Source organism: Sphingopyxis sp. PAMC25046 (assembly GCF_004795895.1).
Lineage (GTDB): Bacteria > Pseudomonadota > Alphaproteobacteria > Sphingomonadales > Sphingomonadaceae > Sphingopyxis.
In genome coordinates this window covers 570,423-627,794 of the sequence record NZ_CP039250.1, presented here as the reverse complement: position 1 = coordinate 627,794, position 57,372 = coordinate 570,423, and the positions used below count along the sequence as shown (strand labels likewise).

At 66.9% G+C, this 57,372-nt stretch carries 49 protein-coding genes and 1 pseudogene (2 of these 50 running past the window's edge); 17 read left to right on the top strand and 33 right to left on the bottom strand.

Annotation, left to right across the window (positions count from 1 at the left end; all coding sequences use genetic code 11):
• The 7 genes from addA to ahcY form a co-directional block, all read right to left on the bottom strand.
• Positions 1-59 carry the 5' portion of a double-strand break repair helicase AddA gene (gene addA, locus E5675_RS02880; protein WP_136173258.1) on the bottom strand. Its footprint begins 3,451 nt before the window's first position, so 59 of the gene's 3,510 nt are visible here — the first part of the coding sequence; the start codon lies at positions 57-59; the stop codon falls past the left edge of the window.
• Positions 56-3,064, bottom strand: a complete 3,009-nt coding sequence (gene addB / locus E5675_RS02875) for a double-strand break repair protein AddB (RefSeq protein ID WP_136173257.1) — start codon at positions 3,062-3,064, stop codon at positions 56-58. Before addB ends, addA begins: the two co-directional genes overlap by 4 nt.
• Positions 3,057-3,776 (bottom strand): nucleotidyltransferase family protein, encoded by a 720-nt coding sequence (locus tag E5675_RS02870; RefSeq protein ID WP_210727598.1) that lies wholly within the window; start codon positions 3,774-3,776, stop codon positions 3,057-3,059. The genes addB and E5675_RS02870 overlap by 8 nt, the downstream gene beginning before the upstream one ends.
• Positions 3,773-4,744, bottom strand: a complete 972-nt coding sequence (locus E5675_RS02865; protein ID WP_136176303.1) for a phosphotransferase — start codon at positions 4,742-4,744, stop codon at positions 3,773-3,775. Before E5675_RS02865 ends, E5675_RS02870 begins: the two co-directional genes overlap by 4 nt.
• A complete protein-coding gene (gene tsaE, locus E5675_RS02860) occupies positions 4,741-5,193 on the bottom strand; it encodes a tRNA (adenosine(37)-N6)-threonylcarbamoyltransferase complex ATPase subunit type 1 TsaE (protein WP_136173256.1) in 453 nt (150 codons plus the stop codon). The genes E5675_RS02865 and tsaE overlap by 4 nt, the downstream gene beginning before the upstream one ends.
• A complete protein-coding gene (locus tag E5675_RS02855; protein ID WP_136173255.1) occupies positions 5,190-7,553 on the bottom strand; it encodes a PAS domain-containing sensor histidine kinase in 2,364 nt (787 codons plus the stop codon). The genes tsaE and E5675_RS02855 overlap by 4 nt, the downstream gene beginning before the upstream one ends.
• A 302-nt stretch (positions 7,554-7,855) precedes the next feature.
• A complete protein-coding gene (gene ahcY / locus E5675_RS02850; RefSeq protein WP_136173254.1) occupies positions 7,856-9,271 on the bottom strand; it encodes an adenosylhomocysteinase in 1,416 nt (471 codons plus the stop codon).
• Between the two features lie 395 nt (positions 9,272-9,666).
• Between ahcY and E5675_RS02845 the strand changes: the two genes are divergently transcribed.
• Entirely contained in the window at positions 9,667-10,065 is a 399-nt protein-coding gene (locus tag E5675_RS02845; protein WP_136173253.1) for a hypothetical protein, read from the top strand.
• Here the strand turns inward: E5675_RS02845 and E5675_RS02840 are convergent.
• Complete coding sequence (locus E5675_RS02840; protein ID WP_136173252.1) at positions 10,062-10,625, bottom strand: YqgE/AlgH family protein; 564 nt, start codon at positions 10,623-10,625, stop codon at positions 10,062-10,064. The genes E5675_RS02845 and E5675_RS02840 overlap by 4 nt on opposite strands.
• Positions 10,626-10,812: 187 nt before the next feature.
• Here E5675_RS02840 and E5675_RS02835 point away from each other — a divergent pair, with 187 nt between their 5' ends.
• From E5675_RS02835 to E5675_RS02825, 3 genes are all read left to right on the top strand, one after another.
• A complete protein-coding gene (locus tag E5675_RS02835; RefSeq protein WP_136173251.1) occupies positions 10,813-11,295 on the top strand; it encodes a peroxiredoxin in 483 nt (160 codons plus the stop codon).
• A 183-nt stretch (positions 11,296-11,478) separates the two neighbouring features.
• Positions 11,479-12,963, top strand: coding sequence for an AMP nucleosidase (locus tag E5675_RS02830; protein WP_136173250.1), 1,485 nt, complete (start codon positions 11,479-11,481; stop codon positions 12,961-12,963).
• A complete protein-coding gene (locus E5675_RS02825) occupies positions 12,960-13,733 on the top strand; it encodes an SDR family NAD(P)-dependent oxidoreductase (protein WP_136173249.1) in 774 nt (257 codons plus the stop codon). Before E5675_RS02830 ends, E5675_RS02825 begins: the two co-directional genes overlap by 4 nt.
• An 84-nt stretch (positions 13,734-13,817) precedes the next feature.
• Here the strand turns inward: E5675_RS02825 and E5675_RS02820 are convergent, their stop codons facing one another.
• From E5675_RS02820 to E5675_RS02785, 8 genes are all read right to left on the bottom strand, one after another.
• On the bottom strand, positions 13,818-14,423 hold the full coding sequence (locus E5675_RS02820) for a hypothetical protein (protein ID WP_136173248.1): 606 nt from the start codon (positions 14,421-14,423) through the stop codon (positions 13,818-13,820).
• 2 nt (positions 14,424-14,425) lie between these two features.
• On the bottom strand, positions 14,426-15,049 hold the full coding sequence (locus tag E5675_RS02815; RefSeq protein ID WP_136173247.1) for a DUF2238 domain-containing protein: 624 nt from the start codon (positions 15,047-15,049) through the stop codon (positions 14,426-14,428).
• Positions 15,050-15,191: 142 nt separating this feature from the next.
• A complete protein-coding gene (locus E5675_RS02810; RefSeq protein WP_136173246.1) occupies positions 15,192-15,971 on the bottom strand; it encodes an arginine deiminase family protein in 780 nt (259 codons plus the stop codon).
• 109 nt (positions 15,972-16,080) lie between these two features.
• Positions 16,081-17,106 (bottom strand): aspartate-semialdehyde dehydrogenase, encoded by a 1,026-nt coding sequence (locus tag E5675_RS02805; protein ID WP_136173245.1) that lies wholly within the window; start codon positions 17,104-17,106, stop codon positions 16,081-16,083.
• 39 nt (positions 17,107-17,145) lie between these two features.
• On the bottom strand, positions 17,146-17,754 hold the full coding sequence (locus E5675_RS02800; RefSeq protein ID WP_136173244.1) for a DUF1287 domain-containing protein: 609 nt from the start codon (positions 17,752-17,754) through the stop codon (positions 17,146-17,148).
• A 98-nt stretch (positions 17,755-17,852) separates the two neighbouring features.
• Positions 17,853-18,230: a 50S ribosomal protein L19 gene (gene rplS / locus E5675_RS02795; RefSeq protein WP_136173243.1), complete on the bottom strand. Its 378-nt coding sequence runs from the start codon at positions 18,228-18,230 to the stop codon at positions 17,853-17,855.
• A gap of 5 nt (positions 18,231-18,235) precedes the next feature.
• Positions 18,236-18,973: a tRNA (guanosine(37)-N1)-methyltransferase TrmD gene (gene trmD, locus E5675_RS02790; RefSeq protein WP_136176302.1), complete on the bottom strand. Its 738-nt coding sequence runs from the start codon at positions 18,971-18,973 to the stop codon at positions 18,236-18,238.
• Positions 18,970-19,893: a LysR substrate-binding domain-containing protein gene (locus tag E5675_RS02785; protein ID WP_136173242.1), complete on the bottom strand. Its 924-nt coding sequence runs from the start codon at positions 19,891-19,893 to the stop codon at positions 18,970-18,972. The genes trmD and E5675_RS02785 overlap by 4 nt, the downstream gene beginning before the upstream one ends.
• 102 nt (positions 19,894-19,995) lie before the next feature.
• Here E5675_RS02785 and E5675_RS02780 point away from each other — a divergent pair, with 102 nt between their 5' ends.
• Positions 19,996-20,199 carry a hypothetical protein gene (locus E5675_RS02780; RefSeq protein ID WP_136173241.1) on the top strand — a complete coding sequence of 68 codons (204 nt, stop codon included), beginning with the start codon at positions 19,996-19,998 and terminating at the stop codon, positions 20,197-20,199.
• Between the two features lie 79 nt (positions 20,200-20,278).
• Here E5675_RS02780 and E5675_RS02775 read toward each other — a convergent pair whose 3' ends face one another.
• The 4 genes and pseudogenes from E5675_RS02775 to ffh form a co-directional block, all read right to left on the bottom strand.
• The gene (locus E5675_RS02775; protein ID WP_136173240.1) at positions 20,279-21,796 is read right to left on the bottom strand and encodes a serine hydrolase domain-containing protein; all 1,518 of its coding nucleotides are present in this window, start codon (positions 21,794-21,796) and stop codon (positions 20,279-20,281) included.
• 158 nt (positions 21,797-21,954) lie between these two features.
• Positions 21,955-22,446 (bottom strand): ribosome maturation factor RimM, encoded by a 492-nt coding sequence (rimM, locus tag E5675_RS02770; protein WP_136173239.1) that lies wholly within the window; start codon positions 22,444-22,446, stop codon positions 21,955-21,957.
• 174 nt (positions 22,447-22,620) lie between these two features.
• Positions 22,621-23,097, bottom strand: a pseudogene (rpsP, locus tag E5675_RS02765) (30S ribosomal protein S16); the annotation flags it as partial.
• 41 nt (positions 23,098-23,138) lie between these two features.
• On the bottom strand, positions 23,139-24,581 hold the full coding sequence (gene ffh / locus E5675_RS02760; protein ID WP_136173237.1) for a signal recognition particle protein: 1,443 nt from the start codon (positions 24,579-24,581) through the stop codon (positions 23,139-23,141).
• 248 nt (positions 24,582-24,829) lie between these two features.
• Here ffh and E5675_RS02755 point away from each other — a divergent pair, with 248 nt between their 5' ends.
• From E5675_RS02755 to E5675_RS02735, 5 genes are read left to right on the top strand one after another with little or no spacing between them, the layout of a single operon-like run.
• Positions 24,830-26,461, top strand: coding sequence for an EAL domain-containing protein (locus E5675_RS02755; RefSeq protein WP_136173236.1), 1,632 nt, complete (start codon positions 24,830-24,832; stop codon positions 26,459-26,461).
• A 51-nt stretch (positions 26,462-26,512) separates the two neighbouring features.
• A complete protein-coding gene (gene dapF, locus E5675_RS02750; protein ID WP_136173235.1) occupies positions 26,513-27,319 on the top strand; it encodes a diaminopimelate epimerase in 807 nt (268 codons plus the stop codon).
• The gene (locus E5675_RS02745) at positions 27,316-28,632 is read left to right on the top strand and encodes a MiaB/RimO family radical SAM methylthiotransferase (RefSeq protein ID WP_136173234.1); all 1,317 of its coding nucleotides are present in this window, start codon (positions 27,316-27,318) and stop codon (positions 28,630-28,632) included. The genes dapF and E5675_RS02745 overlap by 4 nt, the downstream gene beginning before the upstream one ends.
• Positions 28,629-29,555, top strand: a complete 927-nt coding sequence (gene ftsY / locus E5675_RS02740; RefSeq protein WP_136173233.1) for a signal recognition particle-docking protein FtsY — start codon at positions 28,629-28,631, stop codon at positions 29,553-29,555. Before E5675_RS02745 ends, ftsY begins: the two co-directional genes overlap by 4 nt.
• Positions 29,552-30,217: an inner membrane-spanning protein YciB gene (locus E5675_RS02735; RefSeq protein ID WP_136173232.1), complete on the top strand. Its 666-nt coding sequence runs from the start codon at positions 29,552-29,554 to the stop codon at positions 30,215-30,217. Before ftsY ends, E5675_RS02735 begins: the two co-directional genes overlap by 4 nt.
• Before the next feature lie 26 nt (positions 30,218-30,243).
• Here E5675_RS02735 and E5675_RS02730 read toward each other — a convergent pair whose 3' ends face one another.
• The 4 genes from E5675_RS02730 to E5675_RS02715 all read right to left on the bottom strand — a co-directional run bounded on the left by E5675_RS02730 (position 30,244) and on the right by E5675_RS02715 (position 34,375).
• Positions 30,244-30,612, bottom strand: a complete 369-nt coding sequence (locus E5675_RS02730) for a VOC family protein (RefSeq protein WP_136176301.1) — start codon at positions 30,610-30,612, stop codon at positions 30,244-30,246.
• A 117-nt stretch (positions 30,613-30,729) separates the two neighbouring features.
• Positions 30,730-32,226: a trypsin-like peptidase domain-containing protein gene (locus tag E5675_RS02725; RefSeq protein WP_136173231.1), complete on the bottom strand. Its 1,497-nt coding sequence runs from the start codon at positions 32,224-32,226 to the stop codon at positions 30,730-30,732.
• A gap of 140 nt (positions 32,227-32,366) precedes the next feature.
• On the bottom strand, positions 32,367-33,218 hold the full coding sequence (locus tag E5675_RS02720; protein ID WP_136176300.1) for a protease modulator HflC: 852 nt from the start codon (positions 33,216-33,218) through the stop codon (positions 32,367-32,369).
• Positions 33,218-34,375: a protease modulator HflK gene (locus tag E5675_RS02715; RefSeq protein ID WP_136173230.1), complete on the bottom strand. Its 1,158-nt coding sequence runs from the start codon at positions 34,373-34,375 to the stop codon at positions 33,218-33,220. The genes E5675_RS02720 and E5675_RS02715 overlap by 1 nt, the downstream gene beginning before the upstream one ends.
• Before the next feature lie 91 nt (positions 34,376-34,466).
• Here E5675_RS02715 and E5675_RS02710 point away from each other — a divergent pair, with 91 nt between their 5' ends.
• The 6 genes from E5675_RS02710 (at position 34,467) to phbB (ending at position 41,698) form a co-directional block, all read left to right on the top strand.
• On the top strand, positions 34,467-35,444 hold the full coding sequence (locus E5675_RS02710) for an Mrp/NBP35 family ATP-binding protein (RefSeq protein ID WP_136173229.1): 978 nt from the start codon (positions 34,467-34,469) through the stop codon (positions 35,442-35,444).
• Entirely contained in the window at positions 35,444-35,866 is a 423-nt protein-coding gene (locus tag E5675_RS02705) for a CoA-binding protein (protein WP_136176299.1), read from the top strand. Before E5675_RS02710 ends, E5675_RS02705 begins: the two co-directional genes overlap by 1 nt.
• Positions 35,867-35,930: 64 nt before the next feature.
• Positions 35,931-38,219 (top strand): molybdopterin cofactor-binding domain-containing protein, encoded by a 2,289-nt coding sequence (locus E5675_RS02700; RefSeq protein ID WP_136173228.1) that lies wholly within the window; start codon positions 35,931-35,933, stop codon positions 38,217-38,219.
• Complete coding sequence (gene hemH / locus E5675_RS02695) at positions 38,216-39,211, top strand: ferrochelatase (protein WP_136173227.1); 996 nt, start codon at positions 38,216-38,218, stop codon at positions 39,209-39,211. Before E5675_RS02700 ends, hemH begins: the two co-directional genes overlap by 4 nt.
• 103 nt (positions 39,212-39,314) lie before the next feature.
• The gene (locus E5675_RS02690; RefSeq protein ID WP_136173226.1) at positions 39,315-40,889 is read left to right on the top strand and encodes a DUF1963 domain-containing protein; all 1,575 of its coding nucleotides are present in this window, start codon (positions 39,315-39,317) and stop codon (positions 40,887-40,889) included.
• A gap of 86 nt (positions 40,890-40,975) precedes the next feature.
• Positions 40,976-41,698, top strand: coding sequence for an acetoacetyl-CoA reductase (gene phbB, locus E5675_RS02685; RefSeq protein WP_136173225.1), 723 nt, complete (start codon positions 40,976-40,978; stop codon positions 41,696-41,698).
• Between the two features lie 141 nt (positions 41,699-41,839).
• On the opposite strand, the gene E5675_RS02680 is transcribed toward phbB, so the two are convergent.
• The gene (locus E5675_RS02680; protein ID WP_136173224.1) at positions 41,840-42,586 is read right to left on the bottom strand and encodes a DUF4019 domain-containing protein; all 747 of its coding nucleotides are present in this window, start codon (positions 42,584-42,586) and stop codon (positions 41,840-41,842) included.
• Positions 42,587-42,696: 110 nt separating this feature from the next.
• Between E5675_RS02680 and E5675_RS02675 the strand changes: the two genes are divergently transcribed.
• Positions 42,697-42,942, top strand: coding sequence for a ribbon-helix-helix domain-containing protein (locus E5675_RS02675; RefSeq protein ID WP_136173223.1), 246 nt, complete (start codon positions 42,697-42,699; stop codon positions 42,940-42,942).
• Here E5675_RS02675 and E5675_RS02670 read toward each other — a convergent pair.
• From E5675_RS02670 to E5675_RS02635, 8 genes are all read right to left on the bottom strand, one after another.
• Entirely contained in the window at positions 42,927-43,784 is an 858-nt protein-coding gene (locus E5675_RS02670; protein WP_136173222.1) for a hypothetical protein, read from the bottom strand. The two genes, E5675_RS02675 and E5675_RS02670, sit on opposite strands and share 16 nt — an antisense overlap.
• Positions 43,785-43,832: 48 nt before the next feature.
• Positions 43,833-48,539, bottom strand: coding sequence for an NAD-glutamate dehydrogenase domain-containing protein (locus E5675_RS02665; RefSeq protein ID WP_210727597.1), 4,707 nt, complete (start codon positions 48,537-48,539; stop codon positions 43,833-43,835).
• A gap of 163 nt (positions 48,540-48,702) precedes the next feature.
• Entirely contained in the window at positions 48,703-50,040 is a 1,338-nt protein-coding gene (locus E5675_RS02660) for a hypothetical protein (protein WP_247594755.1), read from the bottom strand.
• A gap of 95 nt (positions 50,041-50,135) precedes the next feature.
• Positions 50,136-51,542, bottom strand: coding sequence for an efflux transporter outer membrane subunit (locus E5675_RS02655; RefSeq protein WP_136176296.1), 1,407 nt, complete (start codon positions 51,540-51,542; stop codon positions 50,136-50,138).
• A gap of 14 nt (positions 51,543-51,556) precedes the next feature.
• Complete coding sequence (locus E5675_RS02650; protein ID WP_136173221.1) at positions 51,557-54,745, bottom strand: multidrug efflux RND transporter permease subunit; 3,189 nt, start codon at positions 54,743-54,745, stop codon at positions 51,557-51,559.
• Positions 54,746-54,899: 154 nt separating this feature from the next.
• The gene (locus tag E5675_RS02645; protein ID WP_136173220.1) at positions 54,900-56,171 is read right to left on the bottom strand and encodes an efflux RND transporter periplasmic adaptor subunit; all 1,272 of its coding nucleotides are present in this window, start codon (positions 56,169-56,171) and stop codon (positions 54,900-54,902) included.
• Positions 56,172-56,576: 405 nt separating this feature from the next.
• The gene (locus tag E5675_RS02640) at positions 56,577-57,197 is read right to left on the bottom strand and encodes a TetR/AcrR family transcriptional regulator (RefSeq protein ID WP_136173219.1); all 621 of its coding nucleotides are present in this window, start codon (positions 57,195-57,197) and stop codon (positions 56,577-56,579) included.
• Between the two features lie 50 nt (positions 57,198-57,247).
• Positions 57,248-57,372, bottom strand: the 3' end of a protein-coding gene (locus tag E5675_RS02635; RefSeq protein ID WP_136173218.1) for an OsmC family protein. Its footprint extends 256 nt past the window's final position; the window shows 125 of its 381 coding nt (coding positions 257-381); its start codon lies beyond the right edge, outside the window; its stop codon occupies positions 57,248-57,250.

The following is a 57,372-nucleotide window of genomic DNA, read 5'->3' as shown; positions in this document are numbered from 1 at the left end:
TGCTCGTCCGGCTGCGCGGCCGCCTGCTGCGCGGGATCGAGGTCGTGGAGCCGGGTCATGGCGCGTCCCCATCCGCATCGCGCCCACGCCCGAACCATTCGTCGCGGCGCATCAGCTGGTCGTAATCGGTGAAGCGCTTCACCGCGTCGCCCGGCGCGAATGGCGCGTCGCCCAGCAGGTAGAGTGCAGTAAGCTCCGCGAAGGCGTCATAGGCGCGCGCGACCGCATCCTCGGCGGTCTTGAGTTTGCGCCGCGATCCGTGCGTCGGCGCGATGCTGCCGTCCGTCCCCTTGGCGCGGTCGGCCTTGAGGCTCCAATATTCGAGGCTCGCGACCGGCCCCGCCGCGACCCCCTCGACCTTGCCCATTTCGGCGAGCAGCCCGAGCAGCCCCAATTGATTGTCGAGCCCTTCCGCGGCCGCGCTGCCGCTCGGCGCCGCACCGGTCTTGTAATCGACGATCGCAAGACTGGAGTCGGCAAGCCGGTCGATCCGGTCGGCCTTGCCCGACAGCCGAATGCCGTTGAGTTCATGCACGCCGGGCACCTCGGCCGCGACCGGTTCGCGCCCCTCGGCGCGCGCTTCCCACACGCGTTCGGCCGCCCAGCGCAACGCAGGCTCGATCCGCGGAAACCAGAAAGCGCGCGCGAGCGCATCGAGCGCCGGGTCGCAATAGAGGTGGTCGAGTTCGATCCTCAGCGCCTCTGGCGTCGCCCCCGCCCGCTGCCAGTCCTCCATGAACGCGTGAATGCGCGTGCCCAGCCAGCGCGGATCGGGCCCGGCGCGCAGCGGGTCGAGAACCGAAAGCCGCAGGATGCGCCCCGCGTAAAATGCGTAGGGGTCCTTCGCGAGCAGGTCGACGCCGGTGACGCTGATCTGGCCCGGCCGCGCGTCGGCGGGCGGGCGCGGTTGCGGCATCTGCGCGGGCTCGATCGCGCCCGGCGGCACGTCGAGCGCCGCCGCGAGCGCGGTCACGCTTGCGTCCCCCAGCCGCGCCTCGGGCAGTTCGCCCGCGAGCGCCGCGAGCCGCAGCCAGAAGCGCGACGCGACCGCGGGGTCGCCGCCGCTACGCTGCGCGCGCGTCACCACCACCTCGCGCGCCGCGAAGGCGCCCGCGAAGTCATGCGCCGCCGCGCCCTGCTGGCGCTCGGGCGCCGCGAGCCCGAGCATCCGGCGGATGCCCGGCGCAAGCCACGGATCGGGGTTTTGCTGCGGCGGCCAGCGCCCCTCGTCGAGGCCGCCCAAAATCATCAGGTCGGCGCGCTGCAGCCGCGCTTCGAGCAACCCCCAGATGAACAGCCGCGGATGCCCGCCATAGGGCGGCCGCACGCTTTCGCCCCCGAGCAAATCGGCCAGCATCGCCGGGAAATCGGCGGGCGCGACGAGCGCCGGGCCGTCGCCCTTCGCCAGCGCCCAGCGGTCGAACAGCTCGGACAGCGCGCGCCCGGCATGGCCCGTCCACACCCCCTCGCCCGTCAGCCAGCCGAGCGCGTCCTGCAACGCCCCGAGCAGCATCGCGGGCGGCGCCGGCGCGCCCGCCGCGAACGGTGCGAGCGTCGCCTGCAGCGCGGAGGCGACGTCGGCCCACCATAGGTCGATCAGCTTCGCCGCGTCGTGGCTGCGCGCTTGCGGATCGGCGGCGCGCTCGGCGATCCGCATCGTCACCCCGTCCCAGCCCGGCACCAGTCCCGGCCCGCGCAGCACCAGATCGAGCCGCCGCACCTGGTCGAGCCAACCCAACCGCGCCTCGCCCGCGCGCACCAACGGATGCCCGAGCAGCGCGATAAGCCGCACCGGATCGAAAGCCGCGGCGAATTCAGCGAGCGCGAGCAGCACCGCCCCCGGCGGCGTCTGCCCCAGCGGCTGCCCTGCGCTGTCGTCGACCGCGATGCCCCAGCGCGCGAGCGCCGCCGCCACCCTAGTGGCAAGCGCGCGGTCGGGGGTCACCAGCGCCGCGGTGCGTGCGGGGGTTTCGAGCGCGGCGCGCATCATCAGCGCGATCCCCTGCGCCTCCTGCCCGTCGTCGGCGAACACCGCGGCGCTCACCCCCGCGATGCCCGCACGCAAGTCGCCCGTCTGCTGCCAGCGCGCGGTATAGGCAGCGGGTGCGAAGAGCAGCGAGGTGAAGGACGCGCGCGCATCGGGGCCGTCGAACGGCGATGTTCCATCCCACGGCTGCACCTCTTCGCGCGAAACGCTCATCCGCCCGAGCAGCAGCTTCAGATGATATTGCGGATGCGTTTCGAATGGGCGCTCTCCGGGCTTTTCGGGATCGGCTTTCACCGGGCCGAGCGCTTCCCACTCCTCGTCCGCCATGCCGAGGTCGAGCCCCGGCAGCACCACCATGCCCTGCGGCAGGTCGGCGACGGTGCGCAGCAACCGCGCGATCGCGGGCGCCGCGGTCGTCACGCCCGCCGCGACAACGAAGCGCGCCGGCGGCGCGGCGCGCCATCCCCGCGCCACGCGATCGAGCAACCGGTTGCGGCGGTCGGCGCGGTCGATATGCCCCGTCGCCGCGAGCAGCTTCGGCCATTCCCCGACGAGCAGCGACAGCCGCCGCCACGACGCCTGCCAATGCCCGGCGAGGTCGCCGAGCGCGCTTTCGATATCGGCGAGCCGCGCCGGCGCGACCTCCTCATAATGGAGCTGGTCGATCACGCGTCCCAGCCCCTCGGCGAGCTGGAAGGCCGCGGCGCCGGCGATCGGCGCCTCGCCCGGCGGATCGTGCTTTTCGATCAGCGCTGCGAGCATCAGCCGCCGCTTGAGCGCGTCGATCGCGGGTGGAATCGCGTCGCTCTCGTCGATCGGGTCGAGCGCGAGCGCGACATTCTCGTCGAGGTCGGCATCGCCGATCACCGCGAGCCGCGGCATCAGCAGCCCCGCGCCGCCTGCGCGCACGAACGCCGCCTGCACCGCGCTCCGCGCGCGGTTGCTCGGCAGCAGGATCAACCCCTGCGCGAGTCCGAGCGCGCCGTCGGCAAAGCGGTCGATCAGCCCCGCCGCGAGCGCATCGGCGAAGGCCCGCTGGACCGGAATGGAAAAAAGCGTGGGCCTTGCATCAACCATCCGTCAGCGCGGCTTCGGTCGGCGCGATGCTCGCCGGGGTGCCGACGTCGAACCACTGGCCCATGTGCGACAGGCCGTAGAGCCGCCCCGCCGCGATCGCGCGATCCCAGAGTATGTTGGTCGAGAACGGTCCCTCGGGGGCGCCATCGAGCAACCGCGGCGAGATGAGCTGGATTCCGGTATAAACGAAGGGCGCGATCCGCCCCGGCTTGCGCCGCGACAGCCGGCCCGCCGGGTCCATGTGGAAATCGCCGCGCCCGCCGTGCCCCGTCGCGCTCGCCTGCCGGATCAGCAGCAGCAACGCGTCCATCCGCTCGCCGTCCCAATGGCGCGCGAGGTGCCGGATGCTGTCCTGCGGCCCGTCGGTCCAGATGTTGTCGCTGTTGACGATCAGGATCGGGTCGCCCGTAAGCTGCGGCAGCGCCTTGACCATCCCGCCCCCGGTTTCGAGCAGCAGGTCGCGCTCGTTCGAAATCGCGATCGTGAACTTGCGCTTCTGCGCCGCCAGATGGGCTTCGAGCGCGTCGGCGAGATAATGGACGTTGACGACGACATGCTTGACTCCCGCCGCCTCGATCCGGTCGAGGCTGTGATCGATCAGCGCCTTGCCCGCGACGCGCACCAGCGGCTTGGGCCGGGTAGCCGTCAACGGACGCATCCGCTTGCCGAGCCCCGCCGCCATCACCATCGCGCTTTCGATCCTTGTACTCACAACCACGCCTCCGCCCGCTTTGAAGCGGGGACATTGGCGTCGAACCATTGCCGAACCGGGACAAGCGCCGGATGCGCAAGGTCGCGTTCGAGCAGTCCCCACATGCGCGGTTGGAAGCTCTTGTAATGCGGCTTGTTATCGCGTTTCCACAGCCGAACGAAGACGCCGAGAATACGCGTGTTGCGCTGCGCCGCTAGCGCCCAGTAGGCGTCTTCGATGTGCTGCCCCGTCGCCGCCTCGTAGCGCGCGAGCATCGCCGCCTCAACCGCGGGACTAACGTCGCGCCGCGCATCCTCGAGCACCGAGGCGAGGTCATAAGCCGGATGGCCGACAAGTGCGTCCTGGAAATCGAGCAGGCCATAATGCGCGATGCCCCGCTTGCCGGGCACCAGCATGATATTTTCGGCATGATAGTCGCGCAGCACGGTGACGCGCGGGAGGCCGTCATGCTCGACCGGGGTCAGTACTTCGGCCCAAGCGGCGCGGAACGCATCGCGGTCAACCTCCAGATCGAAGGCGGGGCAATACCAGTCGGTAAACAGCATGACCTCGTCGAGCCACTGGTCGAGTCCATGAACCGGCAGCCCTGTCATTGGCGGGCGCGCGTGGAGGTGAACGAGCAGGTCGGTCACCCCCGCATAATAGTCGGCCTCCTCGTGCAGCGCCTCATCGACCGTTTCCCGCAGCCGCACGTCGCCGAAATCGTCGATCAGAAGCAGGCCGCGCTCCAGATCGCGCGCGAGGATCGTCGGTGCGGTCAGCCCCTGTTCGCACAGATATTCGGCGACCGCGATGAACGGGCGCGGGTCTTCGTGCGGCGGCGGCGCGTCCATGAGTACCGCCTGTCGCCCCTTGTCGACGACACGGAAATAGCGGCGAAAAGACGCATCGCCGGCGAGCGGCAAAATCTCGGCATCGCCCCAACCATGCGCAGCCAGGAAAGCCGGGGCATGGGGAGGCGGAATCATCGGAGCGGCCATCTTGCTCCCCAAGCCGCAGGCACATCGGCTGTCAAGACGCGCGCGCTGCCCTCGCCCGAAATGCGCAGGCTCAGCGCGTCCGGCCAGCCTTCGCCGCCCAGCCGCTCTGGCCATTCGATCAGCAAGGCGCCGTCGTAAAGATAGTCGTCGAGCCCGAGTTCCATCAGTTCCTCCTCGTCGTCGATCCGGTAGAGATCGACGTGCGCGACGGGCAGGTCGACCTCGGGCGGCGCATAGGGCTGGACGATCGCAAAGGTCGGGCTAGGTGCTTCGCCCGCCAGCCCGCGCGTCTTCAGCATCGCGCGCGCCAGCGTCGTCTTGCCGGCGCCGAGGTCGCCCGACAGCAGCACGACATCGCCCGGTCGCAAGATAGCGCCGATCGCGGCCCCGATCCGTTCGGCATCGGCGAGGTCGTAGCGCACCGAAAAACCCGTCATGCGCCGCGCGGCAGGCTGATCCGCACGAGCGTGCCCTGCCCCTCTTCGCTTACCACTTCCATCGTCCCGCCGTGCGCCGCGACGAGCTGGCGCGCGAGCGCGAGGCCGATACCGCCGGCTGCGGTGCCCGCCTGCTGCCCTTTGGCGACCGCGACCGCCGCGTCGGGCATTCCCGGGCCATTGTCGGACACGATGATGTCGACGCCGCGCGCATCGCCGTCGGCATGGAGCAGCACGCGCGCGCCCGTCTTGCGTGACGGCACGGTAAAGCGCACCGCATTGTCGAGCAGCCCCGCGACGAGCCGCGACAGCCGCGGCGCGTCGCCTTCGATGCTGCCGAGGTTCGCCGCAATATTGCCGACAAGCTCGACCTTTTCGCTCTTCGCAAAGAGTCTGGCTTCGGCGAGCGCGCCTTCGAGCAATATTTTCACATCGACCGGCGCGCGCTCGATCGCGAGCGTCCCCGCCTCGCCCTGCGCAAGGTCGAGCACATTGTCGATCTGGCGGCCGAGCACGCCCACCGAATCCATGATCGCGTCGATATAGGCGCGCTGCTGGTCGCCCAGCTTGCCGGCATAGCCCGCCTGCAGCATCTCGCCGAAGCCCCCGATCGAGGTCAGCGGCGTGCGGAGTTCATAGCTCATCCGCGACAGGAAGGCGGTCTTGGCCTTGTCGGCGGCCTCGAGCGCCTCGTTGCGTTCGCGCAGCGCGCCCTCCATCTTCCGGCTCGGCGTGATGTCGAGCATGATAAGCAGCGCATTGCCGTCGGGCAGCGGGATCGACGCGAAATCGAAATAGCGGCCGTCGGCGAAACCGATCTCGCCGCCGCGTTGCTGGCGTTCCAGCGTCGCGGCGCGGATGACTTCCTGCACGATGCTGATCTGGTTCGGCTTCACCAGCCGGTCGGCGAGCCCCTCCATCAGCGTATCGACGCGCGGATGCGCCGCGAGCGTCAGTTCGTCGATGCCCCACAGGCGGCGGAAACGCTGGTTCCAAAGGTGAAGCCGCCCGTCGGGGGCGAAGACCGCGACCGCCTCGAACAGATTGTCAAAGGTCGCGGTGCGGACGCGGAGCAGCGTGTCGCGCGCGCCCGCGAGTTGCACCTGTTCGGTCTTGTCCTCGGCGATCAGCAGCATGCCGCCGTCGGGAGTCGGCTGCGCGACGACGTGGAGGTGCGTGCCGTCGCGCAGCAGCCAGTCTTCTTCGCTCGCCTCAGCCTGCGCGAACCAGTCGACATGCGCCTGCCGCCATTCGGGATAGTTGCGCACTTCGGGGGTCCGCCCGCGTTCGCGCCACCCGTCGAGCAACCGGGCGAAGGGCAACGCCTCGGCGATATCGTCGGCCTCGACCCCGAACAGGCGGCGGAACGGCAAATTCGCGAAGCTCAGCCCCTGGTCGGGACCGAATTGCGCTACCGCCGCCGACAGCCGGTCGAGCAGTTCGCGCTGCGTGTCGACGAAGCGCCGATGCGCGCCGCGCTCGGTCTCGAGTTCCTGAATGTCGATCGCATAGCCCGCGACGCCGATCACCCGCCCGCCCTCAGGCGCGAGCGGCACGTCGACGACGCGCATGATCCGCCGTTCGCCCTCGATCGTCACCGGAATGGTGCGCATCTGCGCCGATTCGGCGGCGCGCGCCGCGTCGGCGGCGTCGGCGGCGCTCACCCCGGCGACGGTCTCGCACAGCTCGACACCGCCGTCGATCACCGCTGCGGCGCTCTTCGCCTCGACCGCGCGAACATAGGCGCCGTTGACGAGCGCGAGCGACAGGTCGGTGTCACGGAACCACATCGGGAAGGGTGCCGCCTCGATCAGCCCCGATAAAGCTTCGAACGCCGCCATCGCCTCGTCGCGTTCGCCGCGCGCGTGCGCGAGCGCGTGCTGGCCGTCGGTCGCATCGCTGAGCCAGAGCAGCACGCTGCCCGGCCCGCCGACCGCCTCCGGTGCCGCGGCGCCATGGACGATAATCGTGCGGTGGCTGCCGTCGGGTTTCAGGCTCAGCACGAAGGGCTTCGCGCCGCGCTGCGCGCCGAGGATCGCCTGACGCAGCGCGTCATGCGCCTGCGCATCGAGCCCGCTGCCGAGCCCGCGAAGCTCGTCGAAATTGCGCGGCCCACGGTCGAGCCCCAGCCAGCGCCCGAGCCGCTCGCTCGCCTCGACGCGCCAGTCGGCGCGCACAATCACCGGAAGCTGGGGCGAGGCTTCGACAAGGCTAGCGAGCCGTTCGGCCTGCCCCGCGACGAACGCCGAGCGGCGCTGCATCGCGATCCCCCGCAGCGTCGCCCACAATCCGGCGAGCAACCACAGTGCCGCGAACAAGCCGAGCGCGAACAACAGGGTCGGCGAAAGCGTGTCGCTCATCCCGCCTCAAGCCCTCGTTTATCCGGATATCGCGCGCGCATGATCGCTTGCCCTAAAGGCGATGGAGTCATGTTTCAATCGCATGTCACAGCGAAACGGCGCGCCACATCTTCCGATGAGCGCGCCGTCCACAGTTTCGTCCGAGTTTCCGCGATGCGGAAACGCTGCGGCACCGGCCCGCTCCCCCACCGCCCGAAGACGACGCGTGGCGTCGAAGGGCCTCCCCGGCGATAGTAGCCTATGGGAGGCCGGGAGGGGGAGCGGCCCGGTGCCGCCGCCGCCTTCGCCGTCAGGCGAAGAAATCAATACCGATAATGCTCGGGCTTGAACGGACCTTCGACCGGCACGCCGATGTAATCGGCCTGCTTCTGGCTCAGCTTCGACAGATGCACGCCCAGCTTTTCGAGGTGCAGCGCCGCGACCTTCTCGTCGAGATGCTTCGGCAGGACATAGACGTCGTTCTTATACTGCTCGCTGCGCGTCCACAGTTCGATCTGCGCGAGCGTTTGGTTGGTGAAGCTCGCCGACATCACGAAGCTCGGGTGGCCCGTCGCGTTGCCAAGGTTCACGAGGCGGCCCTTCGACAGGATGATGATTTGCTTGCCGTCGGGAAATTCAACCAAGTCGACCTGCGGCTTGACTTCGGTCCACTTGTAGTTGGCGAGCGCCGCGATCTGGATCTCGCTGTCGAAGTGGCCGATGTTGCAGACGATCGCCATATTCTTCATCGCCGCCATATGCTCGGCGGTGATCACGTCGGCGTTGCCCGTCGCGGTGACGAAGATGTCCGAACGCTTCACGGCCTCGTCCATCGACACGACCTCGAAGCCTTCCATCGCCGCTTGCAGCGCGCAAATCGGATCAATTTCGGTGACGAGAACGCGCGCGCCGCCGTTGCGGAGGCTCTGGGCGCTACCCTTGCCGACGTCGCCGAAGCCGGCAACCGTGGCGACCTTGCCCGCGAGCATCACGTCGGTGCCGCGGCGGATCGCGTCGACGAGCGACTCTTTACAGCCATAGAGGTTGTCGAACTTCGACTTGGTGACGCTATCGTTGACGTTGATCGCGGGGAAGGGCAGTTCGCCCTTCTTGGCGATATGGTACAGGCGGTGGACGCCGGTGGTCGTTTCTTCCGACACGCCCTTGATCGCCTTGACCGTCTTGGTGAGGTAGCCGGGGTTCGCCGCGACGAACGCCTTCAGCGCGCGCTGCATTTCGATTTCTTCCTCATTCTCGGGCGCCGGCATGGTTTCGCCGGCCTCGAGCTTCGCACCCCACAGCGCGAACATCGTGGCGTCGCCGCCATCGTCGAGGATCAGGTTGCAGGTCGTGCCGTCTTCGACGCCCCAGTCGAAAATGCGGCCGACATAATCCCAATAGTCGGCAAGGCTCTCACCCTTCACAGCGAACACCGGCACGCCCGTCGCGGCGATCGCGGCGGCGGCATGATCCTGCGTCGAGAAGATGTTGCACGTCGCCCAGCGGACTTCGGCGCCGAGCGCAGTCAGCGTCTCGATCAGCACCGCGGTCTGGATCGTCATGTGCAGCGAACCGGTGATGCGCGCGCCCTTCAGCGGCTGCGTCGCGCCATATTCAGCGCGCAGCGCCATCAGGCCCGGCATTTCGGTTTCGGCGATGTTGATTTCCTTGCGCCCGAAATCGGCGAGGCTGATGTCGGCAACGACATAATCACGGGTGTCGGCGGCGAGAGTGGCCACGGGAGATTCTCCAATATTGGCTAAGGTCGACCGCAGGCGAGCGGCCACGAAAAACATGTCCGGCCCCTATCCGAAAGCACGCTGCGGATCAAATATAAACTTTTCTTTATATCGCTCTCGCGGCACCGCTCGCCTCGCGAACGGATGCGCGAATCGGCGGCGCAAAAACGCACCGGCCGCAAAAATAATTTTTGCGCGCATCAATTGTGACAATCGGGAGGTCCCGATTGTGACACGGAGTCGCAAAGCCCAAGATTCTGAAAAATCGGACTTATAATGCGCCTTGCGCTGAGCATAATCGCTCTTTGTGACAGCTATGTTACAAACCCCAGAAAACATTGACTTTTTACTTGGCGCGCGAGAAAATCGGCCCAAGTTTTCGGGGAGATACCTAGATGAAAAAAATTCTGCTGCCGCTGATCGCCTTGGCGCTTTCGAGCCCTGCTGCGGCGCAATCGATCGTCGTCGTGACCGCGCCGCAGACCGGTTCGGAAATTCTGCCGGTCGCCTATGCCGAACTGAAGGCAGGCGAAAACGACGCCGCGGTCGAAAAGCTGACCGGCGAAACGACGCTCGACGCGCGCGACCCCTCGCGCCTGATCAATCTTGGCACCGCTTACGCTCGTCTGGGTCGCACCGCCGAAGCCGCCGCCGCCTATGACGCCGCGATCGGCAGCCCGATCCGCTACGATGTCGAGCTGGCGAGCGGCCGCTACATGGATTCGCGCTGGGCTGCACGCGCCGCACTCGCGAAACTCAATCAGGGCAAACCGCTTCTCGCTCTCGCGCGCTAAGCCTCGCCGCCTTCGGTCGTTAGCAGGCGGGCGTCCACTCCCGCTTCGGCAAACGCCGCCTGCCATCTTTCGGCGGGCGGCGTTTCGAACAGCAGGCCATCACTGCCCGGCGTGACATGCCAACCGTGGCGCACCATCTCGTCTTCGAGCTGCCCCGGCGACCATCCCGCATAGCCGAGCGCCACCAGCCAACGCGACGGGCCGCGCCCTTCGCCGATCGCGCGCAAGATGTCGTGCGAGCTCGACACCATCCAGCGATCGCCGACCTGCACCGCTTCCTGCCCGCCCCAATCGCGGCTGTGGAGCACGAAACCGCGCGACGGCTCGACCGGACCGCCGAGGAAGACCGGCTGGTCGAGCGGTTCGTCATGCTCGATCTCGAGCTGGTCGAGCACCGCGCCAACGGTCATTCCGTCGATCGGGTCGCCGATGCCAATCCCCATCGCGCCCTCCTCGTCATGGCTGATCATCGCGATCACCGAATGTTCGAAGCGGGGATCGCCGATGCCCGGCAGCGCGAGCAGCAGCTGACCGGTGAACCAGGTGGGGACGGTTTCCATATCGGTACAATGCCGCGACAGACCAAAAGGGTCCAGCCTCTTTGCTGCGGACGACGGGCGAAGGATTTCGGCCGCCAGCCGTCGCCCTCCAAATCGACCGCCCCGCCCCTCCCGTCCTTGACTCGCGCGCCGTCGCACCCAATGTCGCGTCCGAACCCAATCCCCTCAAGCGAAAAGGATGCCGACCATGACGATCCAGACCGGCGACAAGCTGCCCGACGCGACCTTCGTAAAGGTCACCGAAAACGGCCCCGAACAGGTCAATACCACCGATTATTTCAAGGGTCGCAAGGTCGCGCTCTTCTCGGTCCCGGGAGCGTTCACCCCGACCTGCTCGGCCAAGCACCTGCCGGGTTTCGTCGACAAGGCCGACGAACTGAAAGCCAAAGGCGTCGATGAGATCGCCTGCACCGCGGTCAATGACGCCTTCGTGATGGGCGCGTGGGGCAAAAATGCCAATGCCGGCGACAGCGTCACCATGCTCGCCGACGGCAACGGCACCTTCGCCGAAGCCGTGGGTCTCACCATGGACGGCACCGCCTTCGGCATGGGCAAGCGCGGCCAGCGTTTCTCGATGATCGTCAACGACGGCGTTGTAGAACAGCTCAACGTCGAAGCGCCCGGCGAATTCAAGGTGTCGAGCGCCGATCATATGCTGGAACAGCTCTGATCATGGGGGAGGGCGGCGCGCTGCCGCGCTGCCTTCCCATTTCATCGTCACCCCGGACTTGATCCGGGGTCCATTCAAGCAAACGTCGAGCCAGTGGATCCCGGATTAAGTCCGGATGACGACCGAGAGGCGTCGCAGAGCCCCCCCTTTCCTTCTGTCACATTTTCGTGCAACAGCGACGCGATGACATCCAATTCATCGCGCGAAACCACCGCCCCCACAGACGATATCGTCGAGGGCATCATCGCCGAGCTTCAGGACAAGTTCCGCACCTCGGTATCCAATCTCAAATCGGCCATCGCAGCCTATGTGCGCGACCGCACGCTGCCGCCGGCGGATGCCGCCGCCAAGGGCCTGTTCGACTATCCCGCGATCCGCCTCACGACGACGGGCGAGCAGCGCGAGGGGCAGGAGGGCCATAATCTCGCCTTTGGCCGCTTCGAGCGTGCGGGCACCTTCGTCACGACGGTGACGCGCCCCGACCTCTTCGCCGATTATCTCCGCGAACAGCTCATGCTTCTCGCCCGCCACTACGACATCGCGCTCGAAGTCACGCGCACCGGGCAGCAAATCCCCTTCCCCTATGTACTCGACGCGAGCGACGGGTCGGACATGGGCGGCGTGACGCCGCTCGAACTCGCGCGCCATTTCCCGACGACCGAGCTCGCCGACATCGGCGACGAACTTGCCGACGGCCTCTTCGGTCTCGATCCGACCGAGCAGCAACCGCTCGCGCTGTTCGACGCGCTGCGCACCGACTTCAGCCTTGCGCGCCTTCGCCATTACACCGGCACCGCGCCCGAGCATTTCCAGCGTTATATCCTGTTCACCAACTATCACCGCTATGTCGACGAATTCGTCGCCTGGGCGGGGGCGCAGGTCGGCCAGGGCAAATATACCGCGCTCGCGGGCGCGGCAGGGCTTTATGTCGACCAGCCCGGCGTCAACGCCAGCGCGCTCGTCGCCGACAGCGCGTGGCGGCGGCACCAGATGCCGGCGTATCACCTCATCGCCCCCGACGGCGGCGGCATCACGCTTGTCAACATCGGCGTCGGCCCGTCGAATGCCAAGACGATCTGCGACCATCTCGCGGTGCTGCGGCCCGAGGCGTGGCTGATGATCGGCCACTGCGGCGGCCTCCGCCCAAGCCAGCGCATCGGCGACTATGTGCTCGCGCACGCCTATCTCCGCGACGATCATATCCTCGACGCGGTGCTGCCGGTCGCGATCCCGATCCCGCCGATCGCCGAAGTCCAGGTCGCGCTCGCCAGTGCCGCCGAGGCCGTGTCGGGCACCAGCGGCGCCGACCTCAAGAAACGCATGCGCACCGGCACCGTCGTCACCACCGACGACCGCAACTGGGAGCTGCGCTACACCGACAGCGCGCTGCGCTTTTCGCAATCGCGCGCGATCGGCATTGATATGGAATCGGCGACGATCGCAGCGCAGGGCTATCGCTTCCGCGTCCCCTACGGCACCCTGCTCTGCGTCTCCGACAAACCGCTCCACGGCGAACTCAAGCTACCCGGACAGGCAAACCGCTTCTACGAGGAAGCGATCGCCGCGCATCTCCAGATCGGCATCCGCACCTGCGAACTGCTCCGCGACGAAGGCGCCAAGCTCCACAGCCGCAAATTGCGCGCGTTCAACGAGCCGCCGTTCCGGTGAGCTTGGCGTCGGACCGCTCGCGCTCCATCGCCGGCCGAACCGCGATCGTCACCGGCGCCGCGAGCGGCATGGGCCGCGCGACCGCGCTTCTCCTCGCAAACGAAGGCGCGAAGGTCGCAATCACCGACCTCGATCTCTCTGCTTGTGAAGCCGTCGCCGCCGAGGCCGGTCCCAATGCGAAAGCCTTCGCGCTCGACGTCGCCGACGGCGAGGCAATCAAACGCACCGTCGCCGCCATCGCCGCGCATTTCGGCGGCATCGACATCCTCGTCAACAACGCCGGCGTCTCGAGCTTTGCCTCGCTCGACGCGGAGGACGAATATGAGGCGATCTGGCACCGCGCGATCGCGGTGATGCTGACCGCACACCAGCGCATGGTCCGCGCCGCACTGCCATTTCTTCGCGAGAGCGACGCCCCGCGGGTCGTCAACATCGCCTCGACCGAGGGACTTGGCGCGACGCCGGGCGACACGCCCTATGTCGCCGCCAAGACCGGCGTCACCGGGCTGACGCGCGGGCTCGCGGTCGATCTCGGCAAGGAGGGTATCACAGTCAACTGCATCTGTCCGGGACCGATCCGCACCGGCATGACCGACAAGGTCTCCGAAGAGGACAAGGCCATTTTCGCGAGACGCCGCACCGCGCTCCGCCGCTATGGCGAGCCCGAGGAAGTCGCGCATGTAACACTCGGCCTCGTGCTCCCCGCGGCAAGCTACATCACCGGCGCCGTGATCCCGGTCGACGGCGGACTGACAGCGCGCAACGCATAAGACCGCCTTGCGGTAGAGAGGCGGACGTCTGGTCGTGATCTGATTGCCCCTCGCGGGAGCGGAGTTTACGTCCACGCCCGGCCGTTACCGGAAGAAGCAGTTCGCGCCGGCGAACAGTGCGTCGATCGTCGCCGCATCCCCCGGCGCGGCGAACATCCCGCCGATGACCCTGTCACCGGTACCAATGCTGAATTCCTCGCCGAGCGTGCTGTCGTCGACGTCGATGATCGTCACCGATTCCTTGGCCTTGGCGCGCGTCGTTCCGACCGCGATGCCGTTCATCGTTGAATAGCTATCGGCGCCGGGTTCGTTGCCGAGAAACCAGCCGGCGAATTTGCCGTCCTGGAAATTGAGCGTCATCGCGTCGTAGCGGGTGAATTCCATCATTCCCGCGCCGCATTCCGCATTGGTACTGCGGTCGTCTTCCCTGCCAGCGACGTTCGCCAAGGCGGTTTCGGCCTGCGCGCGCGGGACGCCGAAGGCGAGCAGGCTGGTCTTGCCGCTAGTCTTGTCGATAAAGCGCAGTCCTTCGCCGTCGAGGCTGACCGCGGTGGTTGCCGCGTTCGGACCATCGGCTTTTGCCACGGGCACGGGCGGCGCGACAGGATCGGCGTCCACAGGCGCTTTCTCGGCCGTCGGTTTGCACGCAGCGAGCAGGCCGATCATTGCGAGGGTCATAAACTTGCGCATGCCTATCTCCTGTCGCCGTGCGGGATCACGAGCACCAGTATCGCACCCAGCATCGCGAGCGCCATATCCTTTTGCGCGTCCCAGATGTCGCCCTGTTGCCCGTTGTAACGGTCGGCGGTCTCGCCCGCCGCGACGATCGTGAGCAGCCATTCGAAGATTTCGTAGAGGCAGGATATCGCCAATACCCAGCCCAGCACGGTCAACGCCGCGCCGCGCGGGCCGAGCCCGCCCCAACGCCGTCCGATCTCGGTCACGGGGGTCACCGACAGCGCGCCGAACGCGAAATGGACGAGGCGGTCGTAATGGTTGCGCGTCCAGCCGAAGGCGTCGGACAGGCTGCTGCCGGTCAGCGCGCGCGCCCAGTCGTCATAGGGGACATTGCTGTATGCGTAGCGGCCGCCGAGTGTATGGAGCGCCATGAAGGCAATGATGCACGCAACCGATGCGGTCGACAGCGGCCAACGGCGAAGCAGCCATGGCGCGGCGACGATCAGCAGCATCGTCGGGATATGCTGGAGCAGCGCGACCTCGGGATAGGGCTGGTCGATCTGCGCGAGGAGAAGCAGGACGAGAAGCGCGCCGAGAAGACGTTTTTGCGACCTGAGCTGCGACGAGCCCCCCGTCATCGACCAAAATCCGTCGGAGCATAAATGGCGGAAAACCGCCTAACTTCACTCGCAAATGCATGTATCGGGCAGGAGGTCGGGACTGATATCATGCCGACGACCTAATCCACCAAGATATTGTAGGACAGCGGTTTTCGATGCGTCACCAGCGCAGCGACATGCAGCTGAGGCCGGCGTCGATATGCGCGATCTGGTCGGTCGGCAACAGGCGGATTTCGATGTCGCGCGCGGTGAGCAGTGCATGCGTCGCGGACCAGCGGTCGCCCATGAGCACGGTCTCGCGAATGCGCAGGATATTGGCGGCGGGCTCTTCGCCGGGCGGCGCTATGACGACTTCGAGCCCCTCGAACTGCGGACAGCCCGCCAGCGCGGGAACGGCGAGGATCGTGCGCGCGTCGATCAACCCGCAACCGGTCTTGAAGTGGAGCACGCCGGACGGCGTTTCGGCGATCTCGGCGCGGTATCCGAGCCGGCCGAGCAAGCCCGCAAGCTCCTCGGCGCCGGCGCGGTCGGTGCGCGCCGAGAGGCCGATGATCACGCGGTCGGCGAGGCGCAATATGTCGCCGCCGTCGGCGTAGCCGGGGCCGGTCATTTCGAGGAGGCGGTTGTGACGCGCAGCGAGGGGCTCGCGAATATGCGCGACCTCCCCGGCGCGACGCGGCGCACCGGGACGGAGCAGGATCGCACCTTCGGGAAAGGTCAGCGCGACATCTTCGGTGAACAGTGCATCGGGGAAATCGTCGAGCGGTTCGAGAACCTCGACCGCGAGGCCGAGGTCACGCAGCGTCGCGACATAGGCCTCATGCTCGGCAAGGAGGCCGGTGAAATCGGGATCGGGGCCGCCATCGGCGCGGATGCCCTTGACGGCCGAACGCGCGGGAGCGCGGCAGAGAGCATGAGTGAAGGCATAGGGGCTGGTCATCTGCCCCTCCTATCCGTTCGCATCGAGCGAAGTCGAGATGCCGCGAGGGCATACACCGACGACGGGTGTCTCGACTTCGCTCGACACAAACGGAATTTAGAAGGCGGTATTACCCCTTCTTCAGGTGGCGACGGCCGAGAAGTTCGGCGATCTGCACCGCGTTGAGCGCCGCGCCCTTGCGGAGATTGTCGCTGACGCACCAGAGGTTGAGACCGTTTTCGACCGTCGGATCTTCGCGGACGCGCGACACGAAGGTCGCGAAATCGCCCACGCATTCGACGGGGGTGGTGTAGCCGCCGTCTTCGCGCTTGTCGTGGAGCACGACGCCCGGCGCCTCGCGCAGAATACGCTGCGCGTCCTCGGCCGACAGTTCCTCTTCGGTCTCGATATTGATTGCTTCGGAGTGGCCGACGAAAACCGGGACGCGGACGCAGGTCGCGGTGACCTTGACCTTCGGATCAAGGATCTTCTTGGTTTCGACGACCATCTTCCATTCTTCCTTGGTCGAGCCGTCGTCGAGGAATTTGTCGATGTGCGGGATGACGTTGAAGGCGATCTGCTTGGTGAACTTGGCTATGTCCTTTTCGTCGCCGACGAATATCTGGCGCGTCTGGTTCCACAGCTCGTCCATACCCGCCTTGCCCGCGCCCGAGACCGACTGATAGGTCGAAACGACGACGCGCTTGATCGTCGCGGCATCGTGGAGCGGCTTCAACGCGACGACCATCTGCGCGGTCGAGCAATTGGGGTTCGCGATGATGTTCTTTGCGGTGTAGCCGTCGATCGCCTCGGGGTTCACCTCGGGCACGATCAGCGGCACGTCGGGGTCCATGCGATAGAGCGAGCTATTGTCGATCACGACGCAGCCGGCCGCCGCCGCCTTGGGCGCGTGGATCGCGGTCGCGTCGCTGCCGATCGCGAAGATCGCCATATCCCAGCCCGACCAGTCAAAATTCTCGATATTCTGGCATTTGACGGTCTTGCCCGTATCGCCGATTTCGATCTCGTCTCCCTGGCTGCGCGACGATGCGACCGCCGCCAGTTCGTCGTATGGAAATTCGCGCTCGGCGAGAATGGCGAGCACTTCGCGCCCGACATTGCCCGTGGCTCCGGCGACTACGATACGATAACCCATCTACTCACTCCTCGGTGTAAAATTCGGTTGAAACTCTGGTCAGACTTTCCAGCGGAAATGGCCGGTCAGCGGGTGGTCGAACAGCGCGTCCTCCTCGCGCGTGCCGCCGCCGATATTGTGGAGGACGAGCGGCACGCCGGTGGTGTCCTTGCGATCGGACACGATGCCCGTGTGCGGCATCCGCCCGCCGACCATCTGGGTGAAGATATCGCCCGGCCGCCAGTCGGCGGGATCGTCGGTGACGGGCACCGCCGCGCCCTGTCTGCGCCAAAAGGTCGCGAGATTGGGCACGCGGCGATGGTCGATGTTGCGGTCGGGGCGGCCGAGACCCCAGTTCTTCGGATAGGCCCCGAAATTGGCACGCATGTCGGTATTTACAAGGGCCTGCAGGTCGACGCCGAGCGCATCGCGGAACGCGCGGATCACGACGTCGGTGCACACGCCCTTGGCGCGGTCGACGTCACCGTTGGGAAAACGCAGGACGCTGTAGGCAGGATCATAAGTCAGCGTCACCCCGACCTGACGCCGCGCCGCACGCACCAGGCGCTGCGCAGGCGTGAGCGCCATCGCCTCGCCCGACACGCCGAATGCGAGCACCGCGCCGAGAAAGGCGCGCCGTGTCGGCTGGAAGGATGAGGATGCTCGCATCAGATTCGCTTTGCCCAAAAGAAAACGACCGGCTCTGCCTGTTGGCGGAACCGGTCGTTTTTGAAAGCTGTTTCGGCTTTGGGTGAGAGAAGCTCTCCTTAGCCTTCGCCGGCTTCCGACCGGTAATCGCGGCGCTCCGCAATACGTGCCGATTTACCAGTGCGCCCACGCAGATAGTAAAGCTTCGCACGACGGACAGCGCCCTTGCGGACGACGGTAATCGAATCGATGTTGGGCGAATAGAGCGGGAACACGCGCTCGACACCTTCGCCGAACGACATTTTGCGCACGGTGAAGTTGGAGCCCATGCCCTTGTTCGAGCGTGCGATGCACACGCCTTCGAAATTCTGGACGCGGGTGCGTTCGCCTTCGACCACCTTCACGCCGACTTTCAGCGTGTCGCCGGGACGGAAGGTCGGAATGGTCTTCGCCGCTTTGGCAATTTCTTCGGCTTCGATCGTCTGGATGAGGTTCATGTCCTCTAGTCCTTTTCTTTTCGCCGCGCGCCAGAGGCAGGTCGGTCCCGAGCATCGACATGACGCTCCCAAAGGTCCGGCCTGCGTAACCGTGTATGATCTTCCGCCTGTTGTTTCCGCCAGGCGGCGATCTTCGCATGATCCCCCGATCGCAGCACTTCGGGGATCGTGCGCCCTTCCCATTCGACGGGTCGGGTATAGTGCGGATATTCGAGCAAACCGTTTTCGAACGATTCGTCGTCGCCGCTTGAAGCCGCGCCCATTACGCCGGGAAGCAGCCGAATGCAAGCGTCGAGCAGCAGCAGCGCCCCCATCTCTCCGCCCGACAATATGACGTCGCCCATAGAGATTTCTTCGATCGGCCGCGCGTCGAAGATGCGTTCGTCGAATCCCTCGAAGCGGCCGCAGAGGATGATCGCGCCGGGACCCGCCGCGAGCTGGCGCACGCGCGCCTGCGTGACCGGCGCGCCGCGTGGGGTCATCGCGAGGATCGGCAGGCCCGGATGCGCCATCAGTGCATGGTCGACGGCGGCGGCGAGCACGTCGGCCTTGAGCACCATGCCCGCTCCCCCGCCCGCGGGGGTGTCATCGACGGTGCGGTGCTTGTCGGTCGCGAAATCGCGGATCTGCACGGGCGTGCAGTGCCACGTCCCGCTTTCGAGCGCACGCCCCGCCATGCTGTGCCCAAGCGGGCCGGGGAACATGTCGGGATAGAGGGTGAGAGGGACGGCGGTGAAACTCATGACGGCGGCTGCCATAGCGCGTCAGGGAGCAGGTGGCGATCCTTGGCGAGCTCGGCACGCAGCCATTCGCGGAAGCGTTCGATCTTGCGCACGCCCAACCTATTCTCGCGGTGCACGAGCCACATGCCCGATGTCGCCGAAACATAGAGCGTGTCGAAGGGCTGGACGATGCGCCCGCTCGCGAGTTCGGCGTGCCAATAGAGCGGGGTCATCATCGCGACGCCGAAGCCCGCCTGCACCGCGCTCGCTTCCTGAAGCTGGCTGTCGAGCTCGATCCCGCGCCGCGACGGCGCGGGCGGCGTGTCGACGCCAGCGGCGGTGAACCATTCGGCCCACCAGCTGTCGTTGGGTGCGAGCCGCTGGACGCGCAAGAGGTCGGCGGGCTCGCGAATATCATGCGCCTCGATAAAGGCAGGCGAGGCCATGGGGGCAAGATATTGGCGCATCAGGAAATCGCCGCGCAGCCCCGGCCAGCCTCCCCGGCCGATGCGGATCGCGACATCGACGTTCGACGCGTCGAAGTCGACCAGTTCGTTGCTCATCGACATGCGCACCGCAAGTTCGGGATAGGCGAGCTGGAAGCCTCCGATCCGCGCGCTGAGCCAAGTGCCGCCAAAGCTGGTCGCAGCGTTGATCGTCAGCACTTCGGCCTCGTCGCTGCCCAATGCGGCAAAGGCGTCGCCCATCGCGGCGAAGGCGCCCGAGATCGCGGGGAGCAGCCGCTGTCCCGTTTCGGAGAGGCGCACGCGCCCCTTTTCGCGCACGAAGAGCGCGCGGCCAAGCCGGTCCTCCAATTGGCGGACCTGATAGCTTACCGCCGCCTGTGTCATTCCGAGTTCTTCGGCGGCGCGCGAGAAATTCTGCAGACGTCCTGCGGCTTCGAAGGTGCGCACGGCGGCGAGGGGCGGAATCTTGGGCATGACACATCATAAGCCTAGCTTATGATATGGTCCACGCCTTTTGTTGGCGTCGCGGCGCGGAAAGGCGCATCTAGGCTGCACCCAAGCGAAAGGAGATGAGCGATGAAAGACGAGCAATTCATGCGCGTTTGGAATGACGGTCATGATCATTTCAGCGCCGATATCACCCGCGGCCTCCACTGGCTCGCAACCCCGTTCCGCCGCTTCGGCGAATGGATCGCGGTGCCGAGTGCGCCCGGCGAAGACAGCGCCTTCACCCGCGCCGCCGCGCGTTGCGGCATCCGCCCGCGCCGCCGCGCGCGGTAATGTCCCTGCCTCCCCTCTCAAAAGGTCCAGGGCGAAACGGGACGGGGTCGTCCCTTGCAAAGACCCCGTCCCGTTTTCATCATTCCTTATCGAGCGGGACGACACGAAGGCGCAGCGCCTGGATCGTCGCCGGCGTTGTCGGGGCGAGCAGCAGGACTCCATCGAGCTTGCCCTTTTCACAGTCGAGCCGGAAGGCGGTCGACATCGCGCCCAGCGGCGCGAGCGGCTCGTCGGCCGGGCATTCGCCGACCTCTTCCTTTAACGCCGCAAGTTCGGCCGCCCAATTTTCGGCCGAACGGTCCATCAGGAAATTCATCGCGAGCCTGCCCTGAAGCGGATCGAGATTCCCCGCTGCATAAGCGGCCTTTGCCGCCGCATAAGCCTCCGCCACCGCAGGCGACACCGGGACAGTCCGCGGTTCGAGCAGCCCGGCCCTGTCCATCGCGACCGCCGTATCCCACGCAGGCGCCGACGGCCCGGCGTAGGTGCGATTCGAGAGCGCGAAGACGCCGACGCCATGATCGGGCATCAACATCACATGGCTGCCGTAGCCCGGATAGCCGCCGCCGTGCGCGAGCGTGAGCCCGAGGTCGCAATCCTGCGCGACACGCCATCCCATGCCATAGGCGCTCGACAGTTCGCACGCGTCGGCGCCGCTCGCACCGGTACGATTGGTCACCGACACGAAATTGAGCCCCTGCGCTATCTCGCGCACCGTCGACCGCTTCACCGGACCGGCGTCGGCATCGTCGCGCGCGGGCCAGGCGGAGAGCAGGAAGGCGACCCATTTCGCATAATCATTGGCGCTGACCTGCAGCCCGCCCATCGCATTGAACGCGCCGTCGGCCATTTCGGGCTCGGGCGACCAGCGCCCGTTTTCCCAGCGATAGCCGAGCGCATAGCGCGCCTTGGGCGCCTTGGTGACGTCGAAGCCGCTCGCCGTCATGCCGAGCGGGGTCAGGATCGCCTGCCGGACATAACCGGCATAGGTCATGCCCGACGCATTGGCGATGATGCGGCCGAGCAGCGCATAGCCGAAGTTCGAATATTCATGTTGGCTTTGCGGCACGCGGCTGAACGGCACGCCCGCGGCGATCATCTTGGTGAAGTCTTCCTGCGGCAAGACCTGCTGCCGGTCGCCCCACGGATCGTCGGTGACGAAGCCCGCGACATGCTGGAGCAGGTCGCGGATACGGATGCGCGGGCTGTCGCTGGTCGGGTAGGTCCAGCCCTTCATTTCGGGGATATGGTCTTCGGCGAGGTCGTCGAGGCGGAGTCGGCCGTCATCGCGCAGCTTCAGGATCGCGAGCGCGGTGAACGCCTTGGTCATCGAGGCGATGCGGAACAGGCTGTCGGGCGTGACCGGGCTGTTGTCGGTCAGGGACTGGACGCCGACGCCCTTCACATAGGCGAGCTTGCCGTCTTGGACGACGCCATAGACGAGGCCGGGGATATGCTGGTCGGCCTGATATTTGGCGAACAACCTATCGATTTGGGGGGCGAGCTGGTCGAGGGTTTTGGAGGCGGGCTCTTGCGCGGCGGCTGGAAGCGCGCCTGCGAACAGGAGAGCGAAAGCAAAACCCGATTTCCAGCGCATAGTCCCTCCAATCGCCGTCAAGCTAACAGCGCCGGGGGGCACCGGCAATCAGCGACAAAGACAATCGTCACCCGGACTTGATCCGGGGTCCATTGTCGCAGCGCGGGAAAAATGGATCCCGGATCAAGTCCGGGACGACGAAAAATGGGACAGCGGCGTTACTCGACGAACGCCGCGTCGACGGTCACGCCGTCGGCGTTCCAAGCCGGCACCGCCTGCGCGGTCATCGGGACCATGAAGCGTTTGCCGCCCGGTTTCTCGACTTCGAGGATGTCGCCCGCGCCGAAATTTTCGACCGCGGCGACATGGCCAATGGCCTGGCCGTCGGTGGAGACGCATGGCAGGCCGATCAGGTCGTGGTGATAATATTCGCCCTCGCCCAAGGCGGGCAGCGCCGAGCGCGGGACGGTGAGGACAGTGCCGCGGAGCGCCTCTGCGGCGCTCCGGTCGGTGACTTCGGCGAAGGTCGCGACCGCGCCCTGGTTGGCGGGGCGCACCGACTTCAAGGTCAGTTTGCGATCCCCCGCATCGAAAACGGAAAAGGCGCGGAGAGCCTCCGCGCCTTCGCCAAATAGCTTCAAACGCACCTCGCCCCGCACCCCGTGCGCGCCGGCGATGGCGGCGAGGGTGACAGGACGATCGGCGTTCATAAAGGCTTAGCCTTCGGCCTTTTCTTCGGCTTCGGGCGCCACCGGACCGCCTTCGGCGACTTCCTCGGCGATCGCGGTCGCGTCTTCGGCAGTCGCATCGGCCGGGGTTTCGTCGGTGACGGCTTCGGCAACGGCTTCGGCGGTTTCTTCGCTCTTCACCGAACCGGTTGCATCCGACTCGGCGGTCTCCGGAGCGGCGGTTTCTTCAGCCGCGGGCGCTTCGGCAGCAGCTTCTTCAGCCGGAGCGGCCTCTTCTACCGCTTCGGGTTCCGGCGCCGGAGCGGCGGCCGCGGCGGCTGCGGCTTCTTCGGCGTCAGCCAGCTTCTGGGCCTTTTCCTCGGCGCGTTCCTTGGCCTTTTCGCCCGGGACAGCCTTGTTCGGGTTGTTGCGCGCGGCGCGTTCCTTGATGCCCGCAGCGTCGAGGAAGCGGGCGACGCGGTCGCTCGGCTGGGCGCCGACGCTCAGCCAATGCTTCGCGCGGTCGGCGTCGAGCTTGACGCGCTCCGGGCTGTCCTTGGCGAGCAGCGGGTTATAGCTGCCGATGCGCTCGATGAAGCGGCCATCGCGCGGGCTGCGCGAATCGGCGACGACGATCTTGTAATAGGGACGCTTTTTCGAACCGCCGCGTGCGAGGCGAATGGAGGTAGCCATGAGTAATTCCTTCTAGGTCTGAACTTCAAATTCGGGTTAAATCACTTCTTTTTATTCAACAGGTTGGCGAGATCGGGGGGCATGCCGCCACCGCCGAGGCCGGGCAGCCCGCCGCCGCCCATCCCGGGCATGCCCGGAATGCCGCCGCCGCGCCCGAACAGCGCGCCGAGGCCCTTGAGCCCGCCCATCTTGCGGATCTTCTTCATCGCGCTGGCCATTTCCTGGTGCATCTTGAGCACCTTGTTGACCTGCTGCACCGTCGTACCCGACCCGTTGGCGATGCGGATCTTGCGCTTTGCGTTGATCAGTTCGGGCTTCGCGCGCTCCTTGGGGGTCATCGAGCCCATGATCGCGTCGAAATGAACGAGCATCTTGTCGTCCGCGCCGCCCGCGGCCATCGCCGCCTGTGCCTTCTTGATCCCCGGGATCATGCCCGCGAGCGCGCCGATGCCGCCCATGCGGCGCATCTGGTTCAATTGGGTGCGCAGGTCGTTGAGGTCGAAGAGGCCCTTCGCCATCTTCGCGGCCATCGCCTCGGCCTCTTCGGCCTGGATCGTTTCGGCGGCGCGCTCGACAAGGCTGACGACATCGCCCATGCCGAGGATGCGGCCCGCGATGCGCGAGGGCTGGAAGAGTTCGAGCCCGTCGAGCTTTTCGCCCGTGCCCGCGAATTTGATCGGCTTGCCGGTGACCGCGCGCATCGACAGAGCCGCGCCACCGCGCGCGTCGCCGTCCATGCGGGTGAGCACGACGCCGGTCAGCGGCACCTGGTCGGTGAAACGCTGCGCGACCTGCACCGCGTCCTGACCGGTCAGGCTGTCGACGACGAGCAAAGTTTCGGCCGGGTTCGCCGTGCGCGACACCGCCTGCATTTCGTCCATCAGCTGCTGATCGACGTGGAGGCGGCCCGCGGTGTCGAGCATCAGCACGTCATAGCCCTGCAGCTTCGCGGCCTGCATGGCGCGCTGCGCGATCTCGACCGGCTGCTGGCCCGCGACGATCGGCAGCGTCGCGACGTCGATCTGGGTGCCGAGCACGGCAAGCTGTTCCTGCGCGGCGGGGCGATTGACGTCGAGCGACGCCATCAGCACCTTCTTGCGCTCCTTGTCCTTGAGCCGCTTCGCGATCTTCGCGGTGGTCGTGGTTTTACCCGACCCTTGGAGGCCGACCATCATGATGACGGCGGGCGGGGTGACGGCGAGGTCGAGCTCGGCGGTTTCGGAGCCGAGCATTTCGGTCAGCGCGTCGCTGACGATCTTGACCACCTGCTGCCCCGGGGTGACCGAGCGCAGGACATTCTGGCCGATCGCAAGTTCCGTGACCTGATCGACGAAGCTGCGCACGACGGGGAGCGCGACGTCGGCCTCGAGCAGCGCGATTCGCACTTCGCGCATCGCCGCGCGCACGTCGGCCTCGGTCAGCGCGCCGCGGCCGCGGAGCTTTCCGAAAACATCGCCAAGCCGATTGCTCAGACTGTCGAACATGCGCCTCAAATCCTTCGTTTCGAGGCCCGCAACGCAAAAGACGCCGGTGAGCGAAACCTCGCCAACCAGCGGCTATCCGTGGACAGACTTTCCGTCGCGGACATCGATATGCCCGTGCGCAAGATGCGCGCGGACGTGGCGGCCTCTACACAAAGACGCGCGCAAAGGCAAGGCGGGCCCGCCGGCGCGCACTTAACCCAAATTTCACCGCTTTCGCCGATAAAGCCCGCGAGGGTGGGACCATATATATGACATCGACGCCGAAGCCATTCGACCGCAGCGAGGGCGCCAAACGCGACATCATCGCCGGCGGCATCGTCGTCGCCGCGATCCTGCTGTTCGTGGGCACGGGCAGCAATGTGATGCAGGCGGCAGTCCGCGCGCTGATCGGCATCGGCGGCGGACCCGACCGCGCGCTCGCGACGGCGCTGGTGCTCAACATCGCGCTGATCCTTTTCGGCTGGCGCCGCTACAAGGATCTCAACCGCGAAATCGTCGAACGCACCGAGGCCGAGCAGCGCGCGCGCTACCTTGCGGACACCGACCCGTTGACCGGTTTCCTCAACCGCCGCGCGCTGCTTTCGACAGGGCAGCGGATGATCGCGGAGGCCGCCGCCGAAAAACGGCAGGTCGCGCTGTTCCTGCTCGACCTCGACCATTTCAAGACCGTCAACGACATCCACGGCCACGCCGCGGGCGACCGCGTGCTGCAGGTCGCCGCCGAACGCATCTCGGCCGTCCTGCCGCCCACCGCCACCAAGGCGCGGCTCGGCGGCGACGAATTCGTCGCGATGCTGGCCTTCGAGCCCGCGGCGCGCGCCGATGTCGACGCGCTCGCCGCCGAACTGGTGGCGGCGCTCGACAATATGGTCGCGCACGACGCACAGCAGATCCGGATCGGAGCGTCGCTGGGCATCGCGCTCGCCAATGATGCGAGCATGACGATGGAAACGATGGTCCGCCAAGCCGACATCGCGATGTATCATTGCAAGGACGAGGGCCGGAACCGCTTTTGCTGGTTCGAGACCGGGATGGAGATGGCAGTGCAGGTCCGCAATCAGATCGAAACCGGGATTCGCGACGGCATGCCGCGCGGCGAATTCGTTCCGCATTTCGAGCCGCAGGTCGACATCGCGAGCGGACGCCTGATCGGTTTCGAGATGCTGATGCGCTGGGAAACGCCCGAATATGGCATGATCCCGCCCGAACGCTTCATCCCGGTCGCCGAAGAAAGCGGGATGATCGGTGAACTGTCGCTGCAGGTCATCCGCGATGCGATGGAGATCGCCAAGCGCTGGGACCCGTCGATCATGCTCGCGGTCAACATCTCGCCGCAGCAGCTGAAGGACCCGTGGTTCAGCCAGAAGCTGACCAAGCTGCTCGTCGAAACGGGCTTCCCCGCCGCGCAGCTCGAGGTCGAGATCACCGAAAGTTCGCTGTTCGAGAATCTGCCACTGGTGCGCTCGATCGTTACCAGCCTCAAAAATCAGGGCGTGTCCTTGAGTCTCGACGATTTCGGCACCGGCTACAGCTCGCTGTCGCACCTCCGCGCGCTGCCGTTCGACCGCATCAAGATCGATCGCAGCTTCATCGCCGCAATGCGCGGCAGCCCCGATGCGCAAGCAATCGTCGTCGCGATCGTGCGGCTGGGCGAAAGCCTGGCGATGCCGATCACCGCCGAGGGCGTCGAGGATGAGGCGACCGCGATCGAACTGACGCGGCTCGGCTGTTCGAAGGGCCAGGGCTGGTATTTCGGCCGCGCCGCATCGGCCGCCGACACCGACCGCCTGCTCGCCGAGCGGGGGCTGCTCCGCGCGCCGATGGTTCCTCCCGCCGGACCCGATAGCGGCGAGCAGGAACCGCTGCGCAAGACGGCGTGATGCCGCCGCGTCGCTAGACTTCGCGTCCGCGCGCCCTTACATGCGCGGACTATGGCAGACCGCTTCACCAAGATGCACGGCCTCGGCAACGACTTTGTCGTGATCGACGCGCGCGAGCATGGCGTCGAGATGACGCCGGCGCGCGCGCATGCGATCGCCGACCGGCGCCACGGCATCGGGTGCGATCAGCTGATCCTGCTCGAGCCTTCGACCAGCGCCGATGTGAAGATGCGCATCTTCAATGCCGACGGTGGCGAGGTCGAAGCGTGCGGCAATGCGACGCGCTGCGTCGCGACGCTGATCGGAAAACCCGCGGTGATCGAGACGCTAGGCGGGATGCTACGCGTCACCCCTGCCGACGGCGGTGCCGAAGTGACGCTGGGCGAGCCCCAATTCGACTGGGAGCATATACCGCTCGCGATGCCGATGGACACGCGTGACATGCCCGTCGCGTGGGACGAGCTGGAGCATGGCGCCGCGGTCAATGTCGGCAATCCGCATATCATCTTCTTCGTGCCCGAGGCCGACGCGGTCGCGCTCGACGAACTGGGGCCGCGGATCGAGACCGACCCGCTGTTTCCCGAGCGCGTCAACGTCAATGTGGCGAGCCTCGACGGCGAGAACCAGCTGCAGCTGCGCGTCTGGGAGCGCGGCGTCGGGCTGACGCAGGCGTGCGGCACCGGCGCATGCGCGACCGCGGTCGCGGCGATCCGCGCGGGCAAGGTCCAGTCGCCGGTGACGATATCACTGCCCGGCGGCGACCTCGTCATCCGCTGGGCGCCCGGCGAGCCGATCGTGATGAGCGGCGCCGCGACGCGCGTCTACGAGGGCGAGACCGACTGGGCGCAGTTCGGATGAGCGCAGCCCCCGCCGACCGCCAGCAGGTCGTCAATTTCGGTTGCCGGCTGAATATCGCCGAGGGCGAGGCCATCCGGGCCGCCGTCGAGGCCGCGGGTGCGCGCGACACGATCGTTTTCAACAGCTGCGCGGTGACCGACGAGGCAGTGCGGCAGGCGCGACAGGCCGTGCGCCGGAGCTTGCGCGAGCGGCCGGGCGCCGAAGTTGTCGTGACGGGGTGCGCGGCGGAGCTGGAACGCGAGGCGTTTGCTGCGATGGGCGCGCGGGTAGTGTCCAATGACGCGAAGGGTTTGCCCGAGAGCTATCGCTTCGAACAGGAAAAGAACGGCCCTTCGACAATCTCAGGGCGAACGGAGTTGGGGAAAGCGACCTCAAATTCTCCGTTCGGGCTGAGCTTGTCGAAACCCCGCCCTTCCTACACCCCCGCCCTCTCGGGCGCCGACCATGCGCGGGCGTTTCTCGGCGTGCAGACCGGCTGCTCGCACAGCTGCACCTTCTGCGCGACCGTGCTCGCGCGCGGCACCGCGCGCTCGGCAACCATGGAGGATGTCCTGACCGCCGCGCGCACCGCGCTCGACCGCGGGCAGCGCGAGATCGTCCTGACCGGGGTCGACCTTGCGAGCTATGGCGACGACAGCGGCACCAACCTTGCGGCGCTGGTCGAAGCGCTGCTGGCGCTGCCGGTCGAGCGTCTCCGCCTCTCGTCGCTCGACCCCGACCGGATCGACGATCCGCTGTTCGCGCTGCTGACACAGGAGACGCGCGTGATGCCGCATGTCCACCTGTCGCTGCAAGCTGGCGACGATATGGTGCTGACGCGGATGAAGCGGCGCCATCGCCGCGCCGATGCGGTGCGCCTGACCGAGCGCTTGAAGGCGGCGCGCGCCGACATCGCGATCGGCGCCGACCTGATCGCGGGCTTTCCGACCGAGGATGACGCGATGTTCGCCAACTCGCTGGCGCTGATCGACGATTGCGACATCGTTTTCGGCCACATCTTTCCGTACAGCCCGCGCGCCGGGACGCCCGCCGCGCGGATGCCGCAGGTCGGCCGCACGGTTGCACGCGAACGTGCGGCGACGCTGCGCGAAGCCAATACGCGGCGGCGGCAGGATTGGCTCGATACCCAAACCGGCCGGACCGCATCGATGCTCGTCGAGCGCGACGGCTCGACCGGCCACGCCGAAAATTTTGCCGCCGTGACGCTGACCGCGCCCGCGGCCCCCGGCACTATTATCGACGTGCGCCTCTTCGCGCGCGACGGCGACCGCCTGGTCGCAATCCCAATCGCAGAAAAGGACATCGCCGCATGACCGGCCAAAGCTGGAGCGAAAGGCTGCTCGGCGGATTTCGCCGCACGTCGGAACGGCTCGGGGAAAATCTGGCCGGGCTGACCGGCAAGGCGCGGCTCGACGAGGACGATCTCGACCGGATCGAGGAGGCGCTGATCACCGCCGACCTCGGCCCGGCAATGGCCGCGCGTATCCGCGAGCGCCTCGCGGCACGGCGCGATGCGGTGGCGGGCGGGATCGAGGAGTTGCGCAAGATCGTCGCCGAGGAGATCGCCGCCGTGCTGCGCCCGGTCGCCGAGCCGCTCGACATCGACGCCTTCCCGCGCCCGCAGGTCATCCTCGTGATCGGGGTCAACGGGTCGGGCAAGACGACGACGATCGCCAAGCTCGCGCATCTGTTCCAGGAACAGGATTATGGCGTGATGCTCGTCGCGGGCGATACCTTCCGAGCCGCGGCGATCGGCCAGCTCAAGGTCTGGGCCGAGCGGCTCGGCGTGCCGATCATGGCGGGGCCCGAAGGTGGCGACAGCGCAGGGATCGTGTTCGATGCGGTGAAGCAGGCGACCGCGACGGGGATCGACGTGCTGATCGTCGACACCGCCGGGCGGCTGCAGAACAAGCGCGAACTGATGGACGAACTCGCCAAGATCAAGCGCGTGCTCGGCCGCCTCAACCCCGCCGCGCCGCACGATGTCGTGCTCGTGCTCGACGCGACGACGGGGCAGAATGCGCTGTCGCAAATCGACGTGTTCCGCGAGGTCGCGGGGGTTACGGGGCTGGTCATGACCAAGCTCGACGGCACCGCGCGCGGCGGGGTGCTCGTGTCCGCCGCCGAGCGCCACGGGCTTCCGATCCACGCGATCGGCATCGGCGAAACCATCGACGACCTCCGCCCGTTCGACGCCGACGAGATTGCGGGCATCATTGCAGGAAATATTCGATGAGCGACGTCCTCCCCAGCGGTCCCGAGCCGGTTCCGGCACCGCCGCCCGCGAAGCATGGCTGGCTCAACTTCGTGATCGATTTCGGGCCGCTTCTCGTCTTTTTCCTCGCCTATAAATTTTCGTCGGGCGGCGAAGGTGCGTTTGCGGCGACAACCGCGGCGATCAAGGGCACGGTCGCCTTCATGGTCGCGATCGTCATCGCGATGGCGGTGTCGAAATGGAAGCTCGGCAAGATTTCGCCGATGCTCTGGATGTCGAGCATCCTCGTCCTCGGCTTCGGCGCGCTAACGATCTGGTTTCACGACGAACGCTTCATCGTGATGAAGCCGACGATCATCTACGCCGCCTTTGCCGTACTGCTGCTCAGCGGCTACTGGTTCAAGCGGCCGATGCTCAAATATCTGCTCCAGTCGGCACTCGAAGGGCTGACCGAGCGGGGCTGGCTGCTGCTCTCGCGCAACTGGGGGCTGTTCTTCGGCGCACTCGGCATCGCCAATCACGTCATGTACGAGCTCATTCAGACGAAGCAGATGAGCTTCGACCTGTGGCTGACGATCAAGGTCTGGGGCGTCACCGCCCTCTCCTTCCTCTTCACGCTGAGCCAGGTGCCGGTGATGCTCAAGAACGGGCTCGCGGTGGCAGAGGAAGCCGCCGACAGCTAGAAAGCCGCTCAGGCGCGCCGGCGCGTTCAGCCCATGATGAAGGCGTTGAGTTTATTGCCGTCGGGATCGCGGAAATAGCCGGCGTAGAAACCTTCGCCGCGCGGTCCCGGGGGACCTTCGCAGGTACCGCCGTTTGCCAGCGCGATGTCGTAGAGGCGCTGGACTTGGTCCTTATCCTTCGCCGCTAGCGCGACCATCACGCCGTTTCCGACCGACGCGGCATTGCCGTCGAACGGCTTGGTCAGGCCGATTCCCGCGCCGCCATCGGGCTTGCCCCACGCGATGAAGCTTTCATATTCCATCATCCGCGGCGTTTCGAGTTCGGCGGCGATCGCATCGTAAAAGGCGGCGGCGCGCGCCAGATCGTTCGTCCCGAGCGTTACATATCCGATCATCATCCATCTCCCGACTCGCTAGATGGAACATAATAGGAACATTAGCCCCGCCGGGCAAATGAAAAGGGCGCCGCGACCAAGACCGCGGCGCCCTTTTCGATTCATCTTGCGGCCGGCCTATTCGGCGATGCGGATCGCGATGAACGCCGGCGGCTGACCGCGGCGCAGGATTTCGAGCAGCACCGCATTGCGGCCCGCCTTCTTCGCCGCCGCGAGGATGCCCGAAAGCGCCTCGCTGCTTGTCACCGCGCTGCGGTTGGCGCTGAGGATGATGTCGCCGCGGCGCAGCCCCTTGCGGCCCGCGTCGCTGTTGCCGCCGACGGCGGCGATCACCAGCCCCTTGGTGTCGGCTTCGACGCCGATCGAGCGCGCTATGGCGCTCGTCAGCGGCTGGACCGCCATGCCGAGCTGGTCCTGGATCGCCTGATCGGCGGTGCCCGTCGGATCCTCGGGCAGCGTCTGTTCGGCTTCGGGGTCGAAATTCTCGCCCGTCAGTTCGCTTTCGGGCGGCCGCGTACCGACGACGGCCGACAGCGACAGCGTCTTGCCTTCGCGGATGACCTCGACCGGAACGCGCGTGCCCGGTTTGATGTTGGCGACGATGTAGGACAGCGTCTGCTGCGGCGTGATTTCCTTGCCGTTGATCTTGGTCACGACGTCGCCGCGCTTCAGCCCGGCTTTTGCCGCCGGCTGACCGTCCTCGATACGCTGGACGATCTCGCCGCGATCCTTGGGCAGGCCGAGTGCCGCCGCCATATCCTCGCTGACCGGTACGATGCCGATGCCGAGATAGCCGCGTTGCGGCGCCTCGCCGGCGCGCAGCGCATTGATCACCGGAATCGCGGCGTCGGCGGGAATCGCGAAGTTGACGCCGATGTTCGCGCCGACGGGCGAGATCAGCATATTGTTGATGCCGACGACATTGCCCTGAAGGTCGAACAACGGGCCGCCCGAATTGCCGCGGTTGATAGCGGTATCGGTCTGGATATAGCGGTCATAGGCGCCGCCCTGGCCGATGTTGCGCTGAACCGCCGAGATGATCCCCGCGGTCACGGTCGAACCGAGGCCGAGCGGATTGCCGATCGCAACAACCCAGTCGCCGACGCGCGCCGGGCTGCCGTCGGCGAATTTCACAAAGGGCATGCCGCTCGCATCGATCTTGAGCAGCGCCAGGTCCGACGCGACATCGCGGCCGACGATCTTCGCCTTATATTCGCGCTGGTTGGTGAGCGTGACGGTGACTTCGTTCACCGCCTCGCCGCGCGGGCCGCCGGAGATGACGTGATTGTTGGTGACGATATAACCGTCGGCCGAAATGAGGAAACCCGAGCCGCCGCCCTGCTGTTCCTGCGTGATCGGCTCGCGCGTCCCGGCGAAGGGATTGAGCCGGACGCCGAGCGTCACTTCCTGCTTGGTCGAGATGTTAACCACGGCGGGCTGGAGCTGTTCGACAAGGTCGGCGAAGCTTTCAGGGGCGCCGGCACGCGGCACGACGCGTGCCATCTCGCTCTTTTCATTCTGCGCAACCTGCGCGCCGACGGGAGACTGGGTGACCAGCGCCAGCGCGGTGCCACCCGCCAGCAAGGCCGAAGTGATGCCATAAACATAACGCACGATCGGAAATCCTCTTCGTTCTTCAGAAAAACTCAATAACCCCGGCTGCGGCTCTCTGCGACGGGCCGGCTGAACGCTGTTTGAACATGAACGGACGCTGCAGGTTCCATTCATCGCGCTGTCCACTCGCCGCGAACGCCTCAACCGCCGCTGAAACGCTTCAGATATTCGTTGTCAGGCGACATGATGATCGACGTCCCGCCTTGGTTGTTTTCGCCGAGGAAGGTCTGCCGATAGCTTTGCATCGCGCGATAGAAGTCATAGAATTCGGGATCCTTGCCAAAACTCGCGGCATAGATGCGCGCCGCCTCGCCATCGGCGCTGCCGCGGATGATCTGCGCTTCCTTCTGCCCTTCGGCGCGGATCGCGATCGCTTCCTGCTGCCGCGCGGTGCGCATGCGGTTGTATGCCGCCTCCAGCGTCGCGCCTTCGGGCAGGTCGGCGCGCTTGATCCGCACATCGATGATCTCGGCGCCATATTTCTGCGCCTCGCGATTGAGCGCGACCTGGATATTGTCCATCACCGCACCGCGCTCGGGCGACAAGAGGGTCGCGAAGGTTCGCTTGCCGAGCTCGTTGCGCAGCGACGAGCCGAGGATCGTCGCGAGCTGCGCCTGCAATTTATCCTCGGTGCGGATCGCGGTGTACATGCGCACCGGATTGGTGATCCGGAAGCGCGCGAACGCGTCGACCTGCAAGCGCTGCTGGTCGGTCGACAGCACCTGCTGGCGCTCCATGTTGATGCCAAGGATGCGCTTGTCGATATATTGGATGCCGTCGGTGAACGGCACGCGCAGGACGAGCCCGGCGCCCGAGCGGCCGAAATCCTCGTTCGGCTTGTAACGGTTCACCGTGCGTTCGATCTCGCCGAAGCGCAGGATCAGCGCCTGCTTGTCCTCGGGCACGATCGCCAGCGACTGCGACAGGATGACGAGCAGCGCGACGACGACGACGAGCAGGCGGATCGGGTTCCGGAACAGCGAGGCGAACATCATTCGCCTCCCTTCTGGGTGGCTTCGGACGCCTTCAACCGCTTCTGCACTTCGTTGAGCGGCAAATAGGGAGTCACCCCGCGCGCTTCGACAATCGTCTTGTCGACGTTCGACAACACCGTCTCCATCGTTTCATAGTAAAGGCGCTGGCGCGTCACTTCGGGGGCCAGTTGATATTGGGCGTAAATCTGGTCGAACGCCGAGGTGTCGCCGCGCGCGCGCTCGAGCACCTGCTGTTCATAGGCGCGCGCGAGGTTGATCGCCGCTTCGCGTTCCTGGCGCGCCGCGGTGACTTCCTTGAACGCCTCGTCGACCTGGCTCGGCGGATCGACCTGGCGGATCGCGATGCCCTGAATCATCACGCCCGCGCGATACTGGTCGAGCAGTTCCTGCATCCGCTGCTGGACTTGCGCCTCGATTTCGACGCGGCCCGGGCCGATCGCCTGGACGAGGTCGAAATTGGCGACCGTCGCGCGCATCGCGCTTTCGGCGACTTCGCGGATCGTGCCTTCGGGATCGGCGAGCTGGAAGAAGAACAGCTCGGGATCGCGTACTGACCAGCGGACCTCATAGGCGAGATCGACGATGCTCTGGTCGCGCGTCAGCACGAAATTCTCGTCGGTGGCGTTCGGCGAACCGATCGCCATCGTGCGGATCGCACGGACGTCTTCCATCCGGATGCGCTCGATCGGCGCGGGCCAGGTGAATTTGACGCCCGGTCCGACGGTGCGCGAATAGCTGCCGAGGCGGGTTACCACGCCTTCCTTTTCGGGCGGAACGATGTGGAAGGAGGAAAAGACCACCCACGCGACAACCACCGCGAGCACGGCCCACTTCCAGAACTTCGCCGAATCGCCGAGATTGAACTGACCGCCGCTGCCGCCCGATCCGCCGCCGCCAAAACCGCCGCGTCCCTTGCGCAGCAGCTCGTCGAGCGCCGAGGGGCCGCGCGGCTTTGGGCCGCGCCGCTGGTCGGCGGGATCGGGGGTCACCCAGGGGTTGCGCGGCCCGGGGCGCTTGCCGTCACCTTTGCCATCGTCGCCGTCTTTAGGGCCATTGCCCCACGGGCTGTTTGCCATCTGGCTGATCTGCTGGAGAAATTGCCGCAATCCCCCCGGACGGCGGCCGGCCATGCTGGCGTCATTTTCGTTGCTCATCCTGCTTTTATAGGGGCGGCGGGCGCGATTAACAGGGGGTGCGCGCGAAAATGGCTGGCAATCGGCCTCGTCATGCCTATCTGCCGCGGACATGACCGACACCGCTCCCCTCGCCAGCATCGCCGCCAACCTCACCGGCGGCCGCACCTCGGGCCTTCGCTTTCTCGACGACAAGGGCGTGCTCGCAATCGTCCTCGACGTCACCGGCCTCGCCGCCGACGAACGCAAGCCCCTCGAGGACAAGCTGCGCGCCGGCCTGCTGGACCAGACGGGTGTGAACGAAGTGCGCGTCGCGATGACCGCCGAGAAAAAGGCGATGACGATTATCGCGGTCGGCAGCGGCAAGGGCGGGGTCGGCAAATCGACGCTTGCCGCCAACCTCGCCGTCGCGCTGCGCCGGCTGGGGGTCAAGGTCGGGCTGGTCGACGCCGACATCTATGGCCCGTCGCAGCCGCGCCTGATGGACAGCGAAAATGTGAAGCCCGAGGCGCGCGGATCGAAGCTCGCCCCCGTCCAGAGCGCCTATGGCGTGCCGATGCTGTCGACCGGGCAGATCGCCCAGCCCGGACAGGCGATCGCGTGGCGCGGGCCGATGGCGGGGCGCGCGCTCGAACAGCTCGTCGATGCGAGCTGGGGCGATATCGACACGCTGGTGGTCGACCTGCCCCCCGGCACCGGCGACGTCCAGCTGACGATGATCCAGAAGCACAAGCCCGCGGGCGCGGTGATCGTGTCGACCCCGCAGGATCTCGCGCTGATGGACGCGACGCGCGCGATCAGTCTGTTCGAACAGGCCGACGTGCCGATCATCGGGCTGGTCGAGAATATGGCGGGCTATTCCTGCCCGCATTGCGGCGAAGTCAGCGACCCGTTCGGCAGCGGCGGCGCCGAAGCCGCGGCCAGGACGATGGGGCTCGACTTCCTCGGCCGGGTGCCGCTGTCGATGGGGATCCGCCTCGCGAGCGACGGCGGGGTGCCGCCCGCGGCGGGAACCGATCCGGCGGGCGAACCATTCCACGCGATAGCGGCGAAGGTCGCCGAATGGCTGGATGCACGAAAGGGCACATGATGGCGATCAACGACGAAAGCGAGATCCGTGAACTTCTGGGCCAGCCGCGCCGCATCGCGGTGGTCGGCGCCTCGCCCAACCCGGCGCGCCCGTCGAACGGCGTGCTCGCCTTCCTGATCGCGCAGGGTCACAATGTGATCGCGGTCAACCCGGGCCACGCGGGCAAGACGATCCATGGCGCCCCCGTCGTCGCAACGCTCGCCGATGTCGAGCCGCCCGCCGAGATCGTCGACATCTTCCGCAACAGCGAAGATGCTGGCGCCGCAGTCGACGAGGCGATCGTCCATGGCGCGAAGGCGGTGTGGATGCAAATGGGCGTCATCAACGAAGCCGCCGCGAAGCGCGCCGAGGCTGCGGGGCTGGTCGTGGTGATGGACCGCTGCCCCAAGGTCGAGGTGCCGCGCCTCGGCCTGATGCGATAAGCGGCCCCGCGCGGCTATCGAAAGCCTTTGCCTCGCCGACTCGCGCCGACTATCAGCAGCGGGCATGGTGGGCATTCGCGACACTGTAGGGAAAAAGACATCGCGCGTGCCGCAGGTCAGCCGCCGCCAGATGCTGATCGGCGCGACCGCGGCGGGCGGGCTCGCCATCGCGTGGAGCTTGTGGCCGCGCGATTACCAGCCCAATCTGACCGCCGCGCCTGACGAGCATATTTTCAACGCCTTTCTGAAAATCGGCGACGACGGCCATATCAGCGCGATCGTCCCGCAATGCGAAATGGGGCAAGGCGTCACGACGCTGCTGCCGCAGATCATGGCCGACGAACTCGGCGCCGACTGGCGGACGATCGCGGTCGAAACTGCGCCGATCAGTCCGCTTTATGCCAATACGCTGCTCGTCGACGAGGATAGCGCGGTCTTTACGCCGCGGGCAGGCGTCCCCGATTTCGTGTCCGATGTACGCAGCTGGGCGCGCCGCGAATGGGCGGTGCGAGGCGCGGTGATGCTGACTGCGAACAGTTCGTCGGTCCGCATGTTCGAAGGCCCGTGCCGCGCGGCGGCGGCGCAGGCGCGTGCGCTGTTGATGATGGCGGCCGCCGATCGCTGGGACGCCGACTGGGAAGAATGCGACACACAGGACGGTTTCGTCCTTCACGGCAAGAAAAGGCTGCGTTTCGGCGAGGTCGCGGCGGCGGCGGCGCTGCTCGACCCGCCTGCCGAGCCCGTCTATCGCGCATCGAGCGCCGACCCGCTCTATGGCAAGGAATTGACGCGGCTCGACCTGCCGGCAAAGATCGACGGGTCGGCCAATTATGCCGGCGACATCCGCCTTCCCGACATGGTCTTCGCCGCGATCCGGCAGGGGCCGCTCGGCGCGACGCGGCTGAAGGACATCAATCGCAAGCGCGGGATGGCGTCGCCCGGCCTGCTGCATGTCGTCACGCACGACCGCTGGGTCGCGACCGTCGCGCGCAACTGGTGGGCGGCGAACAACGCGCTCGACCATTTCGCGCCGGTGTTCGAGACCGAAGGCACGCCGATTTCGACCGACAGGATCAACGCGGCGCTAAAGGCGGCGCTGAAGGGTGACGGCTATCGCATCGCGAGCGAGGGCGACGTGGGCGAGGCGATGGAAGGGCGCAACCGGATCGCCGCCGAATATGCCGTCGCCCCGGCGCTCCACGCACCCATCGAAACGCGCACCGCGACCGCCGCGCCCGACCGCGACGGGCTGCGCCTCTGGGTTGCGACGCAGGCGCCCAAGCAGTGTCGCGACGCGGTCGCCCGCGCGACCGGGCTGGCGCCCGCCAACGTCACCCTGTTTCCGATGATGGCGGGCGGGTCGTTCGACGCCTGCCTCGACCACAGCGTCGCGGTGCAGGCGGCGATTATCGCGCTGCAGGTGAAACGACCGGTCCAGCTCGCCTGGTCGCGCGCCGAAGAGATCATGCGTCTGCCGCCACGTGCGCCCGCGCGCGCGAAACTCACCGCGACGCTCAACGCCGCGGGCGGGATCGACGCGCTGGTGGCGCGCATCGCGGTGCCCGCGACCAATCACGAGGTTCGCGCGCGATTGTTCGACAATAGCCCCGCCGACGAAGCGCAGCGCACCGCCGCGGGCCGCTCCGACGCCGCCGCGGTCGAGGGGGCGATGACGCGCTATGCGATCCCGCACCGCGCGGTCGACCATTGCCCCGCCGACATCGGGCTGCCGACCGGGCGCTGGCGCGGCAACGCCGACAGCTACACGGCCTTTTTCACCGAATGCTTCATCGACGAAATGGCGGCGCGGGCGGGAAGCGACGCGCTTTCCTATCGCATGGCGATGCTCGGCGACGCGCCGCTGCTCGCGCGCTGCCTGCTCACCGCGACCAGCATCGGCGGCTGGGAGGGCGGCTTGCCGGGGAGCGCGCAGGGCCTTGCCTGCCACTCGATGCGCGGCAGCCATATCGCGCTGATGGCGACCGCGCGGCAAAGCGACAAGGGGTTGCAGGTCGAACAATTGGTCGCGGTCGTCGATGCGGGGCGGCTCGTCAATCCGGCGATCGCACGCCAGCAGGTCGAGGGCGGGCTGATCTTCGGCCTCGCCGCCGCGGTCGGCGCGACCACCGATTATCAAGGCGGCCTCGCGACCGCGCGCAAGCTGGGCCAGCTCGGCCTGCCGCGGCTGGCGCAGACGCCGCGAATATTGGTCGAGTTCGTCGAGAGCGACCGCGAACCGGGCGGGCTCGGCGAGATCGGCGTCCCGGTCGTCGCGCCCGCGATTGCCAACGCGATGTTCGCCGCCACCGGACGGCGCATTCGTCGCATCCCGCTGTCGGCGCATCCGCTGTGAGCTTGCCGACCGATCATCCCGTCGTCGCGGCGGAACGTATCGGCGTGCTGCTCGTCAACCTCGGCACCCCCGACGCGCCCGATGCGCGCTCGGTGCGGCGCTACCTCGCCCAGTTCCTGTCCGACCGCCGCGTCGTCGAAATCCCGCAGATCCTGTGGCAGCCGATCCTGCGCGGCCTCATCCTGACCACCCGGCCGAAAAAATCGGCGCACGCCTATGCGCAGGTGTGGACCGACGAAGGGTCGCCGCTCGCCGCGATCACGCGTGCGCAAAGCGAGGCGCTGCAGCGCGCCCTGGGCGAAGCGGCGGTGGTCTCGCATGCGATGCGCTATGGCGAGCCCGCGATCGGTCCGGCGATCGACACGCTGGTCGCGGCGGGATGCCGCCGCATCCTGGTCGCGCCGCTCTATCCGCAATATTGCGCCGCGACGACCGCGACCGTGGTCGATGCGGTGGGCGATCATCTGAAGACGCTGCGGTGGCAACCCACGCTGCGCTTTCTGCCGCCCTATCACGACGATCCCGCCTATCTGGACGCGCTCGGGGCGTCGGTGGCGTCGGGGCTGGCCGCGCTCGATTTCGCGCCCGACGTGCTGCTCGCGAGCTTCCACGGCATGCCCGAGCGCACTTTGCAGCTGGGCGATCCCTATCATTGCCAGTGCCAAAAGACCGCTCGCCTGCTGTCCGAAAGGCTCGGGCGCCCGGTCGAGGTCGCGTTCCAGTCGCGCTTCGGCCGCGCCAAATGGCTCGAACCCGCAACCGACACGCGGCTCGAGACGCTTGGGAGAGCGGACAAGAGCGTTGCGATCTTCGCCCCGGGCTTCGCCGCCGACTGCCTCGAAACGCTCGAAGAACTCGCGATTCGCGGCAAACAGCAATTCGCCGATGCGGGGGGGCGGAATTTCGCTTATCTCCCCTGCCTCAATGCCGATGCGCCGGGCATGGCGACGATCGAAACGCTGGTACGGCGCGAACTTGCGGGATGGCTCTGACCGTCCCGCGCGCGCGCTGCTTACCAACTGTTTAGGACCATGTGCTAAATTGATCCGGCGCGGCGCTAAAAGGGCGTGACCCCTGCGCATATGGAGACAGGCGATGGACCAGATTCTGACGGCGGCATTGACGCTGGCCGGAGTCACGCTGGCTTTCGTCGGACTTGCCTATGCCATCTGGCGGTCGCGGCATCCGCGCTCCGCCGCGGCGGCGCCGGGCCCGGCGCCCGCGACGCGCGAATATCGCTTGCCGAAACTGTCGCGCCGGGCCGAAGCCGCGCCCGACGATGTCGAAATCTCGCCGTCGCGGCTCGCGCGGATCCGCCGCCAGACGCCGCCCGAAATCGTCGATGAGAGCGGTTATGACCCTGCACCCGACGCCGCTGCGCCCCTGGAGGCCGAATCGCCTGTCGCGATCGAAACGACGCTCGAAACGCTCGCTTCCGATGTCGCGGAGCAGGCGAACCGTATCGAGCACGACGAGGCCGAAACCGTCGCGCTTCGGCTCCTCCCCCAGGTTCCCCCGCGCGATGCGATTTCGACCAACAGCTGGCTTGGCGGCCGCCCGCGGCTCGCCGCGGGCATGGAGTGGCCGAGGATCGACGACCAGCCGGCCGATTTCCTGGCGCAGATCGATTGCACCGACCTGCCCGCCGATCTGTGGGGCGGGCTGGGGCCGCGCGAGGGGGCGCTCGCTTTCTTCATCCATCGCCGCAAGCCCGAGGTGCGCGTCCTCCACCTTCGCGAGACCGGCGTCCCCGCCCTGCCCCCGTTCACGCTCAACGATGCCGAAGGCTGGTTCGGCCCGCATGGCGGCCTCGACCACGGCGATCTGGCGCCCTTCGCGATCCGCGCCTTTCCCGAATGGCCGGTCGATCTGGTCGCCGTGCGCGCGGGCGACGCCGATCCACGCGACGCGGGCGATGCCGAGGTGGCGGGCGGCGAGCGCGCCGACCGCGGCTACGACATCGCCGATCCCGCCTTCCATCCCTTCGACTGGGGCAGCATGACCGCAATGGTCGCGCTGCTCGAAATGCGGCTCGGCGGGCTCGAACAGGAAGCGGCGACGGACACGGACGATGACGAGGCATCGAACCGGTGCGCCGCGATCAACCGCGACGCCTGCGAACGCGCGCGCGAGATCATCGGAATCGTCCACGACAGCGCGGCGCGCGACAGCTTCTCGCCTGGCGACGCGACCGCTGTGATGGCGGCGCTGCACGCGATTCGCTGGGCGCGGACGGTTCGCGCCGTCGACCCCGAAACGGGCGCCACGCGGATCGAGATAGCCACGCTGCCGCTGACGACGCATCGCCCCGGCGCCGACCTGTGGGTTCAGGACTATCGGACGATTCTGTTCGATCGCGCGAAGCACGCCTGGTGCGCCAATCCCGACAATCTATCGGCGCCGGCGCGCGCATTCTATGAACCCCGGTGGCGTGCGATGGCGGCGTCCGAGATGGCGGGAATGGGCGGCGAACCGCTCCGCCCCCTGCCCGGTTTTGACGCCGGCCGCGACGTGATGTTGCTCGAACTGCCGAGCAGCGGGCTGATGAGCCGGAGATTCGGCGACGACGCCGATCTGGTCGTGACGATCGACCGGGCCGATCTGGCGATCGGGAATTTTTCGAAGGCGCGGGCGCAGCTCGGCAGCCAGACCCTACGCCTTCCTGAATAGCTTTGCGATTGACGTTCCGGTCAACTTGCGGGGGCCCGTGCCGCGGCCTAATCATGATGCGATAACGCAGTGGGAGAGCTTGATTTATGGCACGCATCGCAATCGTCACCGGCGGCAGCCGCGGCATCGGGGAAGCGATTTCGCTGAAACTGAAGGAACAGGGCGTCACCGTCGTCGCCAACTATGCCGGCAATGACGAAAAGGCGCGCGAGTTCACCGAGCGCACCGGTATCGCCGCGCGCAAATGGGATGTCGGCGACCATCAGGCGTGCCTCGACAATTGCGCCGCCATCGCCGAGGAATTCGGCGCGATCGACATCGTCGTCAACAACGCCGGCATCACCCGCGACGGCACGCTCGCGCGCATGAGCTACGACGATTGGGACGACGTGATGCGCGTCAACCTCGGTGGCTGTTTCAACATGGCGAAAGCGACCTTTGGCGGCATGGTCGAGCGCGGCTGGGGCCGCATCGTCAACATCGGATCGATCAACGGGCAGGCGGGCCAATATGGCCAGGTCAATTACGCCGCCGCCAAGTCGGGCATCCACGGCTTTACCAAGGCGCTCGCGCAGGAAGGCGCGAAGAAGGGCGTCACGGTGAACGCGATCGCCCCGGGCTATATCGATACCGACATGGTCGCCGCGGTCCCCGCGCCGGTGCTCGAAAAGATCGTCGCGAAAATCCCGGTCGGGCGTCTGGGGCAGGCCGACGAGATTGCGCGCGGCGTGGCGTTCCTGTGCAGCGAGGATGCGGGCTTCGTCACCGGATCGACGATGTCGATTAATGGCGGGCAGCATATGTATTGACGGTCGCAGGGGAGGTCTGATCGGACCTCCCCATATCCGCTATCCGTCATTCCCGCGTAGGCGGGGTTCCAGCAAGATACGAAGAGGGAAAAGGTGGATTCCCGCCTACGCGGGAATGACGATGGAACTGTAACGGCAGGGTTACTCCACCGTCACTCCGACGACGCGCCAGCTTCCGCCCTCGCGCACCAGCGACAGCGTCTCGATCGTGCCCGCCTTGTTGGCATAGTCGGTGCGGAACTTGACCATCTGATAGCCATAGGGCGGCGCGGGCACCGCCTCTTCGCTCATCAGCACCCGCGACTTCACGGCGCCCAGCGGCCCCTGCACTTGGCTTGCGACCCGCGCCCAGGTCTCAACCGAGTTGAGCGCCTTGAACGACTGGCCGGTCGCCTCCCAGCTCCCGTTCCAGTCGCCTTTCTCGACCAGCGCGAGCCAGTCGCGCGCCGCCGCGACCGCGGCGCTTTCGGCTGGCGCGGTCGAGGGCGCCGCCGCAGGCGTATCGGAGGTGCCGGTCATAGAGGAAAGAGCGAACAGAGCCAGGGTAAGCGACATCAGAAGACCTCCAACGAGCCAGCCGAGCGGCCGCACCATGCGGGGCGCCTCGGCGGGTGTCGGCCTGTCTTCCACGCCGGGTACCGCCTCGGCTTCCCCCAAAGCCTTGTCCGCCAATTTTTCGGGGAGCCGGTGCTCGATCTCGCGCAGCTGCCGCGCCGCCTCGCGACTGCTCGACACCGCCATCTTGCGCCGCGCGTCGCGCAGCCTTTCGTTGATCGTATGGACCGACAGCCCCAAATGCCGCGCCATCGATTTCGCGTCGTGGCCGTCCACGAGCAGGCGCAGCGTCTCTTTCTCCTTTTCGGTGAGGGTGTGGATTCCCGAGGTCATCGGCGTGCCTGTTTCGCTTCCATTGGCGCACCAATCTATGCGCCGCCCGAATCGCGGTCACCCCCAAATAAATCGTACCCCTCGCCGGACAGGCGCTATAAATCCGGGTCATGGCGCCGCCGCTTCATCCTCCGGTCAAACGTTCGGTGACGATCGCCGGCCATCCGACCTCGATCAGCCTCGAACCCGTCTTCTGGGACGCGCTCGAGGCCGAAGCGGCGCGGCTGGCGTTACCGGTCAACGCGCTCGTCGCGCGGATCGATGTCGAGCGGATGGAGGCGGACGACCCACCGAACCTGACCTCGGCGATCCGGCAGTGGCTGTGGCGCATTCGATCCGGTCAGATGGCGCCGTAGACGGCCGACCCGAACGCCGCGCCCTTGTCGGACGCATGGTGCAGGAACAGCGAGGGCTCGATCAGTTCGAGTTCCATGATGTGCAACACCCCCGCCGCGTCGCCGATCATGTCGACGCGCGCATAGACCGGCGGCGCGGGCGCGGCCGCCAACGCGGCGGCGGCGAGGGCCCGCGCCGCGTCGCTCGCGTCCCACATCGTCTCGCGCCCGCCGAACTGTTCCTGCACGCGAAAATCGCCCGATGCGGGGCGCTTGACGATCGCGTGGCTGAATTTGCCGGCGAAGAAGAAAAGCGAATATTCGCCGTCGGTGAGGATGCCGGGCATCAGCGGCTGGACGAGTCGGCGTTGGCCGAGTGCGTCGGCGGGGATCGGCGCGCCGGGCGCCATGCGGTGCGTGCCGTCGGCGCCGCCCGAGATCGCCGGCTTGATCACGACTTCATCGACCTCGAGTTCGGCCATCGCTTCGGCGAGCCGCGCATCGTCGAGCGCGGCGACTTCGACCGTCGGCACTACCGCGACGCCCTTGGCGCCGAGTTCGGCGAGATAGGCCTTGTCGCTGTTCCAGCGCAGCACCGGCACGGGATTGACCACCGGCAGAGCCTCGGCCTCGAGCCGGTCTAACAAGGCATACCAAGTCACAACCTCGCGCTGATACCCCCAAGCGAAGAGCGGCAACACCAGATCGTAACCCGCAAGATCGCCCGGATCGGTCCAGACGCGCTGCTCGACGATTAGCCCGGCCGCGGTCAGTGCCGCCACCTTGCGCGCAAAGGCGGGCTGCCACTTTTCTTCATAATCGGGCGCCGGGACGAGGATCGCGACGCGGGGCTGGAAGGGCATGGAGGGGAAGCTTTCCTGAAGCCCCCTTCAGGGGAGGGCCCTATTTGGTTACCGCGCCAACAATCCGCGCGCCTGTCCAGCGATGTGCGACAGCATCGCGCCATTGGGGTTCGGAATCATCCGCGCCCGGTCGACGGTCGCCCGGAACTGCTCGACGCGCGGGGCATGGTCGGTCAGCCATTTGGTCACCGCAGCGTCGAGATCGCCCTTCGGCAATTGGCCAAGAAAGGCCAGCCGCATCTGCTGGAAATCGCGCGCGAGGCTGTTGACGAGCAGGCGCTCCCACGGATCGGCGGGGCTCATATGCGCCGCCAGCGTCTGCGCCCAGTCGAGCCCCAGCGCTTCGCCCAAATGGGTGAAGGCGCGTGTCACCGCGACCTCGTCGTCGCCGCGCCGTTCGGCAAGGTCGACGATGCCGATCGCGCCGTCGGTCTTGAACAGGCGGACGACTGCTGAAGTCAGCGTTTCGGGCGCGCCAGCGTCGAGCAGTTGCTGGGCGAGCATGTCCCACTGGCGCTTGACCGAGGGGCTGAGCAGCGCGTCGACGCCCGCGGTCAGGCGGTCGACGCCCGGCTCGAGCCGCGCCACGACCGGCCCGGCCTGCGACAGCGTCTGGGTGACGCGCAGCAGGTCCGCCATCTGCGAAGCCATCGCCGACGCCGCCTGCGCGAAGAGCGACAGGCGAACGCCCTCGTCGATCTTCGCTTCGTCGAGCGCATCCCAGATCGCCGGCATTTCGAGCAATCGTTCGACCGCAACGAACGCCGCGGCGATGTCGCCGAGCGCGCAGCCCTCCTCCTCGACCAGCTCGAACGGGTGGACGATACCCATGCGGTTGATGATGCGGTTCGCAATCTTCGTCGCGATGATCTCGCGGCGCAGTTGGTGATCAGCGATTGCCTGCGCGAAGTCGCGCTGCATCTCATCGGGGAAGGCCGCGGCGAGATCGCTCGCCAGCGCCGGATCGTCGGGCAGGTCGCTATTCTCGATCGCGTCCTGCAGCGCGAGCTTCGCGGTCGAGAGCAGCACCGCGAGTTCGGGGCGCGTCAGCCCGCGTCCTTCGCCCGCGCGGCGCAGCAGTTCGTCGTTCGCCGCGAGCCCCTCGACCTTGCGGTCGAGCCGGCCCGAGCCCTCGAACGTCTCCATGATCCGCACCAGCGATGGCACCGCCGCCGATCCGCCCTTTTCGGCGATCGACAGCGCGAGCGCCTGCAGCCGGTTATCCTCGAGCACGAGGTCGGCGACATTATCGGTCATCCGGACGAGCAGCGCGTCGCGCTCGTCCTGGCCGAGGCGACCTTCGGCCATCTCGCGGTTCAGCGCGATCTTGATGTTGACCTCATTATCCGAGCAATCGACCCCGGCGCTGTTGTCGATGAAGTCGGTGTTGATGCGGCCGCCCTTCGCTGAGAAGGCGATACGCGCCGCCTGGGTGGTGCCGAGGTTCGCCCCCTCGCCCACGGCGCGGACGCGCAGATCCTCGGCATCGACGCGCAGCGCGTCGTTGGCGGGATCGCCGACCTCGGCATTGTTCTGGCTCGCGGCTTTGACATAGGTGCCGATGCCGCCGAACCAGAGCAGGTCGACCGGCGCTTTCAGGATCGCCGAGATCAGCGAGCCGGGGTCGATTTCGCCGACCGACAGGCCGAGCAGCGCCTGCACTTCGGGAGAGAGCGGAATGCTCTTTTGGCTGCGCGGGAAGACGCCGCCGCCCTTCGAGATCAGTTTCTTGTCATAATCATCCCAGCTCGATCGCGGCAGCGCGAACATCCGATCGCGTTCCTTCCAGCTTTTCGCGGGATCGGGGTCGGGGTCGAGGAAGATGTGGCGGTGATCGAAGGCGGCACAAAGCTTGATCGCCTTCGACAGCAGCATGCCGTTGCCGAACACGTCGCCCGACATGTCGCCGCAGCCGACGACGCGGATCGTATCGGTCTGCACATCGACGCCCATTTCGGCAAAGTGGCGCTGGACCGAAATCCACGCACCCTTGGCGGTGATGCCCATCGCCTTGTGATCATAGCCTTTCGACCCGCCGCTCGCGAAGGCATCGCCGAGCCAGAAGTCGCGCTCCATCGCGAGCGCGTTGGCGACGTCGGAGAAGGTCGCGGTCCCCTTGTCGGCGGCGACGACGAAATAGGGGTCGTCGCCGTCGAGGATCGCCACGCCCTTCGGATGCACGACCTTGCCGCCCACCAGATTGTCGGTGATCGACAGAAGCGAGCGGATGAAGATGCGATAGCATTCGGTGCCTTCGGCGAACCACGCGTCGCGGTCGAGCGACACGTCGGGGAGCGCCTTGGGATAGAATCCGCCCTTCGCGCCGGTCGGCACGATCACGGCATTCTTGACGCGTTGCGCTTTCATGAGACCGAGGATTTCGGTGCGGAAGTCGTCGCGGCGGTCGGACCAGCGGAGGCCGCCGCGCGCGACCGGGCCGGCGCGCAGGTGAATGCCCTCGACCCGCGGCGAATAGACCCACACCTCGCGCCAGGGCAGCGGCTTGGGCAGGCCGGGAACCTGCGCGCTGTCGATCTTGAACGCCAGCGCTTCCTCGGCGGCGGGCGCAAAGGCGTTGGTGCGCAGCGTCGCGCCGATCACGGCGTGGAACAGGCGCAGGATGCGATCCTCGTCGATCGACTTGATGTCGGCGAAGTCGGCAAGGATTTCATCGGCGAGCGCCTCGGCGCGCTTCGCATCGCGCGCCTTGGGGTCGTGGAGCGCGCGAAAACGCTCGATCAGTGCCGCCGTCAGCTTGGGTGCGTGGCGCAGCGCGCTGACCACCGTGTCCATACCATAGGCCGAACCACCCTGGCGCATGTAGCGGAACCAGGCGCGCAGCCATATGATCGCGCGCGGGTCGGTCTGGTTCGTCAGCACCAGCTCGTTGAACGCATCATTTTCGGCGCGGCCGTCAAGCACCGCGGCGATCGCGCCTTCGAGCACTTCGGCATAGGGAAGCAGCGCCAGCTCGTCGACATTCGCGGGCAGCCGCAAGGTGAAATCGTGGATCACGATCGGCAGGTCGTCGTCGCCGTCGGCGCCGGCAGGGCGCGCGGGGACGAGCGCGGTCGGAATTTCCTCGAGCACTTCGAACCCGAAATGTTCGAGCGCGGGGACGACGTCGGACAGCGCCAGCGGACCGGCGGCGCTGTAGACCTTCAGCCGCAGGCGATCGTCGCCGTCGAGGCTCTTTTTCGCGAGGCGGACGCTGCGCGGATTGTCGGCATCGAGGTCGCGCAACCGCAAGATGTCGCGCGCCGCTTCCTCGGGATTATAGAGGTTGCGGTAGTTGGGCGGGAAGGCGGGCGCGAAGCGCGCCGCGAGCGCTGCGGCGCGGCCCGGATCACCGCGCTTCGCCAGCGCCGCCTCGACTTCGGGCTGCCAGCCGCGCACCATCTGTTCGAGCTGCGCGCCCAGCGCCTCGGTGTCGGGGACGACGCCGCCGCTGCGCAGGTCGAGCGTGTAGCGTAGCAGCGCCGCGCCGCCATCCTCGAGCACCATCGTCCAGCCGATCACCCCGGCTTTCGCTTCGCGCACCAGCATCGCCTCGACCGCGATGCGGCGTCCGGTCGATACCTCGTCGCGCGGCAGCCAGACGAAGGCGAACAGATGCCGACCGAGCGCGCTGCGCACCATCACCAGCTTCGGCCGGGGCCGGTCGGTAATCGACATCGAGGTCAGCACCAGTTCCTCGAGCGAGGCGCTGTCGAACGCGATCAACAGGTCGTGCGGCAACGCGGTAAGCGCATGGGCGAGCGCCTTGCCCGCATGGCCGGTAGGATCGAAGCCGAATTTCGTCATCAAGGCTTCGAGCTGCGCGCGCAGCACCGGTACCTTGGCGGGCGGCGTCGACAGCGCCTGACTGGTCCACAAACCGGCGTGGATCGACAGGCGTTCGACCTTTTTGCCTTTGAGTTCGGGGACGACGACGAGGTCGAGCAGCACGCGGCGATGGACCGCCGACAGCCGGTTCGATTTGATCAGCAGCGGCGCATGCCCTCCCTTGTCGAACCAGGCAAATGCGGCTTCGAGCGCCGCGGGCGACAGGAGCTGGCTGTCGCTGCTCTCGCTGATGCCCAGCGGATCCTGTGGCTTGCCGTCGCGCGTCCGCCATTCGTGGCCGAGCTGGGTCATCGATCCGCCCTCGAACCAGCGCAGCAGCTCGGCGCCTTCGCCTTCGACGCGCATCGCGGCGTCGGCGAGCATCGCGGCGCGCATCGCTCGCCAGTCGCGCACCGCGGCGCGAACGTCGCGCAGTGCCGCTTCGAGGCCGTCGAGCAGGCGCCGGCGCGCGCGCGCGTCGCCGCGCTCAAGCTCCATATAGATGACCGACTCGCGTGATCCGTCTTCGCCGGCTTCCTGCAGATGCCCCTTCGCATCGCGCTTCACCGCGACGACGGGGTGAAGGATGCGGTGAACGGCAAGCCCCTGCGCGGCGACCGCCTGCGAGGTCGAATCGACGAGGAAGGGCATGTCGTCGTTGATGATAGCGAGCCGCATGCGGCGGTCGGTACCGTCGGCGGCAATCGGTTCGAGCAGCAGCGAGGGCGTTTCGGCGGCACGGTCGAGCGCGGCGCGCGCCGCGAACTGGCTCGCGTCGGTCAGCGCGGCCTTGTCCATATCGTCGCCCTCGCCCGGCAGCGCGCTGCCGGCGAGCGCGTCCAGATAGGCGGCGGCGACTTTCGGGGGAATTTTGACGGTAGAGGGGGTCGGCGTGTCCGTTTCCGGCGTATCGGACAGTTTCTGAGACATAAAATGCAGCATCCCGAACCAAAGAGGGGGATCCCAGCCGACGATCGGCGGGGGTCCGTTCGCTGCGCCTCCTATGCGCCCGAGCGGCGCGCGGCTCAAGGCCTCGTTCGCGGCCCTGCGTAAAAATATTTCAATTTTGGGATTGTCTGTTGCGTGAACGCTATCAGGCGCCAGGCGCGATCGCGACCGCCTTCTTCGCCAGCTTCGCGACCAGCGTCGGATCGTCGGCCGCCTTGGCGACGATCCCGATATGGCCGCCGGGCATCGCACGCGCGATCAGCACGACGAATTCGGCCTCGCCGGCATCATGTTCGAGGATCAGTGCGGGCTGCGCGCGGCGCAGCGCTTCGAGCTTGTCGTCCTTGCGCTCGCCGCTCTCGGCCGGCTTGCGACGCGCGCGCGCGTCCTTGACGAGACCCTTGAGCCCGCCGGGATAGCGATCGAGATAGGCGGCGAGTTCGCCGCGACCGACCGCCTCATCCTTTGCGTGGCCGAGCACGCAGGCATATTCGGCGAGCCGCGTCTTGTCATAGGAGGCGCCGAACACCAGCTTGACGACGGGCGTCATCGGCGCGCGATCCTGTACCGTCAGCCCGGCGTCGTCGAGCAGCTCGGCGAAGGCTTCGGGCTGCTCTTCGGCGGCCAGCGCGAAATCCCACGCCTTGCCGACCGCCTGATAGAGCGCGCCGCGACTCCGGCTGTCGGCGGCGACCGCGCGCTCGGCGGTTTCGCGCGCGAGCGCCAGCCAGTCGGCGAGTTCGGCATCCTCGCCGGGATCGCCCGGAACTTCGCTCTCGGCAGGAATATCGGCGAACAGGTCGCCGTCGCCCTGCAGCGCGGCAAAACCGGGGGCGGCATCGGCGTCGACATCGTCGCCCAGATGCCCCGAGTCGGGGCCGTCGGCCCACACCGGCACCGGCGCAGTCAGCGGTGCGGCGCTGCGTAGCGCTTGTTCGACCGACAATTGCAATTCCTCGGCCTGATCGGCGGGGGCGGCTTCCTTCCAGTTGATCACGCCCATGATGAAATCGATCGTGTCGTCGTCGGACGAAAAGGGCAGCAATATGCCGCGATACATGATCGTGACGCCGCGATCGCTCTCATACTCGGCTTCGAAGCCGATCGGCGCGCGGTTGGCGATGATCTGGAGATAATGGTCAGTCAGCCGCGACAGCAGCGAACGGCCCGGAATCTGGCTGATATAATGGACATCCTCGTCGATGTGCGACTCGGTACGAAGGGTCTCGCCAATATAGGCCAGGCCCGGATTTTCGACGCCCGCGGTAAAGTCGAGCAGCACCGAATAAGGCCCGAAATCGGCGCTCTCGAGATCAAGGTCCTCAACCGAAGGATAAGCGCGATCGCCGAGCAGCGACGCCCAGTAATTATAGGCTCGGACCTGCATCCGCCGTTCATCGACGCCGACCGACGCGGGCGCATCGATCGCCCCATCCTCCTGGTCGTGGCTGCCCGAAAGCAGTCCGCGCATGCTGTCCATCATTTATCCCCAGCCATAAATATCGGTAAATCTTATGCACCGGGACTGGTAAAAGCGGCGTAAACGATGGCAGGGACGCGGCACCGGGCCGCGCGGCCTTAACTCGACCAGCCCCCCGCAAGTGCGCGGAACAGCGCGACCTGGCGCCGCGAGATCTGTCCGTCCTGCGCCGCGAGCACCGCTTCGGTCTCGGCAAAGGTGCGCTCGGCGTCGAGCCATTCGAGCGAATCCGACGCGCCTTCCTGCCGCTTCGCGCGCACGATTCGCGCCGCGCGTTCGGCCTGGTCGCGCGCCGCGCGCAGCGCCTGCCTTTGTTCGAGCGACCGTGCATATGAAGAGAGCGCCGTCTCGGTCTCCTCGAGCGCGCGCAGCACTGTGCCGTCGAATTCGGCGAGCGACGCCTGCGTATCGGCCTCGGCCGCCGCGATCCGTGCCCGTGCGGGCTCCTGATTGGGGAACGCCCAGTTGAGCAATGGGCCGAGCAGCCAGCGCAGCGGACCGCCGCCGAATATGTCGCCGAAGCCCGTGCCGGTCGAGCCGACCGAACCGCCGAGCGTGATGCGCGGATAAAGATCGGCGGTTGCGACCCCGATGCGCGCGGTATCGGCGGCGAGGCGGCGCTCGGCGGCGCGAATGTCGGGACGGCGCTTCAGGAGCGCCGCCCCATCACCGACCGGGATGGGATCGGTGATTTCGAGGCCGATGTTGCGGTCGCCCGCGATGGCGGGGAGCGCAGCGGGCGCGCGACCGGTCAGAGTCGCGAGGCGGAACAATGCCGCCTGCCGCTCGGCCTCGATGGAGGGAATGTCTGCGGCGCGCTGATCGCGGAGCGTCGTGATGCGCGCAAGGTCGAGCCCCGTCGCCATGCCGACCTCCTTGCGCCGCTCGGTGAGCTTCACCTGCTGATCGAGCAGGCCGACGATCCGCCGCGCGACATCGAGCCGGGCGGCGCCCGAGGCGGCGTCCGCATAGGCTTGAGTCGTATCGGCGGCAACGATGACGCGCACCGCATCGGCGTTGGCTTCGGCGGCTTCGGTGTCGCCGCGCGCGGCTTCGACCGAACGACTGACGCGGCCGAACAGGTCGACCTCATAGGAAATATTGGCACCGACATCGACGGTCCAATCCTCGCGATCCGCACCGGGCAGGCGCTGGCCTTCGGGGTTGCGGCCGTAATTGGCCCCCGCGCCGATCTGCGTCTGCGGCAAACGATCGGAGCGGGCTCCCCGCAGCGCCGCGCGCGCCTTGGCTATGTTTGCGACCGCGACACGAACGTCGGTGTTGTTCGAAAGCGCGTCGGCAACGAGGCCGTCGAGCACGGGATCATCATAAAGCCTCCACCAGTCGGCAGCGACCGGCGCGAGCGACACCGCGGGGCCGTTCGCCGAAACGAACGGGCCGGTCGCGGCGGGCACCGAGGCCGATTGCGGCGCCTTGTAATCGGGGCCGACGGCGCAAGCGGCGAGCGCGAGCGCCGATGCGGCGGTGACGAGGTTGCGGAGCATCATTGTTTTTCTCCTTATTCCGCGGGCACGGGCAGCGCCGCGCCATGGTCGTCATCTCCGCGCTTGCGCCGCGCGGCGAACCAGTCGCCGAGCGCGCGGCAGACGACGTAGAAGGTCGGCGTGAAGATAAGCCCGAACGCCGTCACCCCGAGCATCCCGAAGAATACCGCAGTGCCGAGCGCCTGGCGCAGTTCCGCGCCCGCCCCGCTCGCGATGAGCAGAGGCACCGCGCCGAGGATGAAGGCAAAGCTCGTCATCAGGATCGGGCGCAGGCGGTCGCGCGCGGCGCGCACTGCGGCGTCGATCGGCGACAGCCCATCCTGCTCCTCGGCCTGTTTCGCGAATTCGACGATCAGGATCGCATTTTTCGCCGCGAGCGCGATGAGCACGACGAGCCCGATCTGCGTCAGGACATTATTGTCCATGCCGCGCAAATTCACCCCGATCATGGCCGCGAGCAGACACATCGGCACGATCAGGATGATCGCCAATGGCAGCACGAGGCTTTCATATTGCGCCGCGAGCACGAGGAAGACGAACAGCACCGCGAGCGCGAAGACGATCCCTGCGGTGTTCGCGGCCGCCTTTTGCTGGAAAGCGATGCCCGTCCATTCGGTGCCGTAACCCGCCGGCAGCGATTCGGATGCGAGCTTTTCCATCGTCGTCAGCGACGCGCCCGACGACGAACCGGGGGCGGTGTCGCCGTCGATCTCGACCGCTGGGAAGAGGTTGTAGCGCGTGACGCGGTAGGGGCCCGTGCGGTCTTCGAAGTTCGCGACCGACCCGATCGGCACCATCGCACCCGAATCCGACCGCGTGCGCAGATTGGCAATGTCGGAGACGCTCTGGCGGAATGGCGCATCGGCCTGCGCGGTGACGCGGTAGGTGCGACCGAGCAAATTGAAGTCGTTCACGAACGCCGAGCCCAGATAGACCTGCAGCGCCTCGAACACCCGCTCGGGCGGGACGCCGAGCGCATTCGCCTTCGCCCGGTCGATGTCGGCGAAAACGCGCGGATTGGTCGGGTCGAAGAAGGTGAAGACGTTCGCAAGGCCGGGGGTCTGGTTCGCCTTGCCGATCAGATTGTTCACCTCGTTCGCGAGCGCCGCATAGCCGTGGCCGCCGCGATCCTGCACGATCATCCGGTAACCACCTGCCGAGCCGATCCCCTGGATCAGCGGCGGCGGGATGATCACGATCTGCGCTTCGGTGATGTCGGCGGTCCGCTTCTGCGCCTCGGCCATGATGTCCTCGAACTTGACGCCGAGTTTCTTGCGCTCCTCGAAGGATTTGAGCGGGAAGTAGGCGGCGGCCGAGTTGGGCGCGAGCGTCTGCGATGGACCGTCGAAGCCCGCAAGCATCACCGATCCGAGCACGCCGTCAACGGGCAGCACGCGCCGCGCGACCTTTTGCAGCACTTCGTCGGTGCGTTCGACCGAAGCGCCCGAGGGCAGCTTGGCAACGACGAGGAAATAGCCTTGGTCCTGCGCCGGGATGAAGCCCGTCGGCGTCGCCCAGAACAGTGCCGCGGTAGCAGCGATAAGGCCCGCGTAGGAGACCATCATCTTCCTCGGCGCGCGTACCAGCCGGCCGGTCAGCCGTGCATAGCCGTCGCTCATCCGTTCGAAGGCGCGGTTGAACGCGTCGCCCGCGCGACGGAGCATCTGCATGCCCCTGCCCTCGTTCACCGGCGCCGAATGGCCGCGCAGCAGGATCGCCGCGAGCGCGGGCGACAGGGTGAGCGAGAGGATCAGCGAGATGATCGTCGCGGTCGAGATCGTCACCGCGAACTGCTGGTAGAAGGCACCCGACAGGCCGGTGAGGAATAAGGTCGGCACGAACACCGCACAGAGCACGAGCACGATCGCGACAAGGGCAGCCGACACCTCGTCCATCGAAGTGCGCGCGGCTTCGAGCGCGGACATGCCCTTTTCGAGGTTGCGCTCGACATTTTCGACGACGACGATCGCGTCGTCGACGACGATGCCGATCGCGAGCACCAGCCCGAAGAGCGACAGATTGTTGAGGCTGTAGCCGACCGCCGCAAGCACCGCGAAGGTTCCGATCAGCGACACCGGGATCGCGAGCACCGGAATGATCGCCGCGCGCCACTTCTGCAAGAAAACGAGGATCACGATCACGACGAGCACGACGGCTTCGAGCAACGTGTCCATCACCGCGTCGATCGACTGGGCGATGAATTCGGTGGGGTTGTAGATGACGCGATATTCGAGGCCCTTGGGGAAATTCTTCGACGATGCCGCCATTTCGGCCTCGACCGCTTCGGCGGCGGCGAGCGCGTTCGAACCGGGGCGCTGGAACACCGCCATGATGACGGTCGGGTCGCCCGAGAGATAGGTGTTGCTGTTGTAATCCGACGCACCGAGTTCGACGCGCGCGACGTCCGAGACGCGGACCTGCCGCCCCTCGGCATCGCTGCGGATGACGATATTGGCGAAATCCTTGGGATCGGAGAGGCGGCCCTGCGTTTCGACGTTGAGCTGGAAATCGCTCCCGTTCGCATAGGGCGGCTGGCCGAGCGTGCCTGCCGCAACCTGCACATTCTCGCGGCGGAGCGCGGCGACGATCTCACCCGCGGTCAGGTCGAGCGCGGCTGCACGGCCGGGATCGATCCATACGCGCATTGCATAGTCGCGGTTGCCGAAGAGCCGCACGTCGCCGACACCGTCGATGCGGCTCAATCGATCGCGGAGCTGGGTCAGCGCATAGTTGGAGATATAGGCGCGATCGAGCGACTTGTCGGGCGAGACGAGGTTCACGACCATCAGAAAGTCGGGCGATGTCTTGCGCGTCACAACGCCCAAACGCTGCACGGTTTCGGGCAGGCGCGGGGTCGCGATCGCGACGCGGTTCTGCACGAGCACCTGCGCGGCGTCGAGGTCGGTACCGATCTTGAAGGTGACGGTGATCGTGACATTGCCGTCGCCGGTCGACTGGCTGCTCATATAAAGCATATTGTCGACGCCGTTGATTTCCTGCTCGATCGGCGCCGCCACCGTGTCGGCGACGGTTTCGGCCGACGCGCCGGGGTAGTTGGCGGTCACCGTCACCGTGGGCGGGACGATATCGGGATATTGCGACACGGGCAGCCCGATATAGGCGACCGCACCGACGATGGTGATGATGACGGCGAGCACGGCGGCGAAGATCGGCCGGTCGATGAAGAAGCGTGATAGGCGCATGGGAGAGCCCCTGTCTGGAAAACTGTTCTGGTCACCCCTCCCGCGTGCGGGAGGGGCAGCGAGACTTGCGAGCTTGCTCGCTAGTCGCAGCGGGGAGGGCGCGACCACAGGCCCTCCCCTGACCCCTCCCGCACGCGGGAGGGGAGAAGAATGATCACTTCGCGAAGGTCGCCTGCGCCGACACTGGCTCGTTGGGGCCTGCCGCCGCCTTGTCGGGCGCGTCGGCGGCGATCTTGCCCACCTTGGTCACCGCCTTGGTGCCCGGACGTGCGAACTGATAGCCGTTGATGACGACCTGGTCGGCCGGTGTCAGGCCCGAACGAATGACACGCAGGCCATCGACTTCGGGCCCGATCTCGACCGGCTTCGCCGCGACCATGCCGTCCTTGCCGACGACATAGACGATCTTGCGCGCCTGATCGGTCTGCACCGCGGCGGCCGGAACGAGCAGCGCGCGCGCCGTCTGGCCCGTCGACAGCCGCATGTTTCCGAACATGCCGGGGGTCAGGAACATCTCTGGATTGTCGAAGCGGCCGCGCGCACGGATCGTGCCCGACCGCGGATCGAGGCCATTGTCGGTGAAGTCGATCCGGCCCTTCCAGCGATAATCATTTTCGTCCTGCAGCCGGACCTCGACGTCGGCGCCTTTCTGTCCGCCCTCGCGCTTGGTCTTGAGGAACAGCGCCTCCGACCCCTGGAAGGTGAAATAGATCGGATCGAGCGCATTGATCGTCGTGAGCAAGGTGCCGCCGGCATCGCCCGCCGACACGAGGTTGCCCGCGTCGATCTGGCGGTCCGAAATGCGGCCGCTCAAGGGAGCGCGGACGGTGGTGAATTCGACGTCGAGCGCGCGCGCCGCGATACGGGCGTCGGCACCCGCGAGCGCCGCATTGGCCGCATTGACGCGGGCGCGCAGGCGGTCGATCTCGCTTTGCGACACCGCCTCGATGTCGACGAGGCGGCTGGCGCGGTCGAGTTCGAGCCTTGCGAGCGCAAGATCGCTTCGCGCGCTCGCCGCCGACGCGCGCGCTTCGGCGAGCGCGGCGCGATAGGGACGCGGATCGATGGTGAAGAGCGGCTGGCCCTTGCGCACGATCTGGCCGTCGGTGAAGTGGATCGCGGTGATCGCACCCGAGACGCGCGGGCGCACTTCGACCGCCTTCGACGCTTCGAAGCGACCGATATATTCATCCCAAAGGGTCACGTCGCGCGCGATGGGTGCGGCGACCGTGAGCACCGGCGCGGGCGCGGCGGCCGCCGGCGGCGCGCCGTCGCGAAGCAGCCACCAAGCACCGACGATCAGCACGAGGAAAGCGCCGATCCACGCGGCGCGGCGGCCGCGTCCGGGATGGAGCAGGGTCTTGAGTTCGCGGCGGACCTTCGCATCGGCGGGGTCGAGCTTTTCGATCGGTGTGTGGACGGTCATGGATAGCCCTCTTCTTTTCGTTCGTTTCGGCTGCCTGCGCCCCGGGGGAGGGGGAGAGGGGGCGCAGGCGGCCGATGCCGGAAGCGCACGCCCCCGGCTGGTGTCACACATGGTCCTTGTTGCCGGAGCGCCTCTTCGAAGAGGAAGACCGCCCCGTCCCGTCGCACGCATCCCCTGCGCGCGCGGGGTCCCTGTCTATATCTTGCGGGCGAACGCCGCCGGGCGCCCGACCGGAACAAGACCCGCTCCCGGGAAAATATTCGATGGAGAAACTTCCGGCCGCCGTATGGCTCTTGCCATGCGGCGGCCGGTCTCGGGGGAGAGCCTACTTTGTATACTAGACGGTATATAAGTCATGTTGCGCTGCGTCAAGCGCATTCTGTACCGGGCAGTAAAATTTTTCTTCTAACGCCCCGGCCACAGCTTCAGGCTGGTTTCGACCAGCCGTTCGAGCTCGGCACGCGTCGCCCCCGCGCCCGCCTGCACCGACATGCCCTGATTGACCGCGGTCAGAAAGGCGGCAAGCCCTTCGGCGTCGGTGTCGGGCGGAAAGTCGCCCTCTTCCTTCGCCCGCGCGAAGCGTTCGAGCATCGCGCGCTTCGCCGCGGCGCCGCGTTCGAGCACCGCCTCGCGGATGCACTCCGCCTCCGCGCCGCACGCGACCGAGGTGATCACGCCAAGACAGCCGTTCGGATTCTCGGGACAGGTATACATGTCGAGCGCGCCGTACATCAGCCGTTCGGCGACGCCGCGCGCGGTCGGCGCATCGAGCGCGGCGTGCATATAGTCAGCCTTTTCGCGCTCATAAAGATCGAGTGCCTTATTGAAGAGCGCCTCCTTGTTGCCGAAGGCGGCATAAAGGCTGGGCTTGGTAATCCCCATCGCCTCGGTCAGATCGGCCATCGACGCGCCTTCATAGCCCTTCGACCAGAAGACGCGCAGCGCCGCCGCGAGCGCCGCATCGACGCAAAATTCGCGCGGACGGCCCTTGTGCGGGGCGGAGGCTGGGGCGGTTTCGATTTCCATAACGGCTGGTATATAAGTGAGGTGAGACAAAATGTCCAGTGGCGCGCCGGTCAGGCGAGGCTTGTGTCGATCGGCAGCCCGGCCTTCAGCGTCAGCGTGACCGGCGTCCGTTCGGCAATGTCGGCGAGCCGCGCCTTCTGCTCCTCGTCGAGCCCGGCGATCCTCAGCACCCGGT

What these genes read in the sequence shown, in the direction of transcription:
- E5675_RS02670 (WP_136173222.1), bottom strand. Translation starts at nt 43,784, where the DNA reads ATGCCCTTCCAGCCCCGCGTCGCGATCCTCGTCCCGGCGCCCGATTAT.
- ftsY (WP_136173233.1), top strand. Translation starts at nt 28,629, where the DNA reads ATGACCGGCCAAAGCTGGAGCGAAAGGCTGCTCGGCGGATTTCGCCGC.
- E5675_RS02820 (WP_136173248.1), bottom strand. Translation starts at nt 14,423, where the DNA reads ATGCGCAAGTTTATGACCCTCGCAATGATCGGCCTGCTCGCTGCGTGC.
- E5675_RS02650 (WP_136173221.1), bottom strand. Translation starts at nt 54,745, where the DNA reads ATGCGCCTATCACGCTTCTTCATCGACCGGCCGATCTTCGCCGCCGTG.
- E5675_RS02640 (WP_136173219.1), bottom strand. Translation starts at nt 57,197, where the DNA reads ATGGAAATCGAAACCGCCCCAGCCTCCGCCCCGCACAAGGGCCGTCCG.
- E5675_RS02730 (WP_136176301.1), bottom strand. Translation starts at nt 30,612, where the DNA reads ATGATCGGATATGTAACGCTCGGGACGAACGATCTGGCGCGCGCCGCC.
- E5675_RS02645 (WP_136173220.1), bottom strand. Translation starts at nt 56,171, where the DNA reads ATGACCGTCCACACACCGATCGAAAAGCTCGACCCCGCCGATGCGAAG.
- E5675_RS02755 (WP_136173236.1), top strand. Translation starts at nt 24,830, where the DNA reads ATGACATCGACGCCGAAGCCATTCGACCGCAGCGAGGGCGCCAAACGC.
- E5675_RS02665 (WP_210727597.1), bottom strand. Translation starts at nt 48,539, where the DNA reads ATGTCTCAGAAACTGTCCGATACGCCGGAAACGGACACGCCGACCCCC.
- E5675_RS02815 (WP_136173247.1), bottom strand. Translation starts at nt 15,049, where the DNA reads ATGACGGGGGGCTCGTCGCAGCTCAGGTCGCAAAAACGTCTTCTCGGC.
- E5675_RS02705 (WP_136176299.1), top strand. Translation starts at nt 35,444, where the DNA reads ATGGCGATCAACGACGAAAGCGAGATCCGTGAACTTCTGGGCCAGCCG.
- E5675_RS02735 (WP_136173232.1), top strand. Translation starts at nt 29,552, where the DNA reads ATGAGCGACGTCCTCCCCAGCGGTCCCGAGCCGGTTCCGGCACCGCCG.
- tsaE (WP_136173256.1), bottom strand. Translation starts at nt 5,193, where the DNA reads ATGACGGGTTTTTCGGTGCGCTACGACCTCGCCGATGCCGAACGGATC.
- E5675_RS02810 (WP_136173246.1), bottom strand. Translation starts at nt 15,971, where the DNA reads ATGACCAGCCCCTATGCCTTCACTCATGCTCTCTGCCGCGCTCCCGCG.
- phbB (WP_136173225.1), top strand. Translation starts at nt 40,976, where the DNA reads ATGGCACGCATCGCAATCGTCACCGGCGGCAGCCGCGGCATCGGGGAA.
- ffh (WP_136173237.1), bottom strand. Translation starts at nt 24,581, where the DNA reads ATGTTCGACAGTCTGAGCAATCGGCTTGGCGATGTTTTCGGAAAGCTC.
- E5675_RS02675 (WP_136173223.1), top strand. Translation starts at nt 42,697, where the DNA reads ATGGCGCCGCCGCTTCATCCTCCGGTCAAACGTTCGGTGACGATCGCC.
- rplS (WP_136173243.1), bottom strand. Translation starts at nt 18,230, where the DNA reads ATGAACCTCATCCAGACGATCGAAGCCGAAGAAATTGCCAAAGCGGCG.
- E5675_RS02660 (WP_247594755.1), bottom strand. Translation starts at nt 50,040, where the DNA reads ATGATGGACAGCATGCGCGGACTGCTTTCGGGCAGCCACGACCAGGAG.
- E5675_RS02845 (WP_136173253.1), top strand. Translation starts at nt 9,667, where the DNA reads ATGAAAAAAATTCTGCTGCCGCTGATCGCCTTGGCGCTTTCGAGCCCT.
- E5675_RS02745 (WP_136173234.1), top strand. Translation starts at nt 27,316, where the DNA reads ATGAGCGCAGCCCCCGCCGACCGCCAGCAGGTCGTCAATTTCGGTTGC.
- E5675_RS02710 (WP_136173229.1), top strand. Translation starts at nt 34,467, where the DNA reads ATGACCGACACCGCTCCCCTCGCCAGCATCGCCGCCAACCTCACCGGC.
- E5675_RS02780 (WP_136173241.1), top strand. Translation starts at nt 19,996, where the DNA reads ATGAAAGACGAGCAATTCATGCGCGTTTGGAATGACGGTCATGATCAT.
- E5675_RS02785 (WP_136173242.1), bottom strand. Translation starts at nt 19,893, where the DNA reads ATGCCCAAGATTCCGCCCCTCGCCGCCGTGCGCACCTTCGAAGCCGCA.
- E5675_RS02800 (WP_136173244.1), bottom strand. Translation starts at nt 17,754, where the DNA reads ATGCGAGCATCCTCATCCTTCCAGCCGACACGGCGCGCCTTTCTCGGC.
- trmD (WP_136176302.1), bottom strand. Translation starts at nt 18,973, where the DNA reads ATGAGTTTCACCGCCGTCCCTCTCACCCTCTATCCCGACATGTTCCCC.
- E5675_RS02830 (WP_136173250.1), top strand. Translation starts at nt 11,479, where the DNA reads ATGACATCCAATTCATCGCGCGAAACCACCGCCCCCACAGACGATATC.
- dapF (WP_136173235.1), top strand. Translation starts at nt 26,513, where the DNA reads ATGGCAGACCGCTTCACCAAGATGCACGGCCTCGGCAACGACTTTGTC.
- E5675_RS02775 (WP_136173240.1), bottom strand. Translation starts at nt 21,796, where the DNA reads ATGCGCTGGAAATCGGGTTTTGCTTTCGCTCTCCTGTTCGCAGGCGCG.
- E5675_RS02720 (WP_136176300.1), bottom strand. Translation starts at nt 33,218, where the DNA reads ATGTTCGCCTCGCTGTTCCGGAACCCGATCCGCCTGCTCGTCGTCGTC.
- addB (WP_136173257.1), bottom strand. Translation starts at nt 3,064, where the DNA reads ATGGTTGATGCAAGGCCCACGCTTTTTTCCATTCCGGTCCAGCGGGCC.
- E5675_RS02835 (WP_136173251.1), top strand. Translation starts at nt 10,813, where the DNA reads ATGACGATCCAGACCGGCGACAAGCTGCCCGACGCGACCTTCGTAAAG.
- rimM (WP_136173239.1), bottom strand. Translation starts at nt 22,446, where the DNA reads ATGAACGCCGATCGTCCTGTCACCCTCGCCGCCATCGCCGGCGCGCAC.
- E5675_RS02855 (WP_136173255.1), bottom strand. Translation starts at nt 7,553, where the DNA reads ATGAGCGACACGCTTTCGCCGACCCTGTTGTTCGCGCTCGGCTTGTTC.
- E5675_RS02680 (WP_136173224.1), bottom strand. Translation starts at nt 42,586, where the DNA reads ATGACCTCGGGAATCCACACCCTCACCGAAAAGGAGAAAGAGACGCTG.
- E5675_RS02840 (WP_136173252.1), bottom strand. Translation starts at nt 10,625, where the DNA reads ATGGAAACCGTCCCCACCTGGTTCACCGGTCAGCTGCTGCTCGCGCTG.
- E5675_RS02865 (WP_136176303.1), bottom strand. Translation starts at nt 4,744, where the DNA reads ATGATTCCGCCTCCCCATGCCCCGGCTTTCCTGGCTGCGCATGGTTGG.
- E5675_RS02715 (WP_136173230.1), bottom strand. Translation starts at nt 34,375, where the DNA reads ATGAGCAACGAAAATGACGCCAGCATGGCCGGCCGCCGTCCGGGGGGA.
- E5675_RS02700 (WP_136173228.1), top strand. Translation starts at nt 35,931, where the DNA reads ATGGTGGGCATTCGCGACACTGTAGGGAAAAAGACATCGCGCGTGCCG.
- E5675_RS02805 (WP_136173245.1), bottom strand. Translation starts at nt 17,106, where the DNA reads ATGGGTTATCGTATCGTAGTCGCCGGAGCCACGGGCAATGTCGGGCGC.
- E5675_RS02655 (WP_136176296.1), bottom strand. Translation starts at nt 51,542, where the DNA reads ATGCTCCGCAACCTCGTCACCGCCGCATCGGCGCTCGCGCTCGCCGCT.
- E5675_RS02690 (WP_136173226.1), top strand. Translation starts at nt 39,315, where the DNA reads ATGGACCAGATTCTGACGGCGGCATTGACGCTGGCCGGAGTCACGCTG.